This window comes from Marinagarivorans sp., assembly GCF_982758155.1.
Map to the genome: position 1 here is coordinate 9166 of NZ_CEXWTU010000005.1, position 52597 is coordinate 61762.

General features: G+C 46.0%; 52 protein-coding genes. 27 read left to right on the plus strand and 25 right to left on the minus strand.

Annotation, left to right across the window (positions count from 1 at the left end):
- The 11 genes from AC3A8L_RS01270 to yjgA all read left to right on the plus strand — a co-directional run.
- The coding region (locus AC3A8L_RS01270) for a CBS domain-containing protein (protein WP_487960399.1) at window positions 1–342 on the plus strand (342 nt) is incomplete at its 5' end.
- Window positions 342–899: a KdsC family phosphatase gene (locus AC3A8L_RS01275; protein WP_487960400.1), complete on the plus strand. Its 558-nt coding sequence runs from the start codon at window positions 342–344 to the stop codon at window positions 897–899. The genes AC3A8L_RS01270 and AC3A8L_RS01275, both read left to right, overlap by 1 nt.
- Window positions 896–1486, plus strand: a complete 591-nt coding sequence (lptC, locus tag AC3A8L_RS01280; RefSeq protein WP_487960401.1) for an LPS export ABC transporter periplasmic protein LptC — start codon at window positions 896–898, stop codon at window positions 1484–1486. The genes AC3A8L_RS01275 and lptC overlap by 4 nt, the downstream gene beginning before the upstream one ends.
- A complete protein-coding gene (lptA, locus tag AC3A8L_RS01285; protein ID WP_487960402.1) occupies window positions 1470–2114 on the plus strand; it encodes a lipopolysaccharide transport periplasmic protein LptA in 645 nt (214 codons plus the stop codon). The genes lptC and lptA overlap by 17 nt, the downstream gene beginning before the upstream one ends.
- On the plus strand, window positions 2101–2826 hold the full coding sequence (gene lptB, locus AC3A8L_RS01290; RefSeq protein ID WP_487960403.1) for an LPS export ABC transporter ATP-binding protein: 726 nt from the start codon (window positions 2101–2103) through the stop codon (window positions 2824–2826). The genes lptA and lptB overlap by 14 nt, the downstream gene beginning before the upstream one ends.
- A gap of 170 nt (window positions 2827–2996) precedes the next feature.
- Window positions 2997–4529, plus strand: a complete 1533-nt coding sequence (locus AC3A8L_RS01295) for an RNA polymerase factor sigma-54 (RefSeq protein WP_487960404.1) — start codon at window positions 2997–2999, stop codon at window positions 4527–4529.
- Window positions 4530–4564: 35 nt separating this feature from the next.
- Window positions 4565–5026, plus strand: coding sequence for a PTS sugar transporter subunit IIA (locus tag AC3A8L_RS01300; RefSeq protein WP_487960405.1), 462 nt, complete (start codon window positions 4565–4567; stop codon window positions 5024–5026).
- A gap of 140 nt (window positions 5027–5166) precedes the next feature.
- Entirely contained in the window at window positions 5167–6057 is an 891-nt protein-coding gene (gene rapZ, locus AC3A8L_RS01305; RefSeq protein ID WP_487960406.1) for an RNase adapter RapZ, read from the plus strand.
- Complete coding sequence (locus AC3A8L_RS01310) at window positions 6057–6326, plus strand: HPr family phosphocarrier protein (RefSeq protein ID WP_487960407.1); 270 nt, start codon at window positions 6057–6059, stop codon at window positions 6324–6326. Before rapZ ends, AC3A8L_RS01310 begins: the two co-directional genes overlap by 1 nt.
- 108 nt (window positions 6327–6434) lie before the next feature.
- Window positions 6435–7793, plus strand: a complete 1359-nt coding sequence (gene mgtE, locus AC3A8L_RS01315; RefSeq protein ID WP_487960408.1) for a magnesium transporter — start codon at window positions 6435–6437, stop codon at window positions 7791–7793.
- Between the two features lie 46 nt (window positions 7794–7839).
- Window positions 7840–8364: a ribosome biogenesis factor YjgA gene (yjgA, locus tag AC3A8L_RS01320; RefSeq protein ID WP_487960409.1), complete on the plus strand. Its 525-nt coding sequence runs from the start codon at window positions 7840–7842 to the stop codon at window positions 8362–8364.
- A 183-nt stretch (window positions 8365–8547) separates the two neighbouring features.
- Here yjgA and uxaC read toward each other — a convergent pair whose 3' ends face one another.
- From uxaC to AC3A8L_RS01355, 7 genes are all read right to left on the minus strand, one after another.
- The gene (uxaC, locus tag AC3A8L_RS01325) at window positions 8548–9966 is read right to left on the minus strand and encodes a glucuronate isomerase (protein ID WP_487960410.1); all 1419 of its coding nucleotides are present in this window, start codon (window positions 9964–9966) and stop codon (window positions 8548–8550) included.
- Window positions 9967–10047: 81 nt separating this feature from the next.
- Window positions 10048–11520 carry a mannitol dehydrogenase family protein gene (locus tag AC3A8L_RS01330; protein ID WP_487960411.1) on the minus strand — a complete coding sequence of 491 codons (1473 nt, stop codon included), beginning with the start codon at window positions 11518–11520 and terminating at the stop codon, window positions 10048–10050.
- A gap of 33 nt (window positions 11521–11553) precedes the next feature.
- Entirely contained in the window at window positions 11554–12771 is a 1218-nt protein-coding gene (gene manD / locus AC3A8L_RS01335) for a D-mannonate dehydratase ManD (protein WP_487960412.1), read from the minus strand.
- Window positions 12772–12923: 152 nt separating this feature from the next.
- On the minus strand, window positions 12924–13859 hold the full coding sequence (locus AC3A8L_RS01340; protein ID WP_487960413.1) for a sugar kinase: 936 nt from the start codon (window positions 13857–13859) through the stop codon (window positions 12924–12926).
- A 7-nt stretch (window positions 13860–13866) separates the two neighbouring features.
- The gene (locus AC3A8L_RS01345; protein ID WP_487960414.1) at window positions 13867–15147 is read right to left on the minus strand and encodes a TRAP transporter large permease; all 1281 of its coding nucleotides are present in this window, start codon (window positions 15145–15147) and stop codon (window positions 13867–13869) included.
- The gene (locus AC3A8L_RS01350) at window positions 15144–15692 is read right to left on the minus strand and encodes a TRAP transporter small permease (protein WP_487960415.1); all 549 of its coding nucleotides are present in this window, start codon (window positions 15690–15692) and stop codon (window positions 15144–15146) included. The genes AC3A8L_RS01345 and AC3A8L_RS01350 overlap by 4 nt, the downstream gene beginning before the upstream one ends.
- Window positions 15689–16702, minus strand: a complete 1014-nt coding sequence (locus AC3A8L_RS01355) for a C4-dicarboxylate TRAP transporter substrate-binding protein (protein ID WP_487960416.1) — start codon at window positions 16700–16702, stop codon at window positions 15689–15691. Before AC3A8L_RS01355 ends, AC3A8L_RS01350 begins: the two co-directional genes overlap by 4 nt.
- Window positions 16703–17022: 320 nt before the next feature.
- On the opposite strand from AC3A8L_RS01355, the gene AC3A8L_RS01360 reads away from it, so the two are divergent.
- Complete coding sequence (locus AC3A8L_RS01360; protein WP_487960417.1) at window positions 17023–19728, plus strand: glycoside hydrolase family 3 C-terminal domain-containing protein; 2706 nt, start codon at window positions 17023–17025, stop codon at window positions 19726–19728.
- A 96-nt stretch (window positions 19729–19824) separates the two neighbouring features.
- Here the strand turns inward: AC3A8L_RS01360 and prmB are convergent, their stop codons facing one another.
- Window positions 19825–20748: a 50S ribosomal protein L3 N(5)-glutamine methyltransferase gene (prmB, locus tag AC3A8L_RS01365; protein WP_487960418.1), complete on the minus strand. Its 924-nt coding sequence runs from the start codon at window positions 20746–20748 to the stop codon at window positions 19825–19827.
- A 240-nt stretch (window positions 20749–20988) separates the two neighbouring features.
- Between prmB and AC3A8L_RS01370 the strand changes: the two genes are divergently transcribed.
- The 3 genes from AC3A8L_RS01370 to AC3A8L_RS01380 all read left to right on the plus strand — a co-directional run bounded on the left by AC3A8L_RS01370 (window position 20989) and on the right by AC3A8L_RS01380 (window position 23323).
- Window positions 20989–21429, plus strand: a complete 441-nt coding sequence (locus AC3A8L_RS01370; RefSeq protein ID WP_487960419.1) for a DUF6795 domain-containing protein — start codon at window positions 20989–20991, stop codon at window positions 21427–21429.
- Window positions 21430–21669: 240 nt separating this feature from the next.
- Window positions 21670–22110: a DUF6795 domain-containing protein gene (locus AC3A8L_RS01375; protein ID WP_487960420.1), complete on the plus strand. Its 441-nt coding sequence runs from the start codon at window positions 21670–21672 to the stop codon at window positions 22108–22110.
- A gap of 1 nt (window position 22111) precedes the next feature.
- Window positions 22112–23323 carry a lipase family protein gene (locus AC3A8L_RS01380; RefSeq protein ID WP_487960421.1) on the plus strand — a complete coding sequence of 404 codons (1212 nt, stop codon included), beginning with the start codon at window positions 22112–22114 and terminating at the stop codon, window positions 23321–23323.
- An 84-nt stretch (window positions 23324–23407) separates the two neighbouring features.
- On the opposite strand, the gene AC3A8L_RS01385 is transcribed toward AC3A8L_RS01380, so the two are convergent.
- From AC3A8L_RS01385 to AC3A8L_RS01400, 4 genes are all read right to left on the minus strand, one after another.
- The gene (locus AC3A8L_RS01385; protein WP_487960422.1) at window positions 23408–24580 is read right to left on the minus strand and encodes a phosphoglycerate kinase; all 1173 of its coding nucleotides are present in this window, start codon (window positions 24578–24580) and stop codon (window positions 23408–23410) included.
- 186 nt (window positions 24581–24766) lie between these two features.
- Entirely contained in the window at window positions 24767–26767 is a 2001-nt protein-coding gene (gene tkt / locus AC3A8L_RS01390) for a transketolase (RefSeq protein ID WP_487960423.1), read from the minus strand.
- Between the two features lie 42 nt (window positions 26768–26809).
- A complete protein-coding gene (locus tag AC3A8L_RS01395; RefSeq protein WP_487960424.1) occupies window positions 26810–27571 on the minus strand; it encodes a zinc ribbon domain-containing protein in 762 nt (253 codons plus the stop codon).
- A gap of 79 nt (window positions 27572–27650) precedes the next feature.
- Complete coding sequence (locus AC3A8L_RS01400) at window positions 27651–28232, minus strand: Fe-Mn family superoxide dismutase (RefSeq protein WP_487960425.1); 582 nt, start codon at window positions 28230–28232, stop codon at window positions 27651–27653.
- A 295-nt stretch (window positions 28233–28527) separates the two neighbouring features.
- On the opposite strand from AC3A8L_RS01400, the gene AC3A8L_RS01405 reads away from it, so the two are divergent.
- The 7 genes from AC3A8L_RS01405 (at window position 28528) to tatC (ending at window position 33026) form a co-directional block, all read left to right on the plus strand.
- Window positions 28528–30003: a c-type cytochrome gene (locus AC3A8L_RS01405; protein WP_487960426.1), complete on the plus strand. Its 1476-nt coding sequence runs from the start codon at window positions 28528–28530 to the stop codon at window positions 30001–30003.
- Between the two features lie 173 nt (window positions 30004–30176).
- Window positions 30177–30374, plus strand: a complete 198-nt coding sequence (locus AC3A8L_RS01410) for a hypothetical protein (protein ID WP_487960427.1) — start codon at window positions 30177–30179, stop codon at window positions 30372–30374.
- Window positions 30375–30618: 244 nt separating this feature from the next.
- Entirely contained in the window at window positions 30619–31017 is a 399-nt protein-coding gene (gene hisI, locus AC3A8L_RS01415) for a phosphoribosyl-AMP cyclohydrolase (RefSeq protein ID WP_487960428.1), read from the plus strand.
- A complete protein-coding gene (locus tag AC3A8L_RS01420) occupies window positions 31014–31346 on the plus strand; it encodes a phosphoribosyl-ATP diphosphatase (protein WP_487960429.1) in 333 nt (110 codons plus the stop codon). Before hisI ends, AC3A8L_RS01420 begins: the two co-directional genes overlap by 4 nt.
- Before the next feature lie 120 nt (window positions 31347–31466).
- Complete coding sequence (tatA, locus tag AC3A8L_RS01425) at window positions 31467–31727, plus strand: twin-arginine translocase TatA/TatE family subunit (protein ID WP_487960430.1); 261 nt, start codon at window positions 31467–31469, stop codon at window positions 31725–31727.
- Between the two features lie 6 nt (window positions 31728–31733).
- Window positions 31734–32252, plus strand: coding sequence for a Sec-independent protein translocase protein TatB (gene tatB, locus AC3A8L_RS01430; RefSeq protein WP_487960431.1), 519 nt, complete (start codon window positions 31734–31736; stop codon window positions 32250–32252).
- Between the two features lie 6 nt (window positions 32253–32258).
- Window positions 32259–33026: a twin-arginine translocase subunit TatC gene (tatC, locus tag AC3A8L_RS01435; protein ID WP_487960432.1), complete on the plus strand. Its 768-nt coding sequence runs from the start codon at window positions 32259–32261 to the stop codon at window positions 33024–33026.
- An 83-nt stretch (window positions 33027–33109) separates the two neighbouring features.
- Here tatC and gmhB read toward each other — a convergent pair whose 3' ends face one another.
- From gmhB to cynS, 3 genes are all read right to left on the minus strand, one after another.
- Entirely contained in the window at window positions 33110–33613 is a 504-nt protein-coding gene (gmhB, locus tag AC3A8L_RS01440; protein ID WP_487960433.1) for a D-glycero-beta-D-manno-heptose 1,7-bisphosphate 7-phosphatase, read from the minus strand.
- Window positions 33606–34658 (minus strand): glycosyltransferase family 9 protein, encoded by a 1053-nt coding sequence (locus AC3A8L_RS01445; protein ID WP_487960434.1) that lies wholly within the window; start codon window positions 34656–34658, stop codon window positions 33606–33608. Before AC3A8L_RS01445 ends, gmhB begins: the two co-directional genes overlap by 8 nt.
- A 117-nt stretch (window positions 34659–34775) precedes the next feature.
- On the minus strand, window positions 34776–35216 hold the full coding sequence (cynS, locus tag AC3A8L_RS01450; RefSeq protein WP_487960435.1) for a cyanase: 441 nt from the start codon (window positions 35214–35216) through the stop codon (window positions 34776–34778).
- A 456-nt stretch (window positions 35217–35672) separates the two neighbouring features.
- Between cynS and AC3A8L_RS01455 the strand changes: the two genes are divergently transcribed.
- Genes AC3A8L_RS01455 through AC3A8L_RS01465 form a run of 3 tightly spaced genes read left to right on the plus strand, consistent with a single transcriptional unit; the run spans window position 35673 to window position 37469 of the window.
- Entirely contained in the window at window positions 35673–36116 is a 444-nt protein-coding gene (locus tag AC3A8L_RS01455) for a phosphate-starvation-inducible PsiE family protein (RefSeq protein WP_487960436.1), read from the plus strand.
- A gap of 3 nt (window positions 36117–36119) precedes the next feature.
- A complete protein-coding gene (locus tag AC3A8L_RS01460; RefSeq protein WP_487960437.1) occupies window positions 36120–36731 on the plus strand; it encodes a MarC family protein in 612 nt (203 codons plus the stop codon).
- Between the two features lie 9 nt (window positions 36732–36740).
- Window positions 36741–37469 (plus strand): 3-deoxy-D-manno-octulosonic acid kinase, encoded by a 729-nt coding sequence (locus tag AC3A8L_RS01465; protein WP_487960438.1) that lies wholly within the window; start codon window positions 36741–36743, stop codon window positions 37467–37469.
- Between the two features lie 20 nt (window positions 37470–37489).
- Here AC3A8L_RS01465 and AC3A8L_RS01470 read toward each other — a convergent pair whose 3' ends face one another.
- On the minus strand, window positions 37490–38146 hold the full coding sequence (locus AC3A8L_RS01470) for a YceH family protein (protein WP_487960439.1): 657 nt from the start codon (window positions 38144–38146) through the stop codon (window positions 37490–37492).
- A gap of 108 nt (window positions 38147–38254) precedes the next feature.
- Between AC3A8L_RS01470 and AC3A8L_RS01475 the strand changes: the two genes are divergently transcribed.
- Window positions 38255–39640 (plus strand): DNA recombination protein RmuC, encoded by a 1386-nt coding sequence (locus AC3A8L_RS01475; RefSeq protein WP_487960440.1) that lies wholly within the window; start codon window positions 38255–38257, stop codon window positions 39638–39640.
- A gap of 9 nt (window positions 39641–39649) precedes the next feature.
- Complete coding sequence (locus AC3A8L_RS01480; RefSeq protein ID WP_487960441.1) at window positions 39650–40141, plus strand: YchJ family protein; 492 nt, start codon at window positions 39650–39652, stop codon at window positions 40139–40141.
- Between the two features lie 17 nt (window positions 40142–40158).
- Here the strand turns inward: AC3A8L_RS01480 and AC3A8L_RS01485 are convergent, their stop codons facing one another.
- The 9 genes from AC3A8L_RS01485 to AC3A8L_RS01525 all read right to left on the minus strand — a co-directional run bounded on the left by AC3A8L_RS01485 (window position 40159) and on the right by AC3A8L_RS01525 (window position 51329).
- On the minus strand, window positions 40159–41172 hold the full coding sequence (locus AC3A8L_RS01485) for a hypothetical protein (protein ID WP_487960442.1): 1014 nt from the start codon (window positions 41170–41172) through the stop codon (window positions 40159–40161).
- 12 nt (window positions 41173–41184) lie between these two features.
- Window positions 41185–42321: a glycosyltransferase gene (locus AC3A8L_RS01490; RefSeq protein WP_487960443.1), complete on the minus strand. Its 1137-nt coding sequence runs from the start codon at window positions 42319–42321 to the stop codon at window positions 41185–41187.
- A 49-nt stretch (window positions 42322–42370) separates the two neighbouring features.
- Window positions 42371–43270, minus strand: a complete 900-nt coding sequence (locus AC3A8L_RS01495) for a rhamnan synthesis F family protein (RefSeq protein ID WP_487960451.1) — start codon at window positions 43268–43270, stop codon at window positions 42371–42373.
- Between the two features lie 143 nt (window positions 43271–43413).
- A complete protein-coding gene (locus AC3A8L_RS01500) occupies window positions 43414–44472 on the minus strand; it encodes a glycosyltransferase family 2 protein (protein ID WP_487960444.1) in 1059 nt (352 codons plus the stop codon).
- A gap of 15 nt (window positions 44473–44487) precedes the next feature.
- A complete protein-coding gene (locus AC3A8L_RS01505) occupies window positions 44488–45213 on the minus strand; it encodes a DUF4197 domain-containing protein (RefSeq protein ID WP_487960445.1) in 726 nt (241 codons plus the stop codon).
- Between the two features lie 40 nt (window positions 45214–45253).
- Entirely contained in the window at window positions 45254–46426 is a 1173-nt protein-coding gene (locus AC3A8L_RS01510) for a TRAP transporter substrate-binding protein (protein ID WP_487960446.1), read from the minus strand.
- Between the two features lie 87 nt (window positions 46427–46513).
- Window positions 46514–48712, minus strand: a complete 2199-nt coding sequence (gene uvrD, locus AC3A8L_RS01515; protein WP_487960447.1) for a DNA helicase II — start codon at window positions 48710–48712, stop codon at window positions 46514–46516.
- Between the two features lie 321 nt (window positions 48713–49033).
- Window positions 49034–49576, minus strand: a complete 543-nt coding sequence (locus AC3A8L_RS01520; protein WP_487960448.1) for a hypothetical protein — start codon at window positions 49574–49576, stop codon at window positions 49034–49036.
- Window positions 49577–49586: 10 nt separating this feature from the next.
- Window positions 49587–51329 (minus strand): hypothetical protein, encoded by a 1743-nt coding sequence (locus AC3A8L_RS01525; protein WP_487960449.1) that lies wholly within the window; start codon window positions 51327–51329, stop codon window positions 49587–49589.
- Between the last annotated feature and the right edge of the window lie 1268 nt (window positions 51330–52597).

Consider the following 52597-nt stretch of genomic DNA (forward strand, 5'->3'; position numbering starts at 1 on the left):
CCCGCCGTTACACCCGATACCGCCCTCACAGAAACACTCGCCATTATGAGCAGTAAAGGGCTTGGAATGACAACCGTTCTCGACCCACAGCATAGATTACTGGGGATATTCACCGATGGTGATTTGCGAAGAGCAATCGATACCGGCGCCAATATTAGCAACGCCTGCATTGGCGAGATAATGACCCGAAAACCACTCACTACCGCAGCCGACACACTCGCCATTCAAGCACTTGAAACCATGGAAGCGCGAAAAATCACAACACTTGTCGTCGCGGATGATAAAAATCACATTCTCGGTGTCCTACACCTTCACGACTTACTACGCGCAGGCTTGGTGTAATGACAAACAATACTTTTAACAATGCAGCGTTAACACGCGCCAAAAAAATTACTTTATTGGTGCTTGATGTCGATGGCGTATTAAGTGATGGCCGCATCACCTTTAGCGAATCAGGTGAAGAACTCAAAAGCTTCAGCACCCTCGACGGACAAGGCATACGATTACTCTTGCGCGCAGGCATGAACGTGGCTGTTATTACCGGCCGAAATAGCCATATTGTGGCGAAGCGCTGCGCAGATTTAGGCATCACACTGTTAGCTCAAGGGCGTGAAGATAAAATGGTCGCCTTACAAGAATTACTCGCCAGCATGCCAGTACCACCGAGCCTAGAAGAAATCGCCCACATGGGCGATGATCTCCCCGACCTACTCATAATGACCCAAGTCGGGCTTGCGCTCACGGTGCCCAACGGACACCCCGAAGTACTGAGCCGCTCACACTGGAGGAGTAGTCGCCAAGGAGGTATGGGCGCCGTACGCGAGGCTTGTGATGCGCTATTAATCGCACAAGACAAGTATCAAACCGTTATCGATTTCTATACAGGTTCCGGCGAGTGAAAAACTGGGTTTACATTTCACTGATTTGCGTGATTACAATGACCGTTGTTTTGCTGTGGGATAGCCGCCCAGAGCTCCTTAATCCCCTCGCAAAGGTAGAATCTCCTTTCGAGCGTTTTCCGTATGCCGTATTGCATGACGCTCGCACCAGTCATTTTGATGAAACCGGTAAACTCAGCTATGAGTTTGATGCCGTGACGCTCAAGCATTTTCGCGCCGATACACAAAGCACCTCCGACGAAGATTACATGCTTATTACTGCCCCTAAACTGACACTATATGGCGAACCAAACCCTTGGTTTGTCACCGCCAAGCAAGGGAAAATTATGGCCCACGGCGAAAAATTAACGCTATGGGATGACGTAGAAGTCTGGCAAACCGATAACAATGATACGACAATCACCACAAAGCTCAGCACCGAAAGTATCGATATATTCCCTCACCAAAAACGCATCAGTACTGATGCTCACGTTCACATCGAAAGCGCTAACGGCACCATTAATGCCGACGGACTCGAAGTTGATATGATTTCACAACGCATCAAGTTACTAGCCAACGTGCGAGGACAACATGAACCTATTCAGTAGAATTGTCGCAGCAGCTTTGCTATGCACCTGCGCCAACGCCATCGCACTGCAAAGTGATCGCAGCCAACCGATCACCATCGACGCCGATAGCGCAGAACGTGATGAGATAGCCGGCACCACAACCTACTCCGGAAAAGTAGAAATGGCGCAAGGCTCCATGCGCATCAACGCCGACGAAATTGTTATCTATAACACCAAAGACAAAGTCACGAAAATAATTGCAAAAGGTAAGCCTGCGGCCTATCAACAACAGCCCAGCGATAAAGCCGGCAAAGTCGTTGCTAAAGCCAACATCCTCGAATACCGCATCGATCAAGAAACGCTGCGTTTACTCGAAGGTGCATCACTTCAACAAGAAGGCACCAGCTTGTCCGGCACAACAATTGAGTACGATGTGCGAAAATCCGTTGTTAAAGCCGACAGCAACAACAAAGAGAGTGGCCGCGTACGCATGGTAATTCCTCCTAAGGCATTGCGCAGCGAAGTACCCGACAGCCCCTCAAAAGAAGAAGGCTCTCCAGATGACACATTCAGCACAGAGCCTGCACAAGTCGATAGTAATATAGACGTACCAACAACGCCCGAAGATCAAACCGCAGTAACAGGAATTGACAATGGCCACTCTTGAGGCAAAAAACCTCGCCAAAAGCTACGGTGCGCGGAAAATTGTTTTAGACGTATCCATGAGTGTAAACACCCATCAAATTGTGGGATTACTCGGGCCTAATGGCGCCGGTAAAACAACATGCTTTTACATGATTGCCGGTATAGTCCGCGCTGACCATGGGCAAGTTTTTATCGATGGGAAAGATGTCAGTCGTAAACCCATGCACGAACGCGCAAGACTCGGGCTGGGCTACCTCCCCCAAGAGGCCTCTGTCTTCAGGAAGTTAACCGTTACAGAGAACCTGCTGGCCATCTTAGAAACCCGCAAAGACCTCAAACGCAAAGACCGCATTAGCGAAGCCAATAAGCTTTTACAAGAATTTCATATCGAGCACATCAAAGATAGTCTGGGCATGGCCTTATCCGGCGGTGAGCGCCGCCGGGTTGAAATTGCCCGCTCCTTAGCAGCTGATCCCAAATTCATCCTGCTTGATGAACCTTTCGCCGGCGTAGACCCCATTTCAGTTTCCGACATTAAACAGATTGTGTCGCACCTCCGTGATCGCGGTATAGGCGTGCTGATTACCGACCACAATGTGCGCGAAACCCTGGATATTTGCGAACAGGCCTACATTGTGGGCGAAGGCCACATTATTGCTTCAGGGTCGCCAAACACCGTATTAGAAAACGAGAAAGTTAAAGAAGTCTACCTTGGGCAAGACTTCAAGCTCTAACTTACGATCTATTAGACGATTTGAGCGCTAGCACGCAACCGTTAGATTTTTTAGATATGGCCTGAAGTTTGCTTTTACTGGTCATTGCAGTACATCGCTGGGATGACTACAATCACATTAAGACGCTCTCAATGTGTGCAGCGCAAAAAACTTGATGGATTTACTCTTCGATGAAGCAATCTTTGCAACTCAAACTCGGCACTCAGCTGACCATGACGCCTCAGCTGCAACAGGCGATACGTCTATTGCAACTTTCGACACTCGATCTGCAAAACGAAATTCAAGAAGCCCTTGAAAACAACCCGATGTTGGAAGTCACAGAAGACAGTGGCGCCAGTGAGGGAAGTAAAGGGGTCGATGGCGAGCAGGCAAGTAATGCCCAGTCAGAATTACCCGCAGACGTTGAAACTCCCATAAAAGCCGCTGAAGTAAGCCCCGAGAACACCAACGAGGCCAACGAGGCAACAGCCAGCGATGACTGGAGCGAAAACATCCCTACCGACTTAGCCGTAGATACCAGCTGGGATGACCTCTACCAAAGTGGCCCCAGTGGTAGCGGGTTATCCCGTCCCGAAAATGAAGATTTCGACTACGACTCGCGCAATGCCAGCGCCGAAACCCTACAAGATCACTTAATGTGGCAACTTAATCTCACCCCCATGAGCGATACCGATCGTGAAATCGCCACGGCGGTTATTGATGCCGTAGAGCCTTCAGGCATGTTAAGCCAAACGATGGACGATATTTTTGAAGGTATGCAAAAAATATTTCCGGATCTAGAGGAAGACGAAGTCGCCGCCGTGCTTCGCCGCGTTCAACAGTTCGACCCGCCGGGCGTTGCCAGCCGAAATATCAGCGAGTGCCTGTATTTACAATTGCTGCAGTTGCCTGAATCGACGCCTGGTTTTGCTACGGCTAAAGCTTTAGTCGCCGACTACCTTCCGCTACTCGGCAGTCGCGACTTCAAACAATTAATGCGCAAGCTCAAGGTCAAAGAACCCGAGCTTCAATCCGCCATTGCGCTGATTCAAAGCCTAAACCCAAAGCCCGGCGACTTCATCAACGACTCCAGTACAGAATATGTTGTACCGGATGTGTTTGTCAGCAAAGTTAAGAATCGCTGGCAAGTTCAGCTTAACCCCGACATTGCACCCAAATTAAAAATTAATTCGGATTACGCATCCTTAGTAAAACGTGCCGACAGCAGCACTGACAACACCTATTTAAAAGATAACTTGCAAGAAGCTCGCTGGTTTCTAAAAAGCCTACAAAGCCGTAATGAGACACTCTTAAAAGTTGCGACGTGCATTGTCGAACGTCAGCAAGGGTTTCTGGAACATGGCGCTGAAGGCATGAAGCCCATGGTTTTACACGATGTCGCTGAAATGGTAGAAATGCACGAATCCACTATTTCTCGCGTCACCACCCAAAAATACATGCACACCCCACAGGGTATTTTTGAGCTGAAATACTTTTTCTCAAGCCATGTAGCAACAGAATCTGGTGGTGAATGCTCTTCCACGGCTATTCGCGCCATCATCAAAAAATTGATTGCCGCGGAAAACACAAGAAAACCCCTTAGCGACTCTAAAATTACAGAATTACTGGCCGATCAAGGCATCATGGTTGCTCGCCGGACGATTGCAAAATACCGCGAGTCATTACAAATTCCACCCTCGAATGAGCGCAAGCAACTAGTATAATAGTTGGCTTTTAATACGATAAGGCTGAGTTACCTATGCCACTAGAAAAAATGCTATCGGCTAACCGCGTATTATGCGGCACCGAATGCACCAGTAAGAAGCGCGCACTTGAAACGCTGGCCGATTTAATCACCAGTAGCGTACCTTCACTAAACGCCAATGATTTATTTCAGCAATTGATAACCCGAGAAAGACTCGGCTCAACAGGTATTGGTGAAGGTATTGCCATCCCTCACTGCCGATTTGCAACAGGGGGCGTTTCCGTTTGCGCAGTAATGACACTGCAAAACCCTATTGATTTTGATTCAATAGACAACACACCTGTCGACTTAATATTTGCAATGCTCGTTCCTGAAGATGCTGACAATGATCATTTACAAAATTTAGCCGCATTAGCAGAGGCACTACAAGGCAAAGGTTACGCTGAAGCCTTACGTAAAGCAGACAGCAACAATGCACTTTTCACAGCTGCGCTTGTGCCATTTAAAGAAAGTTAAGGCCAAAAGAAAACCCGTTGCAATACGACGTTTGCAATATAACGGTCGTAATAAAACCCTACACTGCAGACTCACAATACAATAATTCAGAACTGCAGTATCAACATTCATTTTTAGCGTCTTTACATTAGGAGATTACCATGCAATTTGTTGTTGTTAGCGGGCGTTCGGGCTCAGGCAAATCAACAGCGCTGCAGTTACTCGAAGACTGCGGCTACACCTGCATTGATAATCTCCCCGTCAGCTTACTTCCCGCACTGATCACGCAAATGAAAAACGCCGATAGCGGAAAATTACTTTTAGCTGTTGGGATTGATGCCCGCAATATTGGCGGAGACTTAAGCCGATACCCCAGTATTATCGAAGCCTGCCAACTCGAAGCCTCACAGTTCACAACCATATTTTTAGACGCCAGTAATACAATTTTACTCAAACGCTTTAGCGAAACACGCCGTAAACACCCATTATCCAATGACAAAACCGGCTTACAGCAAGCGATTAATAGTGAACGCGCCATTTTAGAGCCCGTTGCTGCATTAGCCGATATCACACTCGATACCAGCACCCTAACCCTGCACGAACTACGCAGCGTTATTCGCAAGAAAGTGGTCGGCGAAGATAGCAAAAGTGCCGCCCTGAGCTTTGAATCGTTTGGCTTTAAGTACGGCATGCCCGTAGACGCCGACTTTGTTTTTGATGTGCGCTGCCTACCGAACCCCTTTTGGAAACCCGAGCTGCGCGGTTTCACCGGGCTAGATGAACCCGTACAAACGTTCCTTGCCGAGCAACCTGAAGTCATGGCGATGGCCGACGACATTGCAGCCTTTTTATCCAAGTGGCTACCCTCCTTCCAGGCCAATAACCGCAGCTACCTCACTGTGGCCATCGGCTGTACAGGCGGTATGCACCGCTCTGTTTTTTTGACTGAGCACCTCACCAATGTGTTTAAAAACACCTATGGTAATGTACAGGTTCGCCACCGCCAACTAACCGGGCAAGCCCAACCCATTGCGCACTTGGTGGCCAAATAATGAGCGAACAAACAACAACTATCTGTAATAAATTAGGCCTGCACGCAAGGGCCGCCAGCAAACTCGCCAATACAGCCAATCAATTTGGCAGCAAAGTCACCGTCAGCTGTAACGGCAAAGCCATTGACGCCAAAAGCATTATGTCGCTAATGTTATTAGCCGCCTGCAAAGGCACAGAGATTACTGTAGCGGCTGATGGCAATGATGCCGACACAGCCGTAAACTCGGTTGTAGCACTAATTAACAACCGTTTTGACGAGGATGAATAACCCAAAAAAGCATTTAAGAAACGAGGATTAAAAAGAGCGTCGCCAATAAAGGCATCGCCTGCCAGTCTACTTTTGCGTAGCCATGCCGTGACCATCGAGCTGTAGTCAATGCCTAAGAGCAATAGCCATTCAAGTACCGAAAAACATTTCGGCCATATTCACAACCTACTCCAAAGCGGCACGCTAAAGCAGGTTAAGCACTCCCTGCGCGTGCTAACACCCGTTCAGCTAGCGCGCGTTATCGAATCTTCACCACCCCATACCCGTAGCGTGATATGGGAATTAATTGGTAAAACCGCACAAACAGAACTCATAGAAGAGCTCCCCGAAGATATTCAGGCGTTTTACCTCGCCCAGATGAATACCGAGGACTTGGTCGAGCTCACAGAAAGTCTTGAAACCGATGATATTGTCGACATCCTTCAAAACCTGCCGGATCAAATCACCCAGCAAGTTTTAGAAGCCATGAGTGATCAAGATCGCGATCGTGTAACAGCCGTTTTGGCCTACCCCGAGAATACTGCTGGCGGCCTAACCAACACCGACACCATCACCGTGCGCCCCAAGTTTACGCTCGATGTAGTTTTACGCTACCTGCGCCGGCACGATGAGTTACCGCCTTCAACAGATAGCCTAATTGTCGTTAACAAAAAAGATATGTACCTCGGGTTATTACCGCTGGCAACGCTACTGACCAAGCCTGGCGACACCACCGTACGCGAAGTCATGGTTACAGACGCCAACCCGATTTCTGCCGACCTCGATGAAAGCGATGTCGCTAAGCTGTTTGAACAAAACGATTGGGTCTCCGCGCCCGTAGTCGACGAGCAAGGCAAACTTATTGGCCGTATCACCATCGATGATGTGGTCGACGTAATCCGTGAAACGGCTGATCACTCATTTATGGGGGCAGCCGGCCTAGATGAAGAAGAAGACACCTTTGCAACCACAGCAAGAACAACACCGCGGCGCGCCCTGTGGCTAGGCATAAACCTGCTTACCGCCTTATTAGCGTCCAGCGTCATTAACTTATTTCAAGGCACCATTGATAAAGTCGTAGCCCTCGCCGTACTTATGCCGATTGTCGCGAGCATGGGTGGTGTCGCGGGCTCACAAACCCTCACGGTTGTTATTCGCGGGATGGCCCTAGGCCACATTAGCCGCAACAATTTAGGGTGGCTAATCAGCCGAGAAGTCCGCGTGGGTATTATCAACGGCCTGTTATGGGCACTGGTTATGGCCGCAATTGCAGGATTATGGTTTGGGGATTGGCGAATCTCGTTTATTATTGCCGCCGCAATGATCATCAACCTGATTACTGCCGCCGTAGCTGGCGCACTATTGCCCATCGGCTTAAAGGCCATGCGCATCGACCCCGCCCTTGCCGGCGGCGTTACATTAACGACCATTACCGATGTCGTTGGCTTTTTCGCCTTTTTAGGCCTAGCCACTTACTTTTACGCGTGATTAGCGCACCTCTTTTCAACACTAGCACCAAAAATAGGTTTGAGTTATGCAAGATAAACCCAAGCACGATACTGATTATGATGACGATATAGTCAGTAAAACGGCCATTAAAAAAGAATGTCTTGCGCTACAAGACCTTGGTGAAGCACTCACCGAACTAAAAGATGATTTACTCACGCGCATACCGCTCGAAGAAACACTTTACGATGCGATTGTCGAAACACGTAACATTCGCAAAAACGGCGCCAAAAAACGCCACATGCAATTTATTGGCAAACTAATGCGTGCCGCAGACCACGAAGCGATTCAAGCCGCTTATCAAGAAATAGAAGATGAGCAGCAAGGCGACGCGCGACGCTTACACATTGTTGAAGGCTGGCGCGACCGCCTACTCGACAGCAACGATGCAAATGCACTATCTGATTTTTATACAGAATTCCCCTTTGCCGACCGCCAACAAATTCGGCAATTTTGCAAAAATGCGCAAACAGATAAATTAAATAACAAGCCACCAACCAATGCGCGTAAGTTGTTTAAGTTGTTGCGAGAGACACTGAGGCAAACGCATTAGGACATAGGTCAGTAGGGTAACGCATCGGGGCTGGAGCCCCTTTTTAGACATTGCTTCCGTATAGGGATATACGTTATTAGGCTAATGCAGGAGGCAAGTATTATTGGATAAAGTATTTTTTCCTCGGCCCTTATTCGCTGTTGACCTGTCTGCTGCCCCCCCCTGCAGTACTTAAAGAACCGCCTAATACGGGTCTAACGCCAAATCAAAATAACGGTTGGCGTTGTGAAAGCAGACATCGGCAATTAAGCCACTCAGAAGCGGCCAATCATTGGGGGCTTCGCCAGCGGTAACCCAACCGCCTACCATCTCACACAAAATACGACGAAAATATTCGTGCCGGGTATAGGATAAAAAGCTGCGGCTGTCCGTCAGCATACCTACAAAATGGCTAAGCATGCCTAGTTGCGATAATTGGATTAACTGCCGTTGCATGCCGTCTTTTTGATCGTTAAACCACCAGCCTGAGCCAAACTGCACTTTACTCGCAATATTGGCCCCCTGAAAATTACCCGCCATTGTAGCCAGCACTTCGTTATCACTAGGATTAATACAATATAAAATGGTTTTGGGAAGTTCATCAGTTTTTTCCATCGCATTCAGTAAACCGGCAAGCGGCGCAGCAATAGGATGGTCCCCCATGGAATCAAAACCACTATTAGGCCCAACATTGCTTAAAGCTCGTGAATTATTATCTCGCTGCGCCCCCATATGCAACTGCAAAACCCAACCGCGCATTGCATACTGCTGACCTAAAAATACATTAACAGCTGTAAAAAACTGTGCTACTTCTAATTCGGTTAACGACTTTTCATTTAATCGTTTCGTTAAAATAGCATCTAATATTTGCTCGCTAACGGGCTCCGAAAAACGCATTATTTCAATACCGTGATCAGCAATCGTGCAACCGTGTTCCGCAAAATAATCCAACCGACTAGACAGTGCATCCAAGAGCTGATGAAATCGCATAATGGGCGAATTAACAACCTCGCCTAAACGCGCAATGTATTCCATAAAGCCGTCTAATTCTATTTTATAGGCACGATCAGGGCGAAAACTCGGCAGTACTTTTACACCAAAAGGGTTTTGCGAAATATGCTTGTGATGCTGCAGGCTGTGTATGGGGTCATCTGTTGTGCCCACCATTTTCACCCGCATCTTTGTCATAATACCTTGCGCTGAAAAATCCGGCTGCTTAAGCATCTCCTGCGTATCAGCCCAAACCTTACCTGCTGTAAACGGCCCAAAAACGGTATCTGTAATTCCAAAAGGCCTGCGTAACTCTAAATGCGCCCAGGTATACAACGGGTTGCCCAGGCATTGCGGCACAACCGCCGCCCAAGCATCATATTTTTCTCGTTCACTCGCCGCCCCAGTAATCAAGCGCTCTTGTACACCTGCCGCCCTAAGTGCACGCCATTTATAGTGATCGCCTTCCAACCAAATTTGAGCAATGTTGTCATAGCGACGATCTTCAGCAATTTCACTCGGTGGCAAGTGGCAATGATAATCAATAATGGGCAAAGCAACTGCTACATCATGATAAAGGCGACGCGACACGTCGTTCGTCAATAAAAAATTTTCACCAAAAAAAGTTGTCATATCACTCAAGCCAAAACATAAAAAGCAGCGTACACCATGGCGCTGCTTTAGGGATTAATTGTGAAAGTCCACTAATCAATATCAGTGGTAAAAAATAGCCTGCACATCTTCCCTTAATAATTTTATTGAGCGATCAATGCCCTCGATAAAATTAGGGAAGGCGATAAGTTCAAATTTAGCCAGCGCCGAATGCTGAACAAATGCTGCAACGCCTGCACAAGTATTTGCCGCTAACGCCAAAGGTATTAACTCAGATGCCAGAGGGTCGTCGATGATATAACTTGGCTGCGCTTGGCTGTCTTGTAAATATACAATCCAAGCCCCCAATCCAAGCGCCGTAATTTTAGGGAAATTACCTGCCTGCAAATTAATGCACGCCCCCTGCAGCCAACGCTGAGGAATCTTCTGCGAACCATCCATGGCAATTTGCCGAGTTTGATGCTGTAAACTAGCATTCGAAAAACGCTGCAATAAAGTACTTGCATACGCATCAAGATCAGCCCCATCAGGCATATGGAGTGTAGGCGCAGCCTCTTCCAGCATATAAGTTTTGATCAGCTTAACAAGTGCTTCGTCGGCCATACACTCTGCAACCGTTTTATAACCTGCCAAACAACCCAGATAGGCGATTAATGAATGACTGCCATTTAACATCCGTAGTTTCATTTCTTCCCACGGAGCGACATCCTTAACAAAGGCCGCACCTACCTTTGAAAAGTCTGGTCGTCCTTTGGTAAAGTTATCTTCAATAACCCATTGCGAAAAACTTTCGCAAGCAATGGGGGCGCTATCCCGCGGAACAGGCCAAGAAGCTTTAGCTTGCCCTAACAATGAATTTACAGTCGATACAGTTTCTTGAGTGGTGGCAGGAACTATTCGATCAACCATTGTTGAAGGGAAAGCTACATTGGCCGCTATCCAACCTGCAAGGAGCTGATCTTGCAGCGCCGCCAATTGGAGTACTGCACTGCGCGTCGAATGTCCGTTATGAGGCATATTGTCACAGCTCATTACCGTAAACGGAATTTGGTTGTTGTCATAACAGTAACGCAATCCAGCGACCAAAATACCTATCGCCGTTTTGGGTGTTTTGGGTTTGGCGATATCGTGTTTAACCTCTGCGCTATCTAATTTCAACTGTTGCTGGGATGCATCAAAGAAATAACCCTTTTCAGTAACGGTTAAACTCACAATATTAATAGCAGGATCTTTTAAGCGCTCCAACAAGCAGCTAACGTGGCCCGGCCCCGCATAAAGTACTTCACGTACACAGCTGACTTGCCGCAATATTATAGAATTGTCGGCGGCATACTCTGCCACAGTATATTGTTGTTGCTGGTCATTTAACTCATCTACAATCTGTGAGTTTGAGCGGATATTGGCAGCGCATATCCCGTAAGCCTCTTCTGTTGTATTTAAAAGTTTTTCTACATACACAGCCATGTGTGCGCGCACAAAGGCACCGAGCCCTATATGTACAATGCCCACAGGCAAATCAGCGGCCACGTATTGCGTAGGGGTTAAACTCAACCCTCTCTCTATGTTAATTGACATAATTTGCCTTCATTAAAAATTGCACAATAATTATCACCAATGCCACAAAGTGCCATCCTCTAAACGGTTAACCGGCAAGCATTTTCGCTGGTATGGATATTTGGCCGCGAGCTTTTCGTCGATATCGACGCCGTGCCCTGGCGTTTCTCCCGGCGTAAAATAGCCATCGTTAAACGCATAAGCATGAGAGAAGACTTCCTCTGTCACCTCTGCGTGCGCCATATGCTCTTGAATACCAAAATTGGGCACCCAATAATCGAAATGCAATGCAGCCCCCATACACACGGGCGATAAATCGGTAGCGCCATGACAACCCGTTTTAACATGGTAAAGCGAGGCTAAATCGGCAATACGGCGCAAATGTGTAATGCCGCCAGCGTGTACAACCGTAGAGCGAATATAATCAATTAATTGATTCTGTATTAACTCACGACAATCGTGAATACTGCTAAATACCTCACCTACGGCAATCGGCGTTGTTGTGTGCTGCCTAATTAATTTAAAACCTTCTTGGTTTTCGGCCGGCACAGGATCTTCCATCCAGAACAATTTATATTGTTCTATTTCTTTACCCAGCCGCGCCGCCTCAATGGGAGTAAGACGATGGTGTACGTCGTGCAGAATATGTAAGTCATCTCCCATTTGATCTCGCACTGCTTCGAACAACTTGGGCACGTGATTTAAGTATTTTTCTGTCGACCACATATGCTCTGCTGGTAAATCAGAATCTGCAGGTTCGTAACGAGCGCCGCCTGGGCCTTTTTTGCCCACACCATAAACATGATCTAAACCCGGCACACCACACTGTACGCGAATCGCTTTATAGCCCTCTTCCGACAACTGATGGACTTGCTCTAAGGTTTCACTAATGTCGGCACCGTTAGCATGGGCATAAACCATCACGCCGTCACGGCTACGGCCACCCAGCAATTGGTACAGAGGCATATTCGCCATCTTAGCTTTAATATCCCACAGTGCGGTATCTACCGCCGCTATGGCTGTCATATTCACTGCACCGCGACGCCAATAAATACCGCGATAAAAAAACTGCCAAATATCTTCAATACGCTGAGGGTCTTTACCGATTAACGTAGGACAAAGATAATCTTCCAAAAATGCCACAACTGCTTTTTCTCGACCATTTAAAGTCGCATCGCCAATACCGTATATACCCTCATCGGTGGTGATTTTTAATGTAACAAAATTACGACCTGGGCAACAAACAATCACTTTAGCTTCAACGATTTTCATCGTACAACTCCTAATCAAAATTTAGTATTGGTTGAGAGACAACTGTTAATAGTAATAGCGAAACCTTAAACAACGATTTTTTAAAACATTCGCGTTACAGTCTTAATTTAATTCTCACCCATTCAGCTGAAGAGTGATTTAATTTTCAGGCATCAGATTGTAGGCATACTTTGCTCTGATAAAATTGCACCTTCATGCTGAATCACTGATGCCGCCAAACTATGCCCTGCTTTCGCAGCCTTATGAATATCACCACCGGCCAGCCTACATGCTAAATAAGCGGCGCCGAAAGAGTCGCCAGCAGCAGTGGTATCAACCGGCGCCACAACACATTCGGCGTTAATTACAGCCCGCTCCAAACCACAAGCAACAACACAGGGCGCCCGCCCCTGTTTAATAACAATCTCGGGGATATCAAAAGACGCCAAGCGATCAATTACGGCATCAACCGTACTTGAGCCAAACAGCATCGCTTCATCATTAAGGGTTAAAAGGGCTATATCGGCTTGGTCTAGTATTTTTTCATAAACGTTGCGTGCAATAACAAGATCAGGCCACAATTTTGGTCGGAAGTTATTATCGAAATAGATAACACCACCGTTGTGCTTAATTCGATCAATCAAATCAAATAAACGCGCACGACCATCGCTTGGTAAAATCGCTAAACTAATCCCGCTTAAATAAAGCGCATCTAAATGGCCCAGCTGGTCAAAGGTTTTATCGTCGAGATGTTGATCAAAGTAGAACTTTGCAGCAGCTTGATCACGCCAGTAACTGAATGTGCGCTCACCAGCATCATCTACATTAATGGCATAAATGCCTGGCAGCTTATCTTCACGACGTAAAATAAAATCAGTATTTATTTCTTCACTATGAATAAAATCCAGCATGTGGTCGCTAAACGCATCTACCCCAACAGCGGTTATATACTGTGTGGTAGTACCAAAACTTTTCATCAAACGATTAAAATAGAGTGCGGCATTTAAAGTATCACCAGCATAACCTTGAACAATCCCAGCTTGAGGCGAGCCCTTAAGCTCTATCATGCACTCACCTAAAAAACCGACTTTTTTATTTAAAGCCTGCATACATCACCTATGGCATTAAACCGTTGGGTAAAAATAAAACCACACCGGGAAAAAGTGCTAAAAATATGACCAATAATAAAACAGCCAATATCAGAGGAATAGATTCAACAACATAGCGTTCGGTTGGGCACTTTAAAATGCCACAAACAGCATACATTGCAACACCGACTGGCGGCGTCATCCCGCCCAGCGTAACCACAATCATCATAAGAATTCCAAAGTGTACAGGATCAATCCCCATAGCCGTTATAACAGGGACTAATATTGGCGTAAGCAACAGTACAATAACCGTCGCTTCCATAAACATTCCAATCAGCGTTAAAAAACCCAATATTTGCAGTAGCATCACTGTAGGGTTATCGGTGGTTGTTACCAGCGCTTCGGTCATCGTTTGCGGCAGCTGCTCAAAAGCAATCGCATAAGCAACAATATTCGCAAACAATATAATTAGCATAACCATGCCAATATCATTCACACTTTTTTTAAGGGCTTCGAACACTTTACCCAAAGTGAGGTTTCTATATGCAAAGTGGCCAACAGCCAAGGCATAAATAACAGCAAAAGCCCCTGCCTCAGACGGTGTAAAAATACCCCAGCGAATCGTCACAATCAGTAAAACCGGAAATAAAACTGCCCATTTAGCATCCATCAAACCTTTTAAAATGGCTTTACCAGAGGGTTTTTCTTGCGTTTGCGCGCCTATCCCTTTGTGCTTAGCTACAATATAAACGGCGGCCATAAGCACTAATGTCATAAGTACACCAGGAATAAGGCCAGCAACAAATAGCTTACCAATAGAAACATTCCCCATAAAACCGTAGAGGATTAGCCCTATGCTAGGCGGGATTGTGGCAGTAATGAGCGCACCTACAGCAATGGACGCACTGGTAAAGCCTTTTGATAAACCCGACTCAAGCATGGCAGGGCCAAGTACTCGCGCCTGCATGGATGCATCTGCAACCGCTGAACCCGAAACCCCGCCCATCATGGCACTTAATACAATAGAGACATGCGCTAAACCACCACTAATCCAAGAAACCAATAATTGAGAAAACCGAATAAGGTGAGTAGTTATACCGCTAATATTCATCAACTGACCCGCTAAGATGAAAAAGGGTAGCGCCAAGAGGGGGAAACTTTGACTAGCACTGGCAATACGCTGGACAGCAACAGTAAGCGGTAAAAATTCAGAGCCAATAAAATAACTTGCGCCCGCAATACCCACAGCAAATGCTAAGGGCATTCTTATGACTAATAGAACAATAAAAACGATGGCAACAGTAATCATGCAGCCGCCTTATTCGACTTAACGTTTTCACCATCAACGACAAATTTTTGCATAAAAGCCAATGAGTAATCTGGCGCAATATTGCCAACGCATACCCTTAACAGATAAACACCCTGAGCCAGCGTAGTAAAAAGCATTACAAGCCCACCCACCGGTATAGCAGCAGTAACCAAACTGTAAGGTAACTGCGCAGCACCGAGCTCACGCTCTGGGTTTAACAACGTTAATTTAATGCCATAGACAATTAGCATGGCTAAAAATGCAGCCATCAGAACATAAACCACAACATCTATGCTCAACTGCATTTTTAACGGAAAACGTTTTACAAAATAATCAACACCCACATGATCTCCATCGCGCATTGCCTGGTTACCGCCAATCATGCATACCCATACAAATAAAAGCTGAGCGATATCTACAGACCAAATAACAGGAAAACCAATTGTGCGCATTAACGCCGCAAAGAACACACACAAAACAATTAAGGCTAGCATCATCGCCGCTATAGACCTTTCAATTTTTATCCATGCATTAATCAACTTCATGGTTGCTGCCCTGTATCTTTAACGCTCGACTGAGTTAAAGCCTGCGACACCTGCTCTCGCAGCGCCTCATAACCTAATTTCTCATAAACTCCTTTCGTAGCTTCTATAAAAGGTGTGCGATCTATATCTGTAATTACTGTGCCGTATTCACGCATCACCGTTTCAAATCCCGCCTGTCGTTCGGCAGTCAGGTTACTTGCTACATCGCCAGACTCAACCGCCACTTCACGCACCACTTCTTGTAAGTAATTAGGAAGCGCATCAAACCATTGGCTAGACACCACAATGCCTGTCATTAAATGAATATGTGCCGTTTTACTGATATGGCTGACTACTTCATAGAGCCTAGAACTGTAAGTTCCCTGATGCTGCGCTTCCCCCCCTTCGATCACTCCTTGCTGCAGTGCAGGATAAATTTCTGCCCAAGACATGGGTGTCGGGGTTGCACCCATTGCACGCATGGTTTCAATAAATACCGGCGCCCCAATGGTACGCAAGCGTACACCGTATAAATCGGCTGGCGTTGTCACAGGCTTTTGCGCTAATACATGACGCTCACCCTGCCACCAATTGAACGATAACACCTGTAAATGCGCTGCTTTTTTAAGCTGTTCCTCCCAGGTATTAAACAGTGGCGAAGTCACTAACGCGCGGGCTTGGTGGCGATCCTCAACTAAATAAGGAGCCGCCAATATACCAAAGGGTGGCGCATAAAAAGAAAGCCGCCCGCCATCAATCACTACCGCTACATTAGCTCCCGCACGCGCCTGCTCAAGAATATCCTCATCGCTACCTAACTGAGAGCCATAAAAAATACGCACAGGGATTTCCCCATCACTGCGCTGCGCAATCACTCTCTGAAAATGAAGCAGACCTTGATAAAGCGGATCATCTTTTGAGAGTGCCGTAATTACATTTAAAGGCCAGTCAGCATTTGCTAAAGACGATAACAATAGGATCAGACAACAAGCTTGCACGCTCTTAAGAAAAAATCGAAACCAATGCGGCATACTCCAAGACTCCATTGGTTTAATTATATTAAAAAATCACTATCAGATTGATAGCTGACCCAGGGGAAAAGCCGTTGATTTTGACGGGAAAAGCAAACCAAGGATTAATATTAAATTAACAAAATAGTGAACATTTTTTAATAATTTCGATATAACACCAACTGGCGCACCTGGGCAACAATTAGTCTCTAGACTACCGCATCGGTTAGTGCGTACCCTAAACCAACTGAGTATCATGAATGTTGTCGACGCATTCTTGCTCTGTTCACCAGCGGAAAGTAAAGACACGCCAACCATCAGCCCGAAGAGATAAAATAATAATGTCTTACAAGCTCCTCCCTAACAGGCTCTATTCAATAATAGCCCTACGAATTACTGCCAGAAAAGCGCTGCTATCGGGCGTATGTATTGTCGCCATCAGCCTAAATGCTAGCTGTAGCTCAGCCCCAAACAAACAACTTCCTGCACCCACATACCTTGACCCAAAAGTCAGCACTGCACTGCGTATAGATGATTTAGTTGCCCGCATGACGCTTGAAGAGAAAGTGCTGCAAATGCAAAACCAAGCACCAGCCATCGAACGCTTGGGCATTCCCGAATATAACTGGTGGACAGAAGGCTTACACGGGGTTGCTCGAGCGGGCCTAGCCACAGTATTCCCGCAGGCAATTGGCCTTGCCGCGAGCTGGAATGAAAACTTAATGCACGAAGTTGCCACCACTATTGGCGATGAAGCCAGAGCGAAACACCATGCCTTTGCCGCCAGAGGTAAGCGCAACATTTATCAAGGGCTTACCATTTGGTCGCCGAATATTAATATTTTTCGTGATCCTCGCTGGGGGCGCGGACAAGAAACCTACGGCGAGGATCCATTTTTAACCGGCAAGCTAGCCGTACAATTTATTAAAGGCTTGCAAGGCGATGACGAGCAGCACTTAAAGACCATTGCAACCGTCAAACACTTCGCCGTGCATAACGGGCCAGAGCCCGAGCGCCACAGTTTTAATGCCGAAATCAGTACCCGCGAGCTTTATCAAAATTATCTACCGCAATTTGAAATGGCATTAAAGGAAAGTGGCGCAAAATCGGTGATGTGTGCCTACAACCGCCTCAATGGAGAACCGGCCTGCTCCAGCCCAACACTGCTAAAGAATATATTGCGAGAAGATTGGCAATTTGATGGTTTTGTCGTTTCCGATTGCGGCGCCATTGAAGATATTCATAAACACCACAAAGTGACTAAAACAGAAGCACAAAGCGCGGCTGTTAGCGTGCAAGCAGGTACCGACCTTAACTGCGGGAAAATGTATAAAAACTTACCCGCCGCTGTGAGTGAAGGGCTAATAACCGAAGCAGAAATAAACGTAGCATTAAAGCGATTATTAACGGCCAGAATGCAGCTAGGCATGTTTGATGCACCCGAAACCGTGAAATACGCAAATATACCTTACGCTGTTGTTGACAGTGATCAACACCAAGCGCTGGCCTTAAAAGCAGCACAACAATCAATAGTTTTACTTAAAAACGACAACCATACCCTTCCGCTGAAAAAAGATTTAAATTCAATCGCAGTGATTGGACCCAATGCAGACCAATGGCTAACCCTGCTAGGTAACTACAACGGTGTACCTTCAAGCCCTATCACGCCATTAACGGGCATTCAAAATGCGGTATCCAGTGCAACTTCAGTAAAATATGCACAAGGTTCTGAGCTCGCCGATGGTATCCCAATGTTTTACACCATCCCTAGCAAGGCATTTAGCCATAACTATCAATCAGGACTTAAAGTCGACTTTTTCAATCAAGCTGACGTAGCCGGAAAACCTTTATTTTCGTCAACGCAATCCTTAGTGGATATTAACTGGCAAGATAAAGCACCCCGCGAAGATATGGATGATGACAACTTTGCCGTCCGCTGGAGCGGGCAATTAACGCCAGAAATTACCGGAGCCTATAAACTTGGCGTACGAAGCACTTGCAATACAAACGTATTCCTAAATGGAGAAAAAGTAGTCCATACGGCCTACCACTTTCGCGACGAATACGGTGACCCTCGCCATAAAAATTCTGACTGGATAAACTTAGAAGCAGGCAAACAGTACAACATTGAAGTGACCGCTAAAGAAACCTATGCCGACGCTTCGGTGCAGTTAGTTTGGGCTGCCCCCAAAAACAACCTTAAAGAAAAAGCATTGGCGTTAGCGAAAAATTCTGATGCTATTGTATTGGTGATGGGCTTAACGCCGCAAATGGAAGGCGAGGAAATGGATGTTGATGTAGAGGGTTTTCGCGGTGGGGATCGAACTAAAATATCACTCCCGAAACCTCAACAAGAACTCATAAAAGCGATTGCATCCCTCAACAAACCCACTGTTTTAGTGGCTTTAAATGGCAGCGCTCTCGCCATCAACTGGGCGCAAGAGCATATTCCAGCCATTATCGAAGCCTGGTATCCAGGGCAAGCCGCAGGCACGGCAATTGCCAATGTTTTATTTGGCGATTACAACCCAGCCGGCCGACTCCCTATTACTTTTTATAAGACCGTAGACGACCTACCCGCCTTTGAAAACTACACTATGAATAATCAAACATACCGCTACTTTAAGGGTGAAGTACTTTATCCATTCGGCTATGGATTAAGTTACAGCCAATTTAAATACAGCGATTTATCCATTCCCACAACGTTAAAACCAGAATCGAATATAGAACTCAGTCTAAACGCAGAAAACATATCGGATTTGGCCGGTGAAGAGGTTGTGCAAGTGTACCTAAGCCGTAAAAACAAGGAAGAGCACGAATCTATTCGAAACCTTGCAGCCTTTACGCGTATTAATTTAAAACCACACACGCCACAAAATATTTCTTTATCCATTCCGAAAGAAGCTTTTTCGATTATCAACGATAATGGCGAACGTATTTACCCCGAAGGTGAATTCACCCTAAGTATTGGCGGCGGGCAGCCCGATCAAACTAGAAACCCCTCTAGTAATATTTTGACCAAAACACTGAAAATTAAAAAGCCATAAAATAGCACCTAACAAAAAGGCCAGCCTACGTTAATAGGCTGGCCTTTTTGTTAGGTAATTCCACACGAATTTAATGTGTAGTTAACCGCTAAGCCGTTAGGTATTAATTAATTCAAGCTCCGCCGCAGTTAGTAAAAAAACACCATGCCCGCCCGCTTCAAACTCGATCCACGTGAATGCAACATCAGGAAATGCATACTCCAATGCATTCCAACTATTACCCACCTCAACAATTAACACCCCGTCGTCGGTCAGAAAATCGCGTGCTTCGCGCAATAAACGACGCGTAAAATCGAGACCATCATCACCAGAACCTAATGCTAATGCGGGTTCGTGTTGAAATTCTGCTGGCATAGACGCTAAATCATTCACATCCACATAAGGTGGATTACTAATAATTAAATCGTAGCGCCGACCTTGTAAGCCCTCAAAAAGATCGGATTCTACTGCCGTCACACGCTCTTCCAAGTGATACTTTTCAATATTGCGCTCGGCAACTGCCAACGCGGGCGCCGAAATATCACTTAAATCAACTTCAGCCTCTTCAAACAACATTGCACAGGCAATACCAATGCAGCCGCTACCAGTACATAGGTCGAGCAGCGCACGCGGTGGTGTTGCCAGCCAAGGTTGAAATCCATTTTCGATTAACTCTGCAAAAGGGGAGCGCGGGATCAACGTATCCTCGCTTACCTCAAAGGGCAGTTCCATAAAATACGCCTGCCGAGTAATGTAAGGCAATGGCAACCGCTCAGCCACGCGCTTAGCAATGGCCTCGCATAAAAGGGCTTTTTCCGAGGTGGTCAAGCGCGCAGCCAGAATATGCTCATGCTTACCCCAAGGCACTCCAGCTTGCCAAACAACAAGCTGTAAAGCTTCATCCCAAGGATTATCTGTTCCGTGACCATAAAAAAGATCGGCATCATTAAACACTTTAGCCGTAAAACGCAGCCAATCCTGCACGGTCATCAATTCAGCTTTTGCTTCAGCTATACGGCTAAGTAGTAAGTCATTTTGCATACGCCACCTCAAAATCGGGCATTATTGAATACCGCATAGGGTAAAGGTCAAGCGCTTAAATGGCTAGCAAATTGACTCTCGTCAGCATTGGTAAGATGATAGATCGTATTACTCATAGATACTTAGTACAAAGCACTCAAAGCAAAGCAATTAGCTGGATCATCCATAGGAGGGATAATGAAGCCTATTCTACAAACCGCCCTCTTGATTCTATTATTCGCTAGCGTCTCTGGAGCCTGCATGTCAATTCCCTCGCTCAACCCCTTTAAAAAAGAAGTCGTTCTCATGTCGCCCTTAAAAGGCACATTGCTACAAGATGGTAAACCACTCGCCAATATTGATATTGAGGTGGTTATTGTTATGCCTGGCGGAGAGGAACGAATCTATAAGCACCAAACAACATCAGCTGGCGAATTTGATTTACCTGCAATCAAAGACACAATAACATTAGGCCCGATGACTGAGTTTGCGGTCTCTCAGTTTGTAGATGTATTCATTGACGGGATTAAAGACACCGTATGGTCTGCAGGGAAACGTGAACCAGGCCTATATGCGGAAAGAGAGCCCGCAAGTGAGACTATTGGTCTTGTTTGCGACATTAATGATGAGAAAATAAAATATAGTGAGCGAGCCGGATACATCAGGACAAAATGTACATGGAAGGCATTGAGGAAGGTGTAGTACTGCCCCACTCCAGGCAGTTCAGCCAGAAGTAAGAATATACAAATTAAGCAGATATACCCAGCAGGTAGAAGTCCATTGATATACTGATAATTTTTAGCTAGCATACGATTTCAAAAATCACATAACCCAAGGCTGGGAAGCTGATTAAAACCACACTTATCCATAGGAGGGATAATGAAGCCTATTCTACGAACCGCCCTCTTGATTCTATTATTCGCTAGCGTCTCAGGAGCCTGCATGTCAATTCCCTCGCTCAATCCCTTTAAAAAAGAAGTCGTTCTTATGTCGCCCTTAAGGGGCACACTATTAAAAGATGGTCAGCCACTCCCTAACGTCGACATTGAAGTTGTTATTGTCATGCCCGGTGGAGAAGAGCGTATATTTAAACATGCAAGCAATAATGAAGGTGTATTCAGCCTTCCGGCTGTAAAGGATACATTAACGCTAGGCCCCATGACTGAATTTGTTGTTAATCAATTTGTCAACATTATGCATGAAGACAAAAAAAATACCGTTTGGTACGCGGCAAAACGCGAGCCAGGAATGTTTGCCGAACGACACCCCGCCGGGGAAACACTAGAGCTTACATGCGACATTAACAGCGAAACCGAAAGCTACAGAGAGCGTGCAGGCTTTATTAATACCAAATGTAAATGGAAAACAATCAAAAGGATCTAACATGGGAACTTTACAACCTATTCAAGCTGCCAACTTAGCTGCGGATGTATATACTGCACAAAATGATGCGAGCGCTGAACAGTTTTTTATATTAAATAAAGATATTGTTAACCAAGAGGAGTTAACAACTCTTCAAGCATCAGTGGGTACGCGGCTTCTCAATACTAGAGATATTTTTTGCATATGTGCTCACGGAAAAAATAACTTCAGCAGGGATGTTTTTTTAATATTCCGAGGATCCACTTTTGCCAACTATGGTGCAGACTGGATAAGCAATGCCAGAATGGGCCTAGAAATCGGCATCTCAGGTAAACCAGTACATATTGGCTTTAACCACATATTCAAAAGCATGATCCCTCAGCTAGAAACCTTTTTCGCGAGCTTAAATGGCGTAAAGCCGCAGATTGTTCACTGCATAGGTCATAGCCTAGGCGGTGCAGTAGCAACACTAGCTGCAGATTGGGTAAACCACACCAAAAGGAGTGTAGCCACCAAAGTCTATACTTTTGGCGCACCTCGCCCAGCAACACACCTATTTTCCAAAAGTCATACCGACAAAATTGATAAGCAGAATATATTTAGGGTTTACCACGAAAGCGACCCCGTGCCGATGATACCCGTCTTTCCTTTTTGCCATGCCCCCTTTGGCAGCATGGCTTACTTTATTCACACAAAACCAATAATTTGGCCAACCGATCACTTCATCGGTAGCTATATAGACTCTGTTAACGCAAAAGGTAAATCCTGGAAAACATTATCCCCCACAGGTATCCATGAGCCCACTCAAGCCCAAATGGAGCAATGGTTAGAATCCAACATTAAAGTAGAACCCTCCGCTACCAGTACTTGGCGCTGGATTAGCTCTGCTTTATTTTATGTTTTACGTAAAATTGTGGGCTTCTCGCTATCCAAGTTACAAGCGGTATTTATTGGCGCGGTAACACTCGCCGACAATATTGCCGCACTACTAAAGCAAGGCTTCGACATGAGCGGCCCCGATGACAAGGGCGGACCATCAGGTGGAGCCGCGGGTGCACGTAATATTGGCTATTGGGTTGAACGCTTAATGCGCAAAATTATGCAGATACTTGGCTGGGGAGTGAATATTTCAAAAGAAGAACTCAGCCAAACTTTTATGAGAAAAGCGCTGCATCAGCTAATCGAAAAATCTCATGCTGAAGCAACGCGAGCGGTAAGAGGAATAAGCGCGTAGCAACCTAAAACAGCAGCTATAAAAAAGGCGGCAACCTCAAATAAGATTGCCGCCTTTTTGGTTTCTACGCAAAGCGTAAATAACTTAGTGAGCGCGAGACTCTAGTACTTGAACAGCCGGTAATTTCTTGCCTTCAACATATTCAAGGAAAGCACCGCCACCAGTGGAGATGTAAGAGATATCTCTCGCCAAATCAAACTTATCGATAGCGGCCAATGTATCCCCGCCACCAGCAATGGAAAAGGCTTCGCTTGCTGCAATCGCACGGGCGACAACTTCAGTACCTTGCGCAAAAGCATCAAATTCAAAAACACCACAAGGGCCGTTCCAAATTACGGTTTTTGCATTTTTGATAATTTCAGCAACGCGTGCTGCGGTTTCCGGGCCGTAGTCGATAATTTCTTCGTCAGCACTAATCTCCGAAGGTTTACGCACTTCAGTTTTGGAGCTATGACTCCACTCTTTAAAACCGTCTTTAGTCGTACGAACGTCTGTTGCGTAAATCACTTCTGTTTCTTTACATAAGCGTTGTGCTTCTGGGATTAGGTCTTTTTCATACAGTGAATTACCCACTTCGTTACCCGCTGCAGCAACAAAAGTATTCGAAATACCACCACCGACTACTAAAGTGTCTGCAATTTTAGACAATGCATCCAAAACGGTAAGCTTCGACGAAACTTTAGAGCCACCCACAATCGCAACAACAGGGCGCGCGGGGTTGGCCATAGATTTCTCTAACGCATCTAGCTCAGCAGCCAGTAATGGGCCTGCGCAAGCTACTGGAGCAAAACGCGCAACGCCATGGGTAGAAGCTTGTGCACGGTGAGCGGTACCAAAGGCATCCATCACGTAAATATCGCACAAGTTCGCATAAGCTTTTGATAGGCCTTCGTCGTCAGCTTTTTCGCCTAGATTAAAACGCACATTTTCCAGCAGTATTAACTCGCCATCAGCAACCTCTACACCGCTTTTCCAATCACGCTCTACAGGAACCTCTTTACCTAACAGCTCACCCAAATGTGCAGCAACAGGCTTTAAAGAATATTGCTCTTCGTACTCGCCTTCTGTTGGGCGGCCCAAGTGGCTCATTACGATCACTTTAGCGCCGGCTTCTAAGGCCATTTTAATGGTGGGAAGCGCCGCACGAATACGCACGTCAGATGTGATTTTCCCATCCATACTCGGCACATTTAAATCTTCACGAATAAGTACACGCTTGCCTTTAAGATCGAGGTTTGCCATTAATTTGATGGTCATAGTGATTCTCCAACGAACAGGATGATACGGTGATTAAATAAAAGCTTAATACGCTAAATACAGTGCAAAATACTCAGTAACATTTAAACAACAGAGGTTGTGATTAAACATTCAATACACGAAGTCGTTAAAACTGGACTCAGGAAAACTAAAGGGTAAAAAGGCGCCCGAAGGCGCCCTAAAGAATTAATCTAATAATTCTAATGTGGTACTCACAACATTATCAACAGTGAAACCAAAATGTTCTAACAATACGTTACCAGGAGCAGATTCGCCGAAAGAACTCATACCTACAACGGCACCGTCTAAGCCAACATATTTTGCCCAGTAATCAACATGCGCAGCTTCAATTGCTACACGCGCAGTCACTTCGATAGGCAATACACTTTGCTTATACGCAGCATCTTGCTGATCAAAAATGTTAGTACATGGCATAGAAACAACACGTACTTTCTTGCCTTTAGCCGTTAGTGCTTCAGCAGATTTCATTGCTAAACCCACTTCAGAACCCGTAGAGATCAAGATAGCTTCTGGTGCGCCGTCGCAATCACTTAAGATGTAACCACCTTTAGCAACGTTAGCCAATTGCTCTTCGGTACGTGGCATAGCTGGCAAGCCTTGACGACTAAAGATAAGCGCCGATGGGCCATCTTTGTACTGAATCGCAGACTTCCAAGACACTGCAGTTTCGGCTGCATCACAAGGGCGCCAAGTATGTAGCTTTGGCGTTAAGCGCAAAGTGGCTACTTGCTCGATAGGCTGATGCGTTGGACCATCTTCACCCTGACCAATTGAATCGTGGGTATAAACAAAAATGTTTTGTGCACCCATCAATGCCGACATACGAACCGCATTACGCGCGTATTCCATAAACATTAAGAAGGTTGCGCCGTAGTTAATAAAACCACCGTGCAAAGAAATACCGTTCATCAATGCGCTCATACCAAATTCGCGCACACCGTAGAACAAGTAGTTACCGCTAGCATCTTCTTTAGTAATGCCTTTAGAGCCGCTCCACAAAGTCAGGTTAGAACCCGCCAAGTCGGCAGAACCACCGAGTAATTCAGGCAACATAGCACCAAAGGTACCAATAGAATTTTGCGACGCTTTACGGCTAGCAATATTCTCGCCCTTCTCTTGGCACTCTTTAACCCATGCAGTCGCTTTCTCTTCGAAGTCTGCAGGTAAGTCGCCTTTAACAACACGACGATCGTATTCGGCGGCTAATTCGGGATGCGCAGCTTGGTAAGCAGCGTACTTTTTATCCCATACACTTTCTGCGCTCGCGCCCGCTTCTTTACAATCCCAACCGGCATAAACTTCAGCAGGAATTTCAAACGGCGCATGTGGCCAGTTCAAAAATTCACGCGCCGCTGCAATTTCTTCATCACCTAATGGTGCGCCGTGACAATCGTGACTGCCAGACTTGTTCGGTGAACCAAAACCGATGATGGTTTTAGTACAAATTAATGTGGGCTTGCCCGTTTCGGCTTTAGCCGCTTCGATAGCCGCTTTGATCGCTTCTGGATCATGGCCATCAACCGCTGGAATTACATGCCAGCCGTAAGCTTCAAAACGCGCAGGGGTATTATCGGTGAACCAGCCTTCTACGTGGCCATCAATCGATATGCCGTTGTCATCCCAAAATGCAACCAACTTACCGAGACCTAAAGTACCGGCCAAAGAACACGCTTCGTGCGAGATGCCTTCCATCAAACAACCATCACCCATGAAGGCATAGGTGTTGTGGTCAACAATTTCGTGGCCTTCACGGTTAAACTGTGCCGCCAATGTTTTCTCGGCGATTGCCATACCAACAGCGTTAGCAATACCCTGCCCCAAAGGACCGGTTGTTGTTTCTACGCCTACGGTATAACCGTATTCTGGGTGACCCGGCGTTTTTGAGTGCAATTGACGGAACTGCTTAAGCTCATCAATCGGTAAGTCGTAGCCCGAAAGGTGAAGCAAAGAGTAGATAAGCATAGAGCCGTGGCCGTTTGATAATACAAAGCGGTCGCGATCGGTCCAAGATGGGTTTGATGGGTTGTGCTTTAAGAAGTCACACCACAAAACTTGTGCTATATCTGCCATGCCCATTGGCGCACCAGGGTGGCCGCTTTTGGCTTTTTGTACTGCATCCATGCTCAAAGCACGGATTGCATTGGCGAGGTCTTTTTTAGATGGCATTAGAGCACTCCTAAGAATTTATCAGGTGAGTTAATGGGCAAATCACGGGTTTGCAGTGCCGCCCATTTGTAGTAATTGTCGGTTGACTTGCAAACGGAAGGCATCGATAGCTTTAATGGCTTCTTCGTTTGCATTTACACGACTGTTTAGGTCAGTTTTAAGCGCCTTGAGTTCGGCCGACACGTTGCGGCTTTGGCTTAAGGCTGATTGCTGTGACTCTTGCACTTCGCTCAACACCGCCAGTTCGCCCTGCAAATCGACAATTGCCGCCTGTAGTGCTTTTTGGTCTTTCTGTTGAGCTGCTTTTAGGTTTGCAACAGACGTCCGAACTGTTTCCACCGTTTTTTTGTTGTTTTCGATCGCTTTGCGGTTTCGGTCATGTGCAACCCCCCAAAGCTTGCGAATCTCGGAGCTATTTTCTTTAACGTCAGCATCCAACGTTTTGACTCCCGCACCTAGGCTGGTCAGCGATTGCTCGGACGCATCCCCGGTTACGGCTAGTTTTTGCTCGAGCTCGGCAATGCGCGCATCGGCACTACCCAACTGTTGAATCAAATTTTTACGCTCGGCATCCGATGTGGTGACTTGCCAAAACAGTAGCCCAACAAACCCTAACGAAACAAGCGAAGCCACCAGCGCTAGCGGCGCCAAAGGGGATTTCACCTCAACAACACGCTGACTAACTGGCGCAGGACGTGATGCTTTCTTGGGAGTGACATTAGAGGCAACAGCCCGCGGCTCATCAAGCACGGCTTGATCAGATAAGTTGGAAGCAGATAAGGTTGGTTCGCGGCGTTCGGTCATTAATACTATATGGCAGCTGAAAAGGCGCCAGTATACAAAAAAAAGGAGGCGAAAGCCTCCTTTTAAACCAGCTTAAGCACTAAGCCAAGTTTTGATTTGCAAATTCCCAGTTTACAAGCGCCCAAAAGGCATTCATGTAAGTTGGGCGTGCATTGCGGTAATCGATGTAATAAGCATGTTCCCACAAGTCTACGGTTAATAAAGGTGTAACACCGGCTTCAGTTAGCGGTGTTGCAGCATTACTGGTATTAACAATCTTCAATGAGCCATCTTCGCTTTTCACTAACCACGTCCACGAAGAACCAAAATTATTTATCGCGGAGTTAGTAAAAGCTTCTTTGAAAGCATCGAAAGAGCCAAATTCAGCCACAATAGCATCACCCAATGCACCAGAAGCTGCGCCGCCGCCATTAGGGCTTAAACAGTTCCAATAAAACGTGTGATTCCAAATTTGAGCCGCGTTGTTGAATACACCGCCAGAAGATGTTTTTACGATATCTTCAAGGCTTTTGCCTTCAAATTCAGTACCGGGAATCAAGCCGTTCAATTTGGTTACGTAGGTTTGGTGATGCTTGCCGTAATGGAATTCAAGCGTCTCTTCAGAAATGTGGGGCGCCAGCGCATTTTTCGCGTAAGGCAAAGCGGGTAATTCAATCGCCATAATATTTCTTCCTATTACTGGTTGGATTTGAAGCACACTGACGGTGCTTTGGGGATAGCTTTATACGCATAAAAAGAGCCACTCGAAAATGCTTTACCCTCAACAAACATAGGGCTTTTAGCCTCTTTTCAATACGCCATATAACGGCGAGCAGATTACCAGATACTCCCGCCGCTCGCTAGCGGGCATCAAGTGACATTAATCTCCCAGCGTGCATTGCAGGTGCAACTTTTTTATACCCCCTCCGTATAGGGAGCCACCGAACGGTATTTATCCATCGAAAAGGAAGCACACAATGCACATGATATTTCACTCACAACGATTGCGCGGAGCGCTCGTAATAGCATCACTTAGCTTGCTGCAGGCCTGCGGCAGTAGCGACTCCAACTATAGCGCGACCCCCATCAACACAGACAATACTGCACAATCCGGCTCCGAACTTTATAAAGCGCAGTGCGTAAGCTGCCACGGAGAAACGGGGAACGGCAATACACCAATCACCGACTCTCGGCCAGCCAACGAACTTGCCACTTATATCGCGAATAATATGCCTAAAGGTAATATTGCTGCCTGCGATACCCTATGCGCAGACAAAATCTCCGACTTTATACTTGGCGGCTATGGCGTTGCACCAACAGCGCTCAGCCGGCCGAGCTTCAAACTGGACTGGCATGAGCATGGGAACAGCTACAAAGTGCTTGCCGGCTTCTCGAGCCTGCAGTGGACTAACGACAACCCGCAAGCCTCGACCATCGATTCTTGGCAGTGGTTATATACCCGCGCCAGCGATACCCCCGAGCATAGCTCCTGCGATACAGAAACCTGCTTAAGCCAATGGCAGCCACTCGTTACAGCAGAAAATGAAGCCCTTGACGCTCCTTTCAGTAAATTTGAACGCAGCGATAGTTATTGGCAAGTCAGCCTATACGGCATGCCGCTATACACAAAAACTTCCGCCAGCAACCCGCCACTGCAGAACTCAGACTGGCCTGTCGCCACCTCAGCTCCCACACAACAAACCAATAACTGGCTAATGACATCCGGCCTACTTAATACCCAAGGGCAGAACACAACAACACTAGAGTCACTCAGTAACCGCAGCCTTTACATCAAAACAAGCGAGGGCGAGTGCGCCGGAATGTGCTTAGATAGCTGGCCATCTCTATTGGTGCCCGCAAACCTTACCCTGCAAAAACCTTATGGCCTAAAAAGCACTCAACAGGCAGATTTAGCCCAACTCACCTATCAAGGGCAAGCACTACACCTATTTAGCTCAGATTCTAGCGGCGATTCCATAGGTGCAGACATTATCGGCTGGCAGCGTTCTGCAATCACCCCAATCCGCTGGAGCACAACCACAGCAGGTAACGCCTTAGTGGCAGATGGCCCAAGCCTACTTTGGACAAATACCGACAATGGCTGGGAGAGCCAATGGAAGAATACTAACGGGTACAGCCTTTATACCTTTGCAAACGACGGTGACTTCGCCGCAACCCCAGACACAGCAATGCTAGCCTGCAACGCAAGTTGTGCCGAAGCTTGGCCACCGCTAATGGCGCACGCCAACAGTTATTCCAGCGGGAAATTCGGCTTAGTCGCACGTGGAAACGGCTGGCAATGGAGCTGGAATGGCAAGCCACTCTATTTGCATGCCGCTGACACTGATGCAGGACTCACAATCGGGCATAACGCGCAAGGCCCTTGGACACTTGCAGGGTGGCAGGCAACCACACCACCCAGCGATACTCAGCCAAGCGACAACGGCTACTAAACGTCAAATACTCAATAAGGTGCGCACACTCACCCTGTGGCGCACCGCCTTCTCACGGCTAAACTCAACTCGCTTTCCGACCACTGACAGGTAAAGCTGAAAAGCCTGTGCTAGCTTTAAAGGAATGACTATTTGTGCATTCATCTAAAGTAAGTCGAGTACGAGGAGACGGTATGAAATGGGAAAAAGCATCATGGATGCGGGCATTCATATTATTGGGCGCATCTTGCTTATTAGCAGCCACCATCACACTAAGGCATGCGCACGCAACGCAGAACCAAGCCTCCTTACTCAGCGGTTACACCAGCCACTCCGAGCGCGTCACCGAATACCTTTTCAACGGAAATGAAGGCAAATTTGTATGGGTCTGATGTAATAGCCCACCAAAGACATGCACAAAACCATAAACACTTGCACCATGCCACTGCAATGAATCTCACACATGTAAAGCAAGTACCGCCAGTGCTATATCAAATATGCAACTCAAGTAATCTATGCATTTGCCGACTGTTTCACTCAGGCAAAACAAAACCTCGATATACTATTGAAATAAACGCACCCCTCCCCCACAAAGGGGAAGCACTCACCAACGCCTATGGGCTAAGTAGCTAAAACATGAGTAATGCCCCTAAAGCGAGCTTTCTTGATGATGTTAAATGGACATCCGATGGACTTGTACCCGCCATCGCACAAGACGCCAAAACTGGCCGAATACTAATGATGGCCTGGATGAACCGTGAAGCACTCGCCGAAACTGCACGCACAGGATTTGCCGTATACTGGTCCCGTTCGCGCCAAACCCTATGGCATAAAGGCGAATCCTCAGGGCATCAGCAAAAAGTCTTTGAGATCCGGCTCGACTGCGATGCCGACGTGGTGACCCTACACATTGAACAATCCGGGGGTATTGCTTGTCATACTGGACGCGAATCCTGTTTCTATCGCGTATTAGATGGCGAGCAATGGCTCGAAAAAGACCCTGTATTGAAAGACCCAAAAGAGATTTACTCATGAGCGACGTACTCCGCCAACTTAGCCAAGTGCTAAATGAGCGCAAAAACAGCGCAAACCCAGAGCAATCCTACGTTGCGCTTTTGCACCAAAAGGGCTTAAATAAGATTCTCGAAAAGGTAGGCGAAGAATGCACAGAGACATTACTTGCCGCCAAAGATGCCGCAGTAAGCGGTAACAACCAAGACGTGATCTACGAAACAGCCGACTTGTGGTTCCATTCACTGGTTATGCTCTCCCACCTCGGTGAAGACGCCAATGCTGTAGTTGATGAGCTTGCTCGACGTTTTGACCTTTCTGGGCTGGAAGAAAAAGCACAGCGTGATAAATAATAACGGCTTTTAAATAGCCTAAAATAAAGATAACGCTAGATCAAAGCCTCTACACCCAGTTTTCGAAATGGTAGCGGCTGAATTAGCAACAGAAATAACTTCTAAAAAAAGGTTTTTAATATGTTAGGTGGCATTGGTATTTGGCAGCTTTTAATTGTACTTGTTATTGTATTGTTGTTGTTTGGCACTAAACGCCTTAAAGGCTTGGGTGGCGACCTTGGTGGCGCTATCAAAGGCTTTAAAAAGGCAATAACCGACGAGAAAACGGAAGAGACTGAGGAGCAAAAGCGTGTAGATGACGAAACGACTGCCGCCCCTGACGTCGATGCTGCTAGCACAGAGACACCCGTAGAAAAAACTCAAACAGAAAATAAGCAGTAATCCCTCGTGTTTGATATTGGCTTATTTGAGATATTAGTCGTAGGCGGCGTCGGCCTTGTTGTTATTGGCCCCGACAAGCTCCCTGGCGCCATTCGAACCGGAGCCCTTTGGGTTGGACGCCTTAAGCGCTCAATCGGCGACACCCGACGCGAGATTGAACAACATATAGGCGCCGATGAAATTCGCCGCGAGCTGCGTAACGAAGAAATTATGGCTTCGCTGGAAAAGCTTCGAGAAGCACGAACTCAGCTCGAACAAGATATCAACGCCCACGCATCTGGGGAGTCGATTGAACACAATTCCCATGACGAAGATTATGACCGCAGCCAAGAAAATCATCACCATAATGACGGCCCGCACAACGATAACGGCCATGAGTATCATGATGAGACTGCTGCAATCCACGAGCACCCCTTGCCTAACACTCAGACGCCTAATAACGCCGGCAGCGAAGACACCGTAGCAGTAGAGCCTGAAAGCACCAATCAAACCAAGGAAGCCGGCACACCGCCGAGCAATGTTTAAAAACCTATGACCGACGAGTTTGAAGAAGAGCAAGAAACCCAACCACTAGTGGCGCATTTAACTGAACTGCGAGATCGCCTCGTACGTGCAGTACTTGCCGTAGTCGTCATATTTATCTCACTGATTTACTTTGCGAGGGACATCTACAATTTTGTAGCTCAACCCCTTATTCAAGCGCTGGAAGGCACCAGCACCATGATCGCGACAGATGTGACAGCTACATTTTTAACGCCATTTAAGCTGACATTTTTTGTTTCCGTTTTTATCGCTATGCCATTTTTGCTTTATCAGATATGGGCTTTTATTGCACCGGCACTTTATCGAAATGAAAAACGACTCGCCAAACCTATTTTCGCCTCCAGCGTTATATTGTTTTACCTCGGCATTGCTTTCGCGTATTTCATTGTCCTACCGCCAATATTTATGTTCTTTAATGCGGTCACTCCTGACGACGTCGCATTAATGCCTGACATCACCACGTTTTTAAGCCTTGTCATTAAATTATTTTTTGCCTTTGGTCTCGCGTTTGAGATACCCGTAGCAACGGTAATATTGGTGACGGCGGGTATTATTTCACCTGACGGGCTAGCACAGAAACGCCCTTACGTAATTGTTGCCTGCTTTGTTATCGCCATGCTAATGACGCCGCCCGATGTGGTAAGCCAATCCTTACTTGCCTTCCCTATGTGGGGGCTATTTGAAATCGGTATATTCTTCGGAAGGCTCGCGATTAAAAATAAGCCTATTCAAACAGAAGAAAGCGAAGAAGCTTAGCTCATAAAGAAAGGCTAATATCCGTAAAAAAGGAGAGCGCTAGCTCTCCTTTTTTTGTTTAAACAGTTTCGCAAAACACCCAATCAAAACACCAGTTCTGCCAATGCAGCATAGTCCGCCTTACCGCTTTCCAACTTGACGCCTCGAACCCCAGCCGCTTGCGCCGCAAGAATATCGCTTTGACTATCCCCCAGCATCAAACATTGCTCAGCCTTTAAGCCGAACTCAGAAATAGCTTGCATCAACATGCCTGGCCCGGGTTTTCGGCAGCTGCATTTTTTTAAATAATGACCCTTAGCTTCGACTGGGTGATGCGGACAATAAAAAACCTTGGCGATATTTATGTTCTCGCGCTCAAACTGAGCGATCATCCATTGGGTTAAAATATCGAAATCATCCTCGGTGTAATACCCGCGACCAATACCCGACTGATTCGTCACTACAATTATCTGATATCCCATATCAACCGCCTGACGACAAAAATTAAAAACACCAGGCACAAAATCAAAATCGTCAATCTTATAAACATAGCCTTTATCGATATTAATGACACCATCTCGATCCAGAAAAAGTGCGCGCTCAGTCATCACTCAACCCCTTGCTCTGGCACAGTGAATCGAACATAGCCGTAACGGCATTAACAGAGATATCGGCCATTAAACGCTCCCCCTTTACCCTTACCCCCCAACGGTGTAATTGATCGCTTTTTTGCAGGGCAAGATGTTGATGATAAACCTCAACAACCCACGGCAGTGAATGATAGGGACCGGTTCGCGCAGGGTTGCTGTGGGCATACAAACCAATCACTGGCGTGCCCTGCGTAGTCGCCATATGCGCAGGGCCCGAATCTGGGCTCAGCACTATATCCGCGGCTTTTAGCATTGAAAGTAATTGCGTCAGGCTCGTTTTAGCGATCATGTTTATCGGCGATTTCGTGCAACGGTCAACAATAGCTTGTCCCAATGCTTTCTCGTGCTCTGTCGGGCCACCGCATAACACCACACAAAAACCTTTTGCCGCAGCATAGTCAGCCACTTGAGCATAGCGCTCCGGCAACCAGTTGCGCTCCGCATTACTGGCTGATGGCGAAATTACAAATATTTTTCGCTCATTCAAGTGAGCCTCAAGTAGCAAAGCCTCGAGCCAAACTTGGTCATCAGAAGAAATTGGGATATTCCAAGCGGGAACAAAATCGGGCACGCCAATGGCCGTCGCAAAAGCCGCAAAACCTTCTAACACATGCGGCTGAGGCAAAGCTTGAACACGCTCATTGACGACAAGCCCATGAGCCTCCTTAGAAAGATGCTTAGGGAATCCAATTTTACGTGTTGCTCGAATACAAGCCGCTGCAATGTTAGCCCTTAAGGCCACCTGCATATGCAGCAACGCATCAAACGTTTCCGGCAGTTGAGTGCGTAATTTTTGATAAGCCATAACCCCATCGCGCTTATCAAAAATAACAAAGCGGATATTCGGTAATTGCTTTAATAAAGCGGCCTCTATTCGACCAATGACCCAAGTGATTTTGGCATCTGGGTAATGCGCCTGTATTGCTTGCACAACAGCGACAGCATGGCATACATCACCAATTGCCGATAAACGCAAAATACATATAGATTGAATAGAATTCACTAGCCACCATACTCATCAATGCGCAAAATGCGCGTGGAATAGCCGGCTAGTGTAACGAATCAAGTAATCAAACCCAAATGCGGGGACTCAATACGTTCAAAAAAGATTAGTCGTTCATTACCAGGACTTGTAAGGCAAAAACTTTCCATTTAAAGTCAGAACAACACGATCTCCCTTCGGACACTCTTCTTTAGCGACATCCATCGAGAAGTCAATTGCACTCATAATTCCATCGCCAAACTTTTCCTGAATAACCTCTTTTAATGTTTCGCCGTACACCCCTACAACTTCATATAAGCGATAAATTAGCGGGTCTGTAGGGACGGCTTGATCCCATATTTTTGTTGGGTAAGCCGCAAGGGCTGTAGCCACACCTTCATCCAACTGAAAAAAGTCGGCAATTGCCGCCGCTGTTTCCAGTGGAGCAGAGTTCATACCTAGGCATGCAGATGCCAGCCAAACAGGTGAAACGCCAATGTGGCTACCGGCCTCCTCCCAAGTGACAGACTTTGCAGATTTTGCAGCCATGATGACCTCAGTCATTTCCAGTTTATTCATGTTTATACACTCCAGATAAGTACGGGTAAAAAGCAGCAAAAACACCACGATGGTGCGTTTTTGGGTAGCGCTTGCACCAAGCTCATCCAGCACAACCCAAACTAACGCAACAACACGGCCTCTAAAGCTTAAAAGCTAACATCGTGCCAGTAGTTACCAGTACATCATCGAGGGAATAAAATACCTCACTAAAAACAGCACGATAGTAAGCGACCAAAAACAATACACCTATACTAAGAGGACACCAAACTTAAGCATAATGAGCATACAAGGCAGCTAACCACGGCAAGCGGACACAACGTTAAGAATATATAGATAGGTATTTTGGGTATATGCATATCGCTGTTAAACTAGTAGTAACAAAGCTTTACATAGCACCTTCGTGCCACCAATGGAGCGCGACCATAATATAAGGCAGCCTATAGTGAACAATAAGAACCCTAACAGTGGAATGGCATGAAGAATCTTGAGAACACCGACCCCTTAATATCGCGACTCTATTTAGTAGTACGAATTTGCGTGAAATGCCTCGCGGTACTAATGGTATTTGTCATAATAATGGGAGTCATTGATGTCGGCTGGACTCTTTACCAACGTTTATTAACCCCACCGTTATTCATACTAACCATATCTGACATGCTGGCCACTTTCGGCGCATTTATGGCCGTACTTATTGCAATAGAAATTCTTATCAACATCACTATTTACCTGCGCGATGATGCGATTCACGTAAAAATTGTTCTGGCTACCGCACTGATGGCCATAGCACGAAAAGTCATCATCTTAGATATTGATAAAGTAGAGCCCCAATACATCTATGCCATCGCCGCTGTCACTCTTGCTATGAGCATTGCCTACTGGCTGATACATAAGCTTCCCCGCGAAAGCCACTCTGATTAATCCATGGAAAACTTCATCGCAAACTTCGTTCTTTTTTTTGCGGTTATAGACCCCATAGGAACAGTGCCCGTCTTTATTGCAGTCACCAAACAATTAACACCAAAGCAAAAGGCATTAACTGCATTAAAGGCAGTGGTTATTGCTTTTTTTGTGTTGCTATTTTTTGCCGTAGCAGGCGAACTTATATTCACCGCGATAAACATACCGTTATCCGCCTTTCAAATTGCAGGCGGCATTATTTTATTTTTGTTTGCCTTAACTATGATACTTGGAGACGGGAAACCGGAAAGTGAAATCAAACAACTCGAGTCGCATCATCAAACTGCCGCATTCCCCCTCGCCATCCCCTCCATAGCGAGTCCAGGTGCAATCCTTGCCGCCGTGATCATGACAGACAACAACCGCTTCAGTATTATGGAACAGCTAGGTGTAATATTTTGCATGACAGCCGTTTTAGCTATCACCCTAATGCTACTTCTATGCTCCGGTTTTCTTTACCGTACTATAGGCTCTAATGGCGCCAATATTACCAGTCGAGTTATGGGCATGATCTTAGCTTCACTTGCGGTTACTCAAGCTCTAACCGGCATCAGTATATATTTTAAGCTTCAATAGGATGACCCCGTGCCACACATAGCTAAACTCTCTAGAAACCTTCATATACTCGACTGCACCTCAGGCACGCAAACAATCACTCGAGACTGGTTTTCACCGAACTATTGGCAAGATCAAAAGGCCATCACTGGACAAAGTTCCGGCCGAAGCACGACCTATTTCATCCAAAATGACATTCATCACTACGTGCTCCGACACTATTATAGAGGCGGCATGGTTCGCCACATCATGCGCGACACCTACGCATTTAGCGGCTTAAAAAACACCAGAGTCTATGCCGAACTACAGATTTTACAGAAACTAAACACTTGGGGGCTGCCCGCACCAAAGCCAATTGCAGGACTCATAGAAAGAACCGGACTGTGGTATAGAGCCGATATTCTTATGGCAAAAATACCCGACGCAAAAGACTTATTCCAGCATTTACAACAACATAATTTAAGTCAGCAAGAGTGGCGAAACGTAGGTATAACCATTGGCCACTTCCATCAACACGGTGTTTATCACGCCGACTTAAACTGCCACAATATTATGCGAGATGATCGAGGTAAAATTTGGCTTATCGACTTTGATCGCGCAAAGTTACAGACTGATCTCGAAAACAAAGCCAGCTGGACAGCACAAAATTTAGGACGACTCTATCGCTCGCTCAATAAAGAGCTCGCACGCTGCGCCCAATTTGCATTCGAACAGCAAGACTGGGAGCAACTCCTCGCAGGCTACGACAGCATCAAATAGCGCACAACACAATCCAGCACTTAAACCATCAAATCATCAAACTGCGCTTTAAGCTCAAGAAAGGCTGCTTTTAGCTTAGTCAATTCCCCCTCCAAAGACTCCACTCTAGAGGATAAAGTACTACTGGACTGCCTTCCAGCCTCAGCCCCACCCGGCAACAACTCAATCTCTAGCTCGCCGCTAAATAAGTGCGCCCATCGGTTTTCACGCTTACCTGGCTCACGCGGTAATTTTTGTACAAACGGACCCGAAGATTGATCCGATAGTTTTTCCAGTACAACCTCAACATCACCCACATCTTTAAACCCTGCTAATCGTGCCGAACGAGTCCTTAGCTCCCCCGGTGTTTGTGGGCCACGCAGGAAAAGCAGGCATAGCACAGCTATCTCTTTCTCGTTGTAGCGCACCTCAGCAAATTCACTGGTGCCGAAACGGTGTTGATATTTAGCAACGCGCGCACCGGAACGAACCTCGGCCGCTAAGTTTTGAGCAATAAGATGGTCCAAGGCCTCCTGCACCTCAACCTCCTCAAACTCAACAACAGGATCCCTATTACTTTTTTGATTACAGGCGTTCGTTAAACTATTTAATGACAACGGGTACTGATCTGGCGTTGTAATCGCTTTTTCAATTAAACAGCCAATAACACGGGTTTCAATCAAACTTAGCTCTTGCATGGGAATGCCTCTAATTTTTTTAAGATTAAGCCAGACAAACAGCCCCTTTGGCAAGCGCCATTCAAAGGCGCATAATTACACCCTACAAATAAAACTGACACCATCAACATGCCCGCATCATTGAACACCATCCTTCAATCACCCGCTTTCATTTCAGCCGCAACACTGTGCCTTGGTCTATTTATCGGGGCTTTGGTCCACGCGTTATGGGCAGCCAGACGCAGGCAAAGCGATTTACAGCAGCATCAAATACTAGAAACTAACGCTACGCAGCTCACCTCAGAAAATCATTACCTCAATAAGCAATATGAAGAGCAGCATCTACAAATCAATAACTTAACAAGTCGCTTAGAGCAAAAAAGCCACCAAGTTGTACAACTACACACCCAACAGCAAGAAAGGGAACGCGCCCATCACCAACAAGTGTCGCAGTTTGAAAAGCAACAACAGCTCTTAAGCGTACAATTTGAACACCTAGCACAAAAAATATTTAACGATAACGGTACGCAATTTTCCAAGAATCAAGAGCAATCCGTAAAGCTATTACTGGAGCCTTTCAAGCAACAGCTAGGTCGCTTTAGCCAACAAGTTGAGCAATTCCAACATAGTCAAGTTTCTTCACACGCAAGCTTGAGTACTGAATTGCAGCACCTCAAGGTCTTGAACCAAGAAATCACCCAGGAAGCCCACACTTTAAGCCAAGCACTCAAAGGCGACAAAAAACTCACAGGAACATGGGGTGAAATGCAATTAGAACGCTGCCTTCAAGCCGCAGGACTCATGCGCGATTTACACTATCAACGAGAAGCCAACTTTGTTACCGCGCAAGGACAAAACCGACGCCCCGACTTCATTATCAACTTACCCGACAATAAACACATTATTATTGACAGCAAAATGAGCCTTGTAGCCTACGATGCCGCAATTGCCGCAGAGACAGAACAAGAGCAAATCTTAGCGCTGAATCGCCACATTAAAGCGCTGCGCAAGCACATGGACGATTTGGCGCAGAAGGATTACAGCGCACTAAACGGCGCTAACAGCCCGCATTTTGTACTTATGTATCTCGCCATCGAACCCGCCTTTATTGAGGCGCTTAAACATGACAACACACTTTACGAATACGGCAGTCAAAAGAATATTATTCTAGTAAGTAATACAACCCTCATGCCGGTATTAAAAACCATTTCTAATTTATGGTTATTGGAGCGTAGCCATTCGCAAGCATTTGCGTTGGCAGAACGCGCTGGCGACATTCACCAACAAGTCTGCATGATTGCAGAGCGCCTAACCAAACTTGGGCGCAGCCTACAAACAGTCACCAATCATTACAACGATTCCGTAACCGCAATCGTAGGACGACAAGGCTTATATGGGAAAGTAGAGCGCTTTGGCGACCTGGCAAAAAATGCCAGCCCATTACCTGACATCGAAGAAATACATAACGACATAGAAACACATAAACTGCACTCACGAACAGAAGCCCACGATTAAGCCTAAACCATGACAACCAATATCCCTTGCTACTGCTGTTCGCAGCTAAATTATTCCGATTGCTGTGAGCCGCTACTTTCCGGCCATAAACAAGCATTAACCCCAGAAGCGCTTATGCGCTCGCGCTACAGCGCTTTCCGCACCCAAGACATCGACTACATTATTACCACAACTCACCCAAGTTTACAGCAGGTGGACGACGCAGCCACGCTAAAGAAAACGATAGCAACCACACACTGGCACGGCCTTAAAGTTATTCGAAGTGAAGCTAAAGATGATGCGGAAGGGATCGTTGAATTTTGCGCATTTTACAGCGAAAAAAAATCTGATGGAGGCAGTATTAGCCAAGAAATTATGCAGTTACATGAAGTCTCAAACTTCACTAAAATCGAAAATTTCTGGAAATATCATCAAGGGGAACATTTACCCGACATAAAACTAGGAAGAAATGACTTATGTTATTGTGGGAGCGGAAAAAAAATCAAGAAATGCCCTCACTGAACAACCAGTGATATCCATTAGCGCGCAGCAAGCAGACCATCCAATACAGTCAAAAAAACTTCTCTCCCAACAGGAACATCCTGCGAAGGAATAACTACAGCACTATTGAGTTGTTCCACAATAGCCTCAACGTCTAGGGCCGACTCCGTCGTTAAACCCGCCTTTACAATAGCTTTTATTCGAGGCGGCTGATCTTTGGCGACAGCCACAGCGATCGACGGTATTTTTAACGCGACAGCTTGAGACAGCATATCCCCGCCACCCAGCACCGCAACCCGAGAACCTTTCATCAAGGCCATCAAATCCGCATTCGGTAATTGCCTATGAAAAACAACACCCGCTTTCAATAATACCTCACCCTGATAATTGGGCCCCAGCAACACATGGCACTGCTCACCGGTCTGCTCAAACCAGCGAGTCGCTGCCAAAATGAAAACATCCGTTGCTTTAACCCCGTTTACAGCATGCCCGCCACCGCCCGCCGAAAAGACGACATAACGCTCAGCCACCGAAAAAGGTAATGATGTGCTTGGCACACTAAAAACTGGCCCCATAAAATACGGAGCTGGCTTTCGCGCTAAAGCTAATTTAATCCGTTCGAACCATGTTACATCGCCATCTACAAATTTAAATTGCGTAATACAGTGAGCATCAACGTTACCGATACGATTAAGCGCAAATGCACGCCTTCGCTTTTTTTTGTGCTGACTAATAAAAATAACTTTGCAATCAAGTTCTTTTGCTTTTTTATACTGCGATGCACGCCCAGAACAGTCAAATATCGCAATGGTTGGCCTCACACATTGCAAAATAGCATTAACTTGCACCGTGCATTTCGTTGGGGATTCATCAGTAAGATGTACAGGGTATGGGCAAGCATCAACATAAGGTGCGCCTTTACTGAGTATAAAAGACACTTCCACCTCAGAATATACAGCGCTAACCGCATCCGCCAAAATTAGCGAGCGCATATACTCGCCAATACCTTCAGGGCCAGAAACAGGAATAAACAGAACTTTAATGCTAGCCATTACAGAATAACGTTACGGTGTTGTTAGCGGGGTAGGTTTTCTAGAAGCTTGACACTGCTTAATTGGCGATCGCGCCACAAAATCATCGCCCAAAAGTGCTAAATAACGACTAGCCGCCTTGCTACTGCCCACTTGATCCAATATTTCAGGGCGAGAATAGGAGGGACTTTCGTCAATATACTCATTGATTTTTTGGGCCAGCGCATTCGGATTACCCGGCTCAACAAGCCAGCGTTCCAAAGGACCTGTTAATATTTCTCTTGGACCATAATCACAATCAGCGCTAATCGTATTCACGCCTAAAGATAACGACTCAATTAGCACCGTAGGAAAGCCTTCAAAATCAGAGCTTAACACCAGCCCTTTCGCCCCTTTAATCCACGGATAAGGATTGCGCTTAAAACCGGGTAAAATCACACGATCCTGAACGCCATATTTTTCAGCCAGTTTTCGCGCCTTTCGAACATTTTTACACAAACAAACAAGTTTAATCGGTGATTTCACTTTAGACAAAGCTTCAAACAAAACATCATGTCGCTTTTGTCTCGCCACGCGCCCAACATGGATCAAGTAAGGCTCAGTAGGAATAGCTTCATCCAAAGCATCGGACAAGGTCGTGACTTCATTTAAGTCCAACGGATTGTATATTGTCGTTAAGGACTTAGGTTTAATTAAGGGTGAACGAGCAATACCTTCAGCAACGCCTTGCGACACCGCAACAACATCCTTCCCCGATAACCCCTTGAGTGACTGCCTAACCATCCACCACTTGAAAGGCTGTAACCAACGGACATTTAACGTATGCGCTACGGAGTTATGTACAACATAGAGAGTGTTACGGAGATTGAGCTTTGCAACAGCGAGGTTTGTTTTTTCCAAGTTGGATATATGTAAATCAAACCGCCCATACTCTGCCTCAATAGAATTCAATTTCGAAGCTAACACTTTACTAGGGAAGTAACGATCAACAATATTATCAATTTTTAAAGAAAAGACAGGTACTTTTGGAGGTAAGTCGTGCTCACATGCATCATCTAAAACCAGCACTATGCAAGCATGGCCTTGACTGGTTAGCGTTTGAGCAAGCGTCAACATCACCCTCTCAGCGCCCCCGCCAGCTAGACTATCAATAAGAATTGCTATAAGCACAAGCCACCCTCATATCTATGAATGCGAGAAAGAAATAGGCTTCCCTGCATTAGAAATCCTTCGCCAAGAAGTCTTCGGGTACGGTATCTTGCAATAAAGCGTCATGGAGGTTTTCTTTAATTACACTTGTTTTAACAAACGGAAAACCTTCTAGCACCAATTCCTGCCAAGCAAAATAAACTCGGTTCGATAACAAGGGGTCAGGAACTAATGAAGGAAATAAGACTTTAAGGGTGAAACCTAGTTGCTTAATTCTATTAGCGAACTTAAGCTCATAAAAATCAATAACGAGCTGCTTATCGGTAAAATTCAAGGTATGCAGCATCATTTTACAGAATACCTCTGACTGCACCACCCCTCGATCCAGCGCAAAGAAAAAACTCTGCATATGCCAATATGGACAATAATTATCCGTAAGGCCATACACATCAAATGCCCCCAATCTAATTTCTTCAAAAATTGTAGCTAAGTGAGTTTTATTTAACGGCCCTACTAAACTATCATTTACAAAATAAAGTCTACTCCAGAGTGATTTGTCCGGAATTTCACAAAACACATGTGCCCATGCAGCAAAATCAAAGCCTATATTCTCTCTAAAATAGATACCCGCTAATTTAGCCTCAACATCCGCATTAATATAAAACGAAGACGAGTCCTGATCAGTATTCACAATCAAAACAATGCTCACCCCCAACTCAGCTAAGGCTTGGACATATTCAACTACATGTTTTTTAAGCTGTGGATCGGGAGCATGTGTTACAAAAAAAGCGACTTCACCGGTCAGCTCAACACTTTTTTTATACTCACACAATTTAGCCGTATTCGCACCGCTAGCACGCCACTCAAGCTCAGACTCCAATCTTTCATGTAGCCTCACATGCTTCTTGAACACTCGACGTCGAACATATGGAAGCTTACTCTTAAACGACCTCCGAACATTTCTAAACATCAAACTCACTACACCCTCCGGCAATCACAGGAACCTAGACATTCATCATAAACAAAAATACAGCTAACCAACCTTAACCGCTCTAATGATGTTTTTTAACCAACATCCATTATTGTAAAATGATATTACGCACACATTGACACCTAAAAGAAATTTAAAGCCAGCATTGTAAACCCCACAATAACAAGAGGGGGTACGACTAGCTTATATACCAATTTAATCTTTGCCCTCAAAACCTCGTATCCCACACTCCACAAAAGGCGAGACTTTTTTCGGATACCTAAAGATTCACCATATTCTTCAAAGAACTTCGAAAACTCTGCCAATGAAGCATTACTTAACTGCCTCTTTGTAGACCAGTCCAATAGTTGCTGTAATATATGCAACTCATCAGTCGCCTGCTCAACATTCATATAGGCACGGCAACGTCGAATAAATACGTCATTAACTTTAATCGGCCGATTAAGTTTTGCGACACAAAATGTCCCAGTATACATTTTGAGCTTTTTTTTCATGTAAGGGAAAAAACTCATTAGAGATATACTGTACGATATTCCCTCAGCATTCATGTCATGCTGCCGGTAACCTAGCAATCGCTCATCAACATATGATACCCCCCCAAGTCGCGCAGCACGATACGCAAGCCACCAATCATGAGGCACTTCATCAGGAAAAGGAGCAGATCCACGATACAACCCCGATCGAAACACCGCACAACATCCATTGACCGTACTATAAAAGTAAAATTTCCGAAAACCTTTACCAATAATGGGAGAAATCGGCATTCGCTCCATCAAACTACTAGGTAGCAAGCTATCGTTTTCCGCAATCAAATCAGCATTGCTATACGCAAGCATGATTTCATCCGAATTAAACTCCTTCATGGTTCTCGATATTTTATTTGGATACCAAATATCATCCTGATCACAAAGCGCTATGAATTCACCTTTACATTTAGCAATGACTTTTTCGAAGTTTTTGACATATCCTAAATTACTATCATTTTGATACCATCGAAATTGATCATTGCCTTCATACTCTGAAAGAACCAACCTAGTGTCATCTGACGAGCAATCATCCGCAACTACGATTTCTATATTCGGGTAGTCCTGCGTTAACAAACTATCCAACTGCTGCCTTAAATATCGACTGCCGTTGTAAGTGGTAACTGCAATAGAAACCAAAGGAAAAGTATCGTTCATGACCCACCTACAACCTTAACGTCCAAACACAGCACCAATTAAAACATTACCCTGCTCTACTGGGTTTTCTCGTATTTTTTTCTCTTCGGCTGCTATTTGTGAAAATAGTGAATTTAAGCCCATATCAATCACTCGCGCCTCCAGATCTAAATCTGGTTTGTTTCGAATCGGCGCTAACTTATAAGCGTTTAACAATTGCTTATAATCACCATAAAAACCCAATTGATCCAGTTGCTCTTTGGCAATTTTTTGATAGTGCTCTCGAATTTCCAATTCAGTTTTCGACCTGAAAAATAAAGTGGCTGCATTTTCACCTCCGCGTACAATACCGATAGCGTCCGTCACATCCATACTTTTAATGGCATCGATTAAAAAGGGTTTGGCTTGCGCAGCCGCTTTTTCAGCTCCGCGATTCATCAGCACTTCAACATTATCAAGATACCCGCCTAAACCAAAGCTACGCAGTGCACTCGCAATATTTTGAACATCTTCCGGCAGTGCAATTTTGAATTTTGCGCTATTTGAATAACCACCGCTTTCACTTAGCGCGTCTGTAGCCCTTACGGCGCTGAGCTCTAGTGCCTCTTTAACTGCAGAAGACAGTTGCGCAGGGTTATACCCCATCGCTTGCGAGAGCTGAACACCGGTGTCTGCAACCTGCCCCAAATTAGCACAGCCCCCCATCACCCCTGCTACAACAATAAGCGCACACTTCATAAGTTTCGATCGAAAAATTTTCATAGCTGAAATATCTCCGCAGGCTTACTACAATCTTTAAATTTTAATTAACTGGCTTTACCGATAACGGTCGCGCAGCCTCTCTCGCATCTAAATAAGCTTGCTCGCTCAGCATGTGGTAACCCCGCACTTTATAGAGATAGTCACTATAATGCTCATAGACCCGTTTAAATAAAGGGTCATCAACAGAGTATTCAGCGTAAAGCTCTTCGCTCATACCAGCAAAACTCTTCAATACATCCACAGGAAAAGGTCTCACATCAACCTTATGGTGCTCAACGAGCTCGACCAAAGCATCATTATTTCGCGCCGTATATTCATCTAGCATATCTTGGTTTACTGTTCGCGCCGCAGCCTCAATCATTGCTTGTAAATCATCAGGCAGGCCTACGTAAGCCTCTTTATTTACAATAAGCTCTAAGGTGGGGCCAGGCTCATGCCAACCGGGATAATAGTAATACTTGGCAATCTGATGAAAACCAAAAGCTAAATCGTTATATGGCCCAACCCACTCAGTGGCATCAATAACGCCAGACTGTAACGCGGTGTAAAGCTCGCCACCGGGAATATTCACCGCGGTACCGCCCGCGCGCGAAAACACATCGCCGCCAATACCCGGTATACGCATTTTTAAGCCTTGAATATCATCAAGACTATTAATTTCTTTATTAAACCAGCCGCCCATTTGCACGCCCGTATTACCTGCAGCAAAGGGAACCAAGTTATGCTCGGCATATATTTCGCGCCATAAAGCCAAGCCACCGCCATAATGCAACCAGCCGTTTAGCTCTTGCGCCGTCATACCAAAAGGAACAGACGTAAAAAATACCGCTGCAGGGATTTTACCGCGCCAGTAATAAGCCGCACTGTGTCCCATTTGCGCACTACCAGAGGAAACAGCACCAAACACGCCCATTGCCGGCACCAACTGATTAGCCCCATAGACTTTGACCTTGAGCCTGCCATTACTCATTTTATCCAGTAGTTTGGCAAAATTTTCAGGTGCGGCCCCTAAGCCTGGGAAATTTTTCGGCCATGTGGTAACCAGCGACCACTCGTAAATTGCTCCGAGAGGTTTTGCCGAGGCAACATCAATAACATTGTTCGTTAAAGCAGACTTATCCTTAAAGATCAGGCTGCCCATCAAGCCAATGATCACCAGCATCAAAATAGCAATAATCGTAGGGTAAAGTAGCGCCTTGTTTTTGCGTACCATAAATTATTCTTATTCTTTTAGATTAATACATTACCCACGAGCACTAATACACCCCGCAGGCATCGCACTTCAACTTACCCAGCCAAACTAACGCACAACGGCTTCAAGTTTTGCATACTGCATCATTAGCCATTTACTACCAGCCTCGGTAAAGGCAACATTAACGCGCGCGCCAGGCCCACGACCCTCAAACTGCAATATCACCCCTTCGCCAAACTTAGCATGCGTTACACGCTGACCTAACTTAAATTCACCGTCGCCTTCATCACTATAAGCCGCTTTTAAAGCGTTATCCTTACGTTGATTAACGACATTAACAGGCCGTGTGACAACAGATTTTAAGCGAACCTCTTGAATACATTTTTCGGGTATTTCACGAATAAAACGCGACAATGGGTTATACGTATCTGCACCGTATAAACGGCGGCTCTCTGCGTGGGTTAATACAAGTTTTTTCATCGCTCGAGTAATACCGACATAACACAGGCGGCGCTCTTCTTCTAAACCCTCAGCACTATCAGACGACATTTTATGCGGGAATAAATTTTCCTCTACTCCAGCAATAAACACCAAGGGGAACTCTAAGCCCTTTGCACTATGCAAGGTCATCATCTGCACCGCATCTTGGTATTCATCGGCCTGCTGTTCACCGGTACCTAAAGCGGCATTATCGACAAATTCAGCGATTGGCGCACGATCGGTATCTTCAGCATTAAAAGCCCGGCAAGCGTTCACGAGCTCTTGTAAGTTCTCAATTCTCGCCTGTCCGCGCTCACCCTTTTCCTTTTGATGAAAATCGTACAAGCCACTACCTTGGATAACATACTCAACTTGCTCAGCGAGCCCCAAACTATCGATACCACCTTGTAGCTGATCTAACAATGCCAAGAAAGCCTTAACACAGTTCGCTGCACGCGCAGGCAGCACACAGTTAGTCAGCAAAGCCACTGCGGCATCAAATAAACTGCACCCTTGCTCTCTTGCGGTGAAACGTAAAGCTTCTAGCGACTTTTCACCAATGCCTCGGGTCGGAGTATTGATCACGCGCTCAAATGCAGGATCATCATGACGGTTTAAAATAAGCCGCACATAAGCTAAGGCATTTTTAATTTCCATGCGCTCATAAAAACGCTGACCACCATGAATACGGTAAGCGAGGCCTTCTCGTAAAAAAGTCTCTTCTAATACTCGTGATTGTGCATTCGAGCGGTATAACACTGCGGCCGAAGCCAACGTGTTACCGTCTGTTTGCCACTGAGTTATGCACTCGGCAATATATCGAGCCTCATCCTGTTCGTTAAAGGCACTGTATAAATCGATAGGATCGCCATCGCCTTCCTGCGTCCATAACTCTTTACCTAAGCGGCTACTATTATTCTGAATAACCGCATTTGCGGCACCTAATATGGTATTGGTTGAACGATAGTTTTGCTCAAGCTTTGTTACTTCAGTATTCGGAAAATCTTTTTCAAACTGCTGAATGTTTTCAATTTTGGCGCCACGCCAACCGTAAATAGATTGATCATCATCACCGACGCCTGTCACCCAGCACGCATTGCCAGCCAAAACGCGCAACCAAGCATACTGCACACTGTTGGTATCCTGAAACTCGTCGACCAACAGATGCACGAAGCGATCTTGGTAGTGCTTTAATAGTTCCGGCGACGACAACCACAACTCATGTGAGCGCAGTAATAGCTCAGCAAAATCGACCAGGCCACTATTCTGACAAGCCTCTTCATAAGCGCTATAGATCATCTTCATTGTTGATGTATAAGGGTCGTGGCTATCTTGAATATGCTGGGCGCGAAGGCCTTCGTCTTTACTGCCGTTGATAAAGTATTGCGCTTGGCGGTGAGGCCACTGCTTTTCATCGATCTGTAGGGCTTGATAAACGCGCTTAACAACGCGCAGCTGATCATCGCTATCGAGTATTTGAAAATTCTCCGGCAGCTTAGCTTCGCGCCAATGCATTTTCAAAAGCCTATGCGCGATACCGTGAAAGGTGCCAACCCATAACCCACTGAAACGATTCGGCCCACCTGCATCCCCCAGCAGCTGTTGTAAACGCTCTCGCATTTCACTCGCAGCCTTATTGGTAAAGGTAACCGCCATAATTTGGTGAGGTGCCACGCCTTGCGCCTGAATCAGGTGAGCAATGCGATGCACTAGAACACGCGTTTTCCCGCTGCCAGCCCCCGCTAAAATCAATTGGTGGCAAGGGCTCGCACAGACGGCTTCGCGCTGAGGAGTGTTTAATGAGTCAGTAAGGTGTGTAATATTCATGGCGGCATTCTATAGGCTTTTTGCTGCGCCTACCAAAGCATCGCGACTATTTCATCAATTTAGGGGCGGGGCAATAATAGTTTATCCAATTAGACGAGGGTGCCTGCTTTCTCAGCAAGGCGCTCAAAGGGGCGCATGCCGGGGCATGTAACGCTTTGAGCAACGCTGTTGAGAGGGAAGGAGGCAAGTATTATTAAATAAAGTATTTTTTCCTCGGCCCTTAGACTAATAGCGCCCAGAATACAGCGGTATGAAAGTGCCCTAAAACAAAAAGGAATAACCAAAATGGCGGCAACTAGGCCGCCCTAAGCCATACAAAAACTAGCGAATCACCTCTGCAGCCTGCATTTCAATATAGGGCTTCGCAACTTTAGCCTTATGCTGAAAGGGAAGTTCTTTGGATCGGCCATCAAAAGCGATAGCTAAAGCCCGTGTCGTCTTCTGACCACTAACACCCGTATGCTCAACCCAAACATGCACATAAGACAGAGCGGCTGCCTGCGCAGCAACCTGAAGTGGCATAACAATGCGACGCTCTCCTTGCGCAGAGTAATTGAGCTGGCCAGAGACTGTAATCCCACCTCCTGACGCCACTTTAACAACTGTTGTCCCTAGTGGATGAGTACTGAGCTCAACCTCCAATGGAAGCACATCACCTTTGGCCAAGCTAAACTCAGCCGGGCTCATTAAGCGCACAGGTGCACCGGGTTTGGCGTAAGGCGTATTCGCCTGAGCCACACTGGCCGCCATGTGCGCTCGCCCCGTTTCAACAGCAAAGCTTTGTGCACTTACAATGCCAGCCATTAGTACGCATGCCGCCTTTAACGAACCCGAAAAACTCATTATTCCCTTCACCTTTGTCATAATCAACGCCTTAGTTAAGAGTCACGTTAAAGCAGACTAATCCGCCGGTACTATCATCCTCATCGGTATTAAAAGCATCATAAACATTCAATGCATATACCCCTTGCTCTAGCCGCTTATTCCAGCTTTCTGAATCAGCTGCCGGGCCCTCGCTAGCACCAGCCCAAGTTCCTTCGCGGTGCATTTGAAAATCGGGATCACTGGGCTGAATACCATTTTTACGCTGAGCAGCAATGGTGTAATTTCCCCCGGATGGCACTTCAAGCAATATGTAACGTCGCACTTCAAGGCCATTATATTCTTGAAGGTTATTGTTGCTGCAAGCCTCTACCGTACCGCCAGGGGCCAGGCGTTGATATATCGGCAAGCTGAAAGACACACTGCCCGTAGCCGTTTCACCCTCGCCATACATGCCAGTACCGACAATACGCTGATCAATTAACAACTCATTAATTTGAGCGCTACTCTCAGGCACAACCTTTTTTAAGACATCCGCGAAGGGGTAGATGGACGTATAGCCATCAAACGTCATGTAATCATTGTGTCGCAAGGCCGCCAAAATGGGCTCGAACCCTAAATTGATATTATCGCCACCCTCATTACCCCCATCAAATAAGTCATACAACACGGTATGAATAGCGCCCTCACTGTAGTAGCCGCCACCGAATCGATTGGTTTCAATATCAAAACCAAAACCCGATTGCTGTTGCCCGCCGGATGTATCTAAATAAGTTGGCTCACCACTACTCATCGCCGCAAACGCATTGCCAAAACCCTCACCAAAAGCCACGCGCATATCCACAGGCGCACCTAAATAATGAACGCCACCGATGCTTTCGCTACGTGATAACTTATCTTCCAGATAATGACCGAACTCATGCTGCACAACCGTGTTATCGAACTCATCTGTGTCGTTATCGGCATGGCCAAGAATATAAATGGCGGTAGCACCCGTGCTATATAGCGAGCTTCCTATATTCCCCTCACTAAAACCTCCCCCTACAGCCACATTATTCACACTCCAAAACACATCCAATGGCGGTAAATCTATCGAGGCGTCCGCAGCAAGCACCATAGCTAGACTATCGAATAAAGAATCGAGAATAGCGAAAGGAGCCGACTGCCGCTCAGTAGAATAGGATTGATTCACGAGGTTCCAGCCTAAGCTGGCATGTAAGTCCCGAGTTTGCTGCGCTGCACTACCCGATCCGGCCAAGCTGCCATCTAATACGTAAAGCGCATTATTTTGCGTATTATCCTTTACCGCTATCGAATAATTAGAGGCATCAAGCTGCGCTTTAACACGCACCTTAACCGCCCGATTTTGCGCTACGGTAAAAGCGTACTCGCCGTTTTGATCTGTCGTGATTGAAGCAATCACGACACTCAAGCTATCAAGTAACTCAACCGTAACGCCGCGCGCAGGCTTAATTTGCGCATTGGCATAATCTAAAAATATTTGCCCATTACCGTTAACTGTAGGTTTGACTCGGTCAAAAGTAACCATACCCCGCAGGCTCACCTCAGTTACCGCAACACTACTCACACTGCCACCAGAGCTGGTATTGGTATTTGAGCTACTATTGGCACCAGAGCTACTAGCGACCACCAAAGTAGAAGTGCTGGCAATAGTTGAGGGTTGATCCGGTGTACCGCCACCGCCACCGCAGGCCGTTAACCCCAAAAGAATCATCGACGGCAAGAGTACGCCCAGTGGTTTAGATTCATACCGCAAGCAATATTTTTTAATCATGAGATAACCACATAGTCAATGAACTCCAGCCGGCTTTAACCAGCGACACTTTAAGCTTCCATATCGGTATACGTACAAACCGGAACAACAGCCGACTTAAAAAATTAACCAGCACGTGCCCCAAACTCTAAACGAGTTAATCACGCCCCAGCCATCAAACCAAACCCAAAACCGGTTAGTGCCAAATAAGCCACACTTTCAAAGCTGACTTTGGCTTTACACTCTTGATATTAGCTCAAAATTCGACCAGATTTTTTTGCGAAAGAAAGCCGTGTATTGAATTTATGAATCGACCACAAGGCAAACAATGGATGCACAACCATGAAATCACTTAAGAACCTCTCCCATTTAGTGCACTAAATACTAGGTATATAGACCTCAAACCCTTATTAAACTTTTTTACTTCACACTAAAAAAAACAGTATTTTCATTAATTAAATGAAAAAAATATAAAAATCTATTTTTATTAATTTTTAGTTATATAAACAAAGTTCTAAACGGATTTTTAATGTGATAAACGGCTAGCATTCAACGCCCACTCTATCATTTACATGTAATCGTTTGATGGTAAAATGACTCGTGAAAAAATCAAGCGACTATGCTTATACCGCGCATGACGACGCACTCCATAGTAGCGATTCACAGACAACAAACCTTTCCAGTCAAAATTGGACTGATACTTGCTAAGTTTTCAATCGAAAAATGATTTCCGTCCGCCCGGAAGCGTTATTCCGTACTTTCAGTATCACGCTGCGCATAAACGTCCTGAAGATAACCAGCTTTTTAGTTGGCTATCTATTGTGATACTCAACAAGTGCTAGTGGCTTAACCTGTGGCGGTTGCCACAACCCCGAGCAACTCGGCTTATCACAGCCCGGCAGTATTGGCCGCCTAAGATTACCCGACGGTTCAATCATAGACAGCTGGCCGCGCTCGCACGACTTTGTACACATTAATGAACTGGGTGAGCTTTCACCAGGCATGCTTGAAGTGTATTTGCCGATTAGGCAGGCAGGCTTTGAAGCGTTAATGAATGAATATTAATCATCACTCATTTTGCTAGAAAATAAAAAGGGCCTGCAATTGCAGGCCCTTTTTTTGTGAGTAAAACCGCCAAACGACTAAGGGGCGAGGCAATAATAGTTTGTCCAATTAGACGAAGGCGCCTGTTTTCTCAGCAAGGCGCTCGAAGGGGCGCATGCCGGGGCCTATAGGACATAGGTCATTAGGGCAGCCCTTTCAAGGTGAAATAAAAACCATCGTGGATT

What these genes read in the sequence shown, in the direction of transcription:
- AC3A8L_RS01505 (WP_487960445.1), bottom strand. Translation starts at nt 45,213, where the DNA reads ATGAAAATTTTTCGATCGAAACTTATGAAGTGTGCGCTTATTGTTGTA.
- cynS (WP_487960435.1), bottom strand. Translation starts at nt 35,216, where the DNA reads ATGAATAAACTGGAAATGACTGAGGTCATCATGGCTGCAAAATCTGCA.
- AC3A8L_RS01340 (WP_487960413.1), bottom strand. Translation starts at nt 13,859, where the DNA reads ATGCAGGCTTTAAATAAAAAAGTCGGTTTTTTAGGTGAGTGCATGATA.
- yjgA (WP_487960409.1), top strand. Translation starts at nt 7,840, where the DNA reads ATGCAAGATAAACCCAAGCACGATACTGATTATGATGACGATATAGTC.
- AC3A8L_RS01385 (WP_487960422.1), bottom strand. Translation starts at nt 24,580, where the DNA reads ATGACCATCAAATTAATGGCAAACCTCGATCTTAAAGGCAAGCGTGTA.
- AC3A8L_RS01500 (WP_487960444.1), bottom strand. Translation starts at nt 44,472, where the DNA reads ATGAACGATACTTTTCCTTTGGTTTCTATTGCAGTTACCACTTACAAC.
- AC3A8L_RS01350 (WP_487960415.1), bottom strand. Translation starts at nt 15,692, where the DNA reads ATGAAGTTGATTAATGCATGGATAAAAATTGAAAGGTCTATAGCGGCG.
- AC3A8L_RS01520 (WP_487960448.1), bottom strand. Translation starts at nt 49,576, where the DNA reads ATGACAAAGGTGAAGGGAATAATGAGTTTTTCGGGTTCGTTAAAGGCG.
- AC3A8L_RS01355 (WP_487960416.1), bottom strand. Translation starts at nt 16,702, where the DNA reads ATGCCGCATTGGTTTCGATTTTTTCTTAAGAGCGTGCAAGCTTGTTGT.
- AC3A8L_RS01300 (WP_487960405.1), top strand. Translation starts at nt 4,565, where the DNA reads ATGCCACTAGAAAAAATGCTATCGGCTAACCGCGTATTATGCGGCACC.
- prmB (WP_487960418.1), bottom strand. Translation starts at nt 20,748, where the DNA reads ATGCAAAATGACTTACTACTTAGCCGTATAGCTGAAGCAAAAGCTGAA.
- lptB (WP_487960403.1), top strand. Translation starts at nt 2,101, where the DNA reads ATGGCCACTCTTGAGGCAAAAAACCTCGCCAAAAGCTACGGTGCGCGG.
- tatC (WP_487960432.1), top strand. Translation starts at nt 32,259, where the DNA reads ATGACCGACGAGTTTGAAGAAGAGCAAGAAACCCAACCACTAGTGGCG.
- AC3A8L_RS01475 (WP_487960440.1), top strand. Translation starts at nt 38,255, where the DNA reads ATGCCCGCATCATTGAACACCATCCTTCAATCACCCGCTTTCATTTCA.
- uvrD (WP_487960447.1), bottom strand. Translation starts at nt 48,712, where the DNA reads ATGAATATTACACACCTTACTGACTCATTAAACACTCCTCAGCGCGAA.
- uxaC (WP_487960410.1), bottom strand. Translation starts at nt 9,966, where the DNA reads ATGACAACTTTTTTTGGTGAAAATTTTTTATTGACGAACGACGTGTCG.
- AC3A8L_RS01275 (WP_487960400.1), top strand. Translation starts at nt 342, where the DNA reads ATGACAAACAATACTTTTAACAATGCAGCGTTAACACGCGCCAAAAAA.
- AC3A8L_RS01405 (WP_487960426.1), top strand. Translation starts at nt 28,528, where the DNA reads ATGCACATGATATTTCACTCACAACGATTGCGCGGAGCGCTCGTAATA.
- AC3A8L_RS01395 (WP_487960424.1), bottom strand. Translation starts at nt 27,571, where the DNA reads ATGACCGAACGCCGCGAACCAACCTTATCTGCTTCCAACTTATCTGAT.
- AC3A8L_RS01460 (WP_487960437.1), top strand. Translation starts at nt 36,120, where the DNA reads ATGGAAAACTTCATCGCAAACTTCGTTCTTTTTTTTGCGGTTATAGAC.
- manD (WP_487960412.1), bottom strand. Translation starts at nt 12,771, where the DNA reads ATGAAAATCGTTGAAGCTAAAGTGATTGTTTGTTGCCCAGGTCGTAAT.
- AC3A8L_RS01510 (WP_487960446.1), bottom strand. Translation starts at nt 46,426, where the DNA reads ATGGTACGCAAAAACAAGGCGCTACTTTACCCTACGATTATTGCTATT.
- AC3A8L_RS01410 (WP_487960427.1), top strand. Translation starts at nt 30,177, where the DNA reads ATGAAATGGGAAAAAGCATCATGGATGCGGGCATTCATATTATTGGGC.
- AC3A8L_RS01485 (WP_487960442.1), bottom strand. Translation starts at nt 41,172, where the DNA reads ATGGCTAGCATTAAAGTTCTGTTTATTCCTGTTTCTGGCCCTGAAGGT.
- AC3A8L_RS01360 (WP_487960417.1), top strand. Translation starts at nt 17,023, where the DNA reads ATGTCTTACAAGCTCCTCCCTAACAGGCTCTATTCAATAATAGCCCTA.
- hisI (WP_487960428.1), top strand. Translation starts at nt 30,619, where the DNA reads ATGAGTAATGCCCCTAAAGCGAGCTTTCTTGATGATGTTAAATGGACA.
- AC3A8L_RS01400 (WP_487960425.1), bottom strand. Translation starts at nt 28,232, where the DNA reads ATGGCGATTGAATTACCCGCTTTGCCTTACGCGAAAAATGCGCTGGCG.
- mgtE (WP_487960408.1), top strand. Translation starts at nt 6,435, where the DNA reads ATGCCTAAGAGCAATAGCCATTCAAGTACCGAAAAACATTTCGGCCAT.
- AC3A8L_RS01380 (WP_487960421.1), top strand. Translation starts at nt 22,112, where the DNA reads ATGGGAACTTTACAACCTATTCAAGCTGCCAACTTAGCTGCGGATGTA.
- tkt (WP_487960423.1), bottom strand. Translation starts at nt 26,767, where the DNA reads ATGCCATCTAAAAAAGACCTCGCCAATGCAATCCGTGCTTTGAGCATG.
- AC3A8L_RS01420 (WP_487960429.1), top strand. Translation starts at nt 31,014, where the DNA reads ATGAGCGACGTACTCCGCCAACTTAGCCAAGTGCTAAATGAGCGCAAA.
- AC3A8L_RS01375 (WP_487960420.1), top strand. Translation starts at nt 21,670, where the DNA reads ATGTCAATTCCCTCGCTCAATCCCTTTAAAAAAGAAGTCGTTCTTATG.
- AC3A8L_RS01295 (WP_487960404.1), top strand. Translation starts at nt 2,997, where the DNA reads ATGAAGCAATCTTTGCAACTCAAACTCGGCACTCAGCTGACCATGACG.
- AC3A8L_RS01310 (WP_487960407.1), top strand. Translation starts at nt 6,057, where the DNA reads ATGAGCGAACAAACAACAACTATCTGTAATAAATTAGGCCTGCACGCA.
- AC3A8L_RS01455 (WP_487960436.1), top strand. Translation starts at nt 35,673, where the DNA reads ATGAAGAATCTTGAGAACACCGACCCCTTAATATCGCGACTCTATTTA.
- gmhB (WP_487960433.1), bottom strand. Translation starts at nt 33,613, where the DNA reads ATGACTGAGCGCGCACTTTTTCTGGATCGAGATGGTGTCATTAATATC.
- AC3A8L_RS01330 (WP_487960411.1), bottom strand. Translation starts at nt 11,520, where the DNA reads ATGTCAATTAACATAGAGAGAGGGTTGAGTTTAACCCCTACGCAATAC.
- AC3A8L_RS01470 (WP_487960439.1), bottom strand. Translation starts at nt 38,146, where the DNA reads ATGCAAGAGCTAAGTTTGATTGAAACCCGTGTTATTGGCTGTTTAATT.
- AC3A8L_RS01480 (WP_487960441.1), top strand. Translation starts at nt 39,650, where the DNA reads ATGACAACCAATATCCCTTGCTACTGCTGTTCGCAGCTAAATTATTCC.
- AC3A8L_RS01525 (WP_487960449.1), bottom strand. Translation starts at nt 51,329, where the DNA reads ATGATTAAAAAATATTGCTTGCGGTATGAATCTAAACCACTGGGCGTA.
- tatA (WP_487960430.1), top strand. Translation starts at nt 31,467, where the DNA reads ATGTTAGGTGGCATTGGTATTTGGCAGCTTTTAATTGTACTTGTTATT.
- AC3A8L_RS01495 (WP_487960451.1), bottom strand. Translation starts at nt 43,270, where the DNA reads ATGTTTAGAAATGTTCGGAGGTCGTTTAAGAGTAAGCTTCCATATGTT.
- AC3A8L_RS01345 (WP_487960414.1), bottom strand. Translation starts at nt 15,147, where the DNA reads ATGATTACTGTTGCCATCGTTTTTATTGTTCTATTAGTCATAAGAATG.
- rapZ (WP_487960406.1), top strand. Translation starts at nt 5,167, where the DNA reads ATGCAATTTGTTGTTGTTAGCGGGCGTTCGGGCTCAGGCAAATCAACA.
- lptA (WP_487960402.1), top strand. Translation starts at nt 1,470, where the DNA reads ATGAACCTATTCAGTAGAATTGTCGCAGCAGCTTTGCTATGCACCTGC.
- AC3A8L_RS01370 (WP_487960419.1), top strand. Translation starts at nt 20,989, where the DNA reads ATGTCAATTCCCTCGCTCAACCCCTTTAAAAAAGAAGTCGTTCTCATG.